We start from the raw sequence: 54,468 nt of genomic DNA on the forward strand, positions 1-54,468 counted from the left end.
CCCTCGCAACGGGCGCAAGTGACGGCAGAGCCGCCCGTCGGACCGCCCTCAGGTCTGGAACGTCCCCGGTTCGCCGGGCCCGACACGTTCGCCCGCCTGCCCCGCCTCGACGAGGTGGGCCGGGCGGGTGTCGCGGTTCTCGGCGTCCCCTTCGACTCTGGGGTCTCCTACCGGCCGGGCGCCCGGTTCGGGCCGGCCGCGGTCCGCGCGGGCTCGAAGCTGCTGCGGCCCTACCACCCGTACCTCGACGTCCACCCGTGGGACGTCCACCAGGTCGCGGACGCGGGGGACCTCGCCGTCAACCCGTTCGACCTCACTGCCGCGATCGAGCAGGTCGAGCGCGGGGCGCGCGAGGTGCTCGAGGTCGCCGGCGCCCTCGTCACGGTCGGCGGCGACCACACGATCGCCCTGCCGCTCCTGCGCGTCCTCGCGCAGCGGCACGGCCCGGTCGCGCTCGTGCACTTCGACGCCCACCTCGACACGTGGGACACCTACTTCGGTGCGCCGTACACGCACGGGACGCCGTTCCGGCGCGCGGTCGAGGAGGGCCTGCTCGACCTCGGGACGAGCGCCCACGTCGGCATCCGCGGCCCGCTGTACTCCGCCGCCGACCTGACCGCCGACCGTGAGCTGGGCTTCGCCGTCGTCTCCACGATGGACGTCGCCCGGCGCGGTGTCGACGCGTGCATCGACCAGGTGCGTGAACGGGTCGGCGGCCGGCCGGTCTACGTGAGCATCGACATCGACGTCCTCGACCCGGCGCACGCGCCCGGCACCGGCACCCCGGAGCCCGGTGGCCTGACGACCCGCGAGCTCCAGATGATCCTGCGCGGCTTCGACGGCCTCGACATCGTCGGGGCGGACGTCGTCGAGGTCGCCCCCGCGTACGACCACGCCGAGCTCACGACGATCGCCGCGGCGAACGTGGTCTACGAGCTGCTCGGGCTGCTCGCGCTGCGCGCCGGACGGCGGTGACCGGGCCGGTCGGCGGCACGGCCCGGGCCGTCGCCGACCGCGTCGTCACCGCCCGCGCCTGCGTCGAGGAGTCGCTGCGCCGGATCGCCGCGGCCACCGGCCTCGGGGCCGTCGTTGCGCTGCGGGCCGACGAGGCGCTCGCCGAGGCGGACGCGCTCGACGCCGAGGTCGAGGCCGAGCACCGGCGGCACCGCGCCCGGGCGGACGCCGTCGCCGCGGTGCTCGCGCGGCGGCCGCTGGTCGGCGTCCCCGTGCTCGTCAAGGACCTCGAGGACGTCGCGGGCCTGCCGACCCGGCGTGGCTCGCGGGTCTTCGCGGCGGCCCCGGCGGCCGTCGCGGACGAGGTGGTCCCGGCGCGGTACCGGGCGGCGGGCGGGGTCGTCGTCGGCAAGACCGCGCTGCCCGAGCTCGCGATCGAGGGCTTCACCGCGTCGTCCGCGCACGGGGTGACCCGCAACCCGTGGAACCCCGAGCGGTCGCCGGGCGGCTCGAGCGGCGGCTCGGGCGCGGCGCTGGCGGCGGGCCTGGCACCGGTCGCGACGGCGACGGACGGCGGTGGCTCGGTGCGCATCCCCGCGGCGTTCTGCGGGCTGCTCGGCCTCAAGCCGACTCACGGTCTCGTCGGCCGCTGGCCGGTCGCGGACTGGGTCGACCTGTCGACGTACGGCCCGCTGGCCCAGGACGCGAGCGACCTGCGGCTGCTGCTCTCGCTCATGGCGGGCGTCGTCCCCGGCGACCCGGACAGCGCCCCGGCGCCGCCCGACGTCGCCGACCCGTACCGCCGCGGCCACGACGGGCCGCCGGTCCGCCGGGTCGTCGTGGCGGACCGGACGTCTCCGCTCGGGCCGCTGCCGGACGGTGTCGCGGACCGGCTGCGGACCGGCGCCGACGCACTGGTCGCCGTCCTGGCCGCGGGCGGCCCGCCGCCCGCTGTCGAGCGGCTCGACCCGTCGTCGCTGTTCGCCGGCGTCGGCGACCCCGACCTCGACTGGTTCGTCCTCGCACCCGCCGAGCACGTCGCCGCGCTCGCCGCGCTGCTCGGCGGCCGGGACGCCGTCGCCCGCCTCGTCGAGGGCGGCGACCTGCTCGACCCCTCGACCCGGCAGTTCCTCGCCGACGGGCTCGCCGTCGACGTCGACCGGTACCTGGCCGCGCGGCGGCGGCGGACGGCGTACACCCGGGCCCTCGACGTGCTGCTCGGCGACGACGGCGTGCTCGTCACCCCGACCGTCGCCGTCGACGCGTGGATCGCGGACGGCCGGCTCGTCCGGGAGGCCGGCCCCGGGCTGCTCCCGCCCGAGGTCTTCTCGACGGCGGTGCAGAACGTCACCGGGCACCCCGCGGTCAGCCTGCCGTGGGGGCTCGACGCCCACGGGGTGCCGTCCGGGCTGCAGGTCACCGCGCCGCGCTGGCGGGACGGCGTCCTGCTCGACCTCGCGGAGCGCTGGCAGTCGGCCCGTCCGTGGCCCGCCGCCGCGCCGGGGTACGTGCCCTGGCCGACCTGGTGAGCCGCACCGGGCGAGAGGCTTGACGGGAGAATAGTAAGCGCGCATAGTGCTCTGCATGACGACTCTCAGCACCGCTGCCGTGCGCTCCACCGCCCCCGCCGCCGCCTTCTTCGAGCGCTGGGCCGACATGGCCACCTGGCCGCAGTGGAACCTCGACACCGAGTGGGTGCGCCTCGACGGCGCGTTCGCCGAGGGGGCCACCGGCGTCCTCAAGCCGAAGGGCGGCCCGAAGGTGCGGTTCACCGTCGAGCGCCTGGTCCCCGGCCGGGTGTTCGTCGACGTCTCGCACCTGCTCGGGGCCCGCCTCGTGTTCGACCACGCGGTGACCCCGCTCGACGACGGCGGGTGCACCGTCGAGGTGACGGCGACGATCTCGGGTCCGCTGCGGCTGCTCTGGACGGCGATCCTCGGCGCCGGCATCCGGGCGTCGGCGCAGGCCGACCTCGAGCGCCTCGCCGCGGTCGCCGAGGGCCGGCAGGTCCTCGCCTGATGGCCGGCTGGCTCGGGGTCGTCCAGGCCGAGCACGTCGCCCGCGCGCTCGTGCTCGGCATCGCCCAGGTCAACCACGGCAAGCGGTCCGGGCTGGCCCGGATGCGTGCGGGGGACTGGATCGTCTACTACTCCCCGCACCACCGGCTCGGCGAGCACAGCCCCCTCCGGGCGTTCACCGCGGTCGGCCGGCTGCCGGACGACGAGATCTGGCAGGCCGACGAGGGCACCTTCCGGCCGTTCCGCCGGCGGGCGGTCTACCGCACCGACGCGCGGCACGCCCCGCTCACGGACCTGCGCGACCGGCTCGACCTCACCGCCGACCCGCACTGGGGGTACCTGCTGCGCCGCGGGCTCGTCCCGCTCACCGACCACGACCTGGCGCTCGTGCACGAGGCGATGACCGGGGAGCCGTTGCCGGGCGGTCCGCCGTCCGCGCCCGCCGCGCCGGCCGGCCGGGTGGCCGCAGCGCCGCCACCTGCGGCACTGTGGTGAGCGTGACCGAACCCCGCAGCGGGCTGGCGACCGAGTTCGGCAGCGCCCAGGACAGCCCGGGCCTCGGCCTGTGGCAGGTGACGAACCGCTGGCAGGCCGCGCAGCGCGCGGCGCTCAAGCCGCTCGGGCTGACCCATGTGCAGTTCGTGCTCCTCGCGTCCCTGACCTACCTGGACGACGCGGGCCCGGTCACGCAGAAGCAGCTCGCCGACCACACGGCGTGCGACGTCATGATGACCTCGCAGGTGCTGCGAACCCTCGAGGAGCGCGGGCTCGTGACCCGCGAGCCGCACCCGTCCGACCGCCGTGCCCGGGCCCTCGTCGCGACGCCGGACGGCCGCGCCCTCGCGAACCGGGCTGTCGCCGTCGTCGAGGCGTGCGACCGGGCGTTCTTCGCGCCGCTGGGGGCCGACGTCCCCGGCTTCAACGCGCTGCTGCGCCGGCTCGTCGCCCAGGGCTGACGCGGGCCGGGCGCCTCAGCCCGTGGGCCCCGGCCGGGTGTGCCGGGCCTCGGCGAACCGGACGAGGCCGGAGCGCTCGTAGTTCGCGAGCGCGCGCGGGTGGTCCAGCGAGCACGTGTGCAGCCAGACCCGGCGGGTGCCGGGCAGCGCCCAGGCCGCCGTGAGCGCGGAGTGCAGGAACCAGCCGCCCCAGCCGCGGCCGATCGCCGTCGGGGCGAGCCCGAAGTACGCGACCTCGACGCTGCCGGGGACGCCGCCGTCGGAGTCGGCGTCGAGCTCGAAGTAGCCCGCGGGAACGCCTTCGTGCCACGCGGTGACGAGGCGGTGGCCCGGCCGGTCGACCCAGCCGGTCCACTGCTGCGGCGTCCAGCCGAGCCGGTCGGTCCAGCCCCAGCCGGCGCCGACGAGCGTGTAGAAGAACCGCGAGAGCTCCGGCGCGGGGTGCCGGGCCGCCAGCAGGAGCGGGGCGTCGTCCGGCGCCGGCACCGGGACGAGCGAGGCCGGGCCGGTCATCTCGAGCGACCATGTGACGACCTCGACGTGCGCCGCGCCCATGTCCGGAGCTCCTGTCCCGCAACGGTCCTGTGTCAGATGAGGTACAGCCGCGACAGGCTGACCCGGTCCTGGGCCGAGGATGTCACGACGTCACCGTCGAGCCGGACCTGCGCCGTCCGCGGGTCGACGGTCACGGTCCCGGTGCGGCCGTGGTGCGCCATGTCCGCCAGCCCGACGTCCCGGCAGCCGCGGACGGCGACCCGGCGGCGGCGGGTCGGCAGCCGGTCCTCGCCGGCGTCCGCGCAGGCCTGCGAGACGAAGAGCACCGACAGGTCGGCCGCCGCGCCGCCGTGCCCGCCGAACTGCGGGCCGAGGACGAGCGGCTCGGCGGCGTCGATCGTCGCGTTCGGGTCGCCGGTGACGCCCCACGCCGGCACTCCCGCCTTGAGGACGACCTGCGGCTTGACCCCGAAGAACGCCGGGTGCCACAGCACGACGTCCGCGAGCCGCCCGGGCGCGAGCGACCCCACCTCGTGCGCGAACCCGTGCGCGAGCGCCGGGTTGAGCGTGAGCTTGGCGAGGTACCGCAGCACCCGGAAGTTGTCCGCCAGCCCCATCCCCGCAGTTACCAGCGCGTATGACCCATCTATCGGGTCAGACGCGCCAGTAACTCGGGGGGAGGGTGGGGGGAGGGGGCCGAACTGGGCCTTCATCGCGCCGGCCAGGGCGAAGGTGCGGGCCCAGGTCTCGCCGGCGCGGCCCATGCCCTGGGCGTCGGACGACGTGATCGGGACGACGCCGAGGTCGTGGAGGACGCCCTCGGCGGCCATCGTCGCGGCCCGGACCCGGTCCCGGGCCAGGGCGTCCTCGCCCGGCAGGTCGGTGCGCAGGCCGTGCGCCGAGACGATCATCGCGTAGTGCTCGGCGGTCGCGTCGCGGCCGAAGGGCAGGGTCGGGTTCGTGCTCGACCCGATGACGTTCGGCACCCCGGCGAGCGAGAGGACGTCGTGGTGCCCGCCGCCGCAGCCCTCGACGTGGAACGCGTGGACGGCGCGGCCGGCGACGACGGCGAGGGTGTCGGCGACGCTCATCGCCTCGTTGAGGCCGTCGGTGTGCAGCGCCACCTGGACGTCGTGCTCGTCGGCGACGCGCAACGCGGTGTCGAGCGCGCGGTGGTGGGCGCCGGTGTCCTCGTGCACCTTGAAGCCGCAGACCCCGGCCCGGACGAGCGCCTCCTCGAGCGGTCCGGGGCGCGACGACGAGCCGCGGCCAAGCCAGCCGACGTTGACCGGCCACGCGTCGAACGCGGCGATCCCGGCCCGGACGCCGTGCGCGTCGTTGACGCCGACGCCCCACAGCGGCCCGTACTCCTGCCCGAGCACCGTGGTCATCCCCGACGACAGCTCGGCCTCCATGACGCGCGGGGAGAGCATGTGGACGTGGGTGTCGATGCCGCCCGGCGTCGCGATGAGTCCCTCGCCGTTGACGATCGCCGTGCCGGTGCCGACGACGACGTCGACGCCGTCGAGGGTGTCCGGGTTGCCGGCCCGGCCGATGGCGGCGACCCGGCCGTCGCGGATGCCGATGCTCGTCTTGCGGATGCCGAGCACCGGGTCGAGCAGGAGGCAGCCGGTGACGACGAGGTCGCACGACTGCGACGGCGGCACGGCCTGCAGGTGCATCCCGTCGCGGGCGGTCTTGCCGTAGCCGATGAGCAGCTCGTCGCCGCGGCGGGCGTCGTCGACCGGGACCTCGACGACGAGGCCGGTGTCGCCGAGGCGCACCCGGTCCCCGGTCGTCGGGCCGTAGACGCTCGCGTACGTGGCGCGGTCCATGCCGGTCACCGGCCCTCCCCGTCGGAGTCGTCCGGGGCACCCGCGCCGAGGTAGCCGAACTCCCGGGCCCGTTCCAGGGCGGCCTCCCGGGCGCCGTCGGCGTCGAGCGGGCCGTCGACGAGGCCGGCGAACCCGACGGCGACCCGGGCGCCGCCGATCGGCACGAGCGCCACGGTCGTCGGCGCGCCCGGGTCGAAGCGGACGGCGGACCCGGCCGGGACGTCGAGCCGGCGGCCGTACGCGGCGGCCCGGTCGAACCGCAGCCGTGGGTTGGCCTCGAAGAAGTGCCAGTGCGAGGTCACCGTGACCGGCAGCGTCGCGGTGTTCGTCACCTCGACCTCCACGACGTCGCGACCTGCTGGGGGAGAGGCGGTCTCGTCGGCACCAGGCAGGACGGCGCCCGGGGCGCCGGCCCCGAGGTGCCCGCCGCCGACCGGGTCCGGGACCACGACGAGCCGGGTGCTGTCGTCGAAGACCGCCTCGACCCGGACCTCGGTGACGACGTCCGCGACCCCCGGCAGGACGTCGTCCGGCCCGAGCAGCGCCCGGGCGGCCTCGACCGCCTCGGCGAGCCGGAGCCCGTCGCGGGCCGCCTCGACGGCGGCGTCCGCGACGAGCGCGACCGTCTCGGGCACGTTGAGCCGCAGGCCCCGCTCGCGCCGCCGCCGGGCCACGGCGGCGGCGCCCGCGAGCAGGAGCCGGTCGCGCTCGGCGGGGGTCAGCCGCATGTCACTCGGATCACCTGCACGCGGCCATGGTGCCCGTCACTGCCCGGTCGCCGCGTGGACGACGCGCCCGGCCGCGACGGTGAGCACCACGGACGCGTCGGCGACCGGAACGTACCCGTTGCGCGAGAACGACTCCGCGAAGACGTCCGTGTCGAGCACCGCGAGGTCCGCGCGGGCGCCGACCTCGACCCGCCCCGCGTCGTCGTCGTGGTTGACGTACGCCGACCCCGCGGTGAACGCGTCGACGGCGACCTGCAGCGGCAGCTTCTCCGACGGCAGGAACGCCGGGACGTCGCGCGCCCACGACGCGGCCCGGTTCACCGCGACCTCGATCTGCTCGAGCGGGTCGGCGCTGCTCACCGACCAGTCGCTGCCCATCGCGAGGCGGGCGCCGGCGGCCCGGATGCTCTCGAACGGGTACTGGAAGCCGCCGCGGTCCGGGCCGAGGAACGGCATGGTCAGCTCGTCCATCTGCGCGTCGCTCTGCGCCCAGAGCGCCTGGCAGTTCGCGACCGCGCCGAGCGCCGCGAACCGCGGCACGTCGTCCGGGTGCACGACCTGGACGTGCGCGACGTGGTGGCGCCGGTCGCCGGCCCCGTTGGCGCGCAGCGCGGCCTCGACGGCGTCGAGGCTGTTGCGGACGGCGCGGTCGCCGATCGCGTGCATGTGCACCTGGAAGCCGTGCCGGTCGAGGGTGCTGACGGCCTCGACGAGCAGGTCGTGCTCGACGTACGCGAGCCCGTGGTTGCCGGTGTGCCCGCCGCAGCCGTCGCAGTAGGACTCGAGCAGCGCACCGGTGTAGTTCTCCAGCACGCCGTCCGTCATGATCTTGACCGTCGTCGGGTGGAAGCCGGGCACCGGGGCACCGGCCTTCGCGGCGACGTCCAGGGCGTGCTCGCGCTGGGCGAGCAGGTCGTCGACCTGCTCCAGACCGCGGTGCCGGTCCCACCACAGCGACCCGACGACGCGGCCGGTGAGCCGGCCGTCGGCGGCGACGGTCTCGTAGGCCCGCAGGGTCGCGGGGGTGACCCAGGCGTCCTGCCAGCCCGTGATGCCGAGCGAGTGCAGGTGCCGCTGCCCCTCGAGGACGGATGCCACCCACTCCTCGTGGCTCGGCACCGGGACGACGGTGTCGTTGAACGTGTACGCCGCGCCCTCGTGGAGGGTCCCGGTGGGGGAGCCGTCCGGGTCGCGCTCGATCCGGCCGTCGGACGGGTCGGGCGTGGCGGCCGTGATGCCGCCCACCTCGAGCGCGCGGGAGTTGACCCAGGCGCCGTGGACGTCCCGGTTGAAGAGGAACACCGGCCGGTCCGGGACGACGGCGTCGAGGTCCTCCTTGCGGGGTGTCCCGCCGGGGAAGAACTCCATCGCCCAGCCGCCGCCGAGGATCCACGGCTCGTCCGGGTTGGCCGCCGCGTACGCCGCGATCGCGTCGAGGTAGGCCTGCTTGCCGTGCAGGTCGTTGAGCCACACCCGCAGCCGGTTGCGGCCGGCGAACGGCGCGTGCACGTGGCTGTCCTGGAAGCCCGGCAGGACGAGCCCGCCGGCCGCGTCGACCACCCGGGTCGCGGGGCCGACGAGGTCGCGGACGGCGTCCGCGGCACCGACGAAGACGATGCGGTCGCCGCGGACGGCGACGGCGTCGGCAGGCGGGGCGGCGCCGGGGCCGCCCCCGGCGCGCGGGTGCACCCGCGCGCCGGTGACGACGAGGTCGGCCGGACCTGTGGACGTCGTGCTGCTGGTCGGGGAGGTCGGCTCAGTGGGCACCGGGCAGGATCCCCTCCTCCTCGACGAGCCGGCGCTCGGCGGCCAGGTCGAGGTCGCGGCACAGGAACATGTAGAGCAGACCGGCGACCGGCAGGCCGATGAAGATCGAGTAGTCGACCGCGCCGAGCGCCGTCGCGGCGAAGCCCGTGTACGGCGCCGTCACCATGAACGGTGCCATGATGATCAGCGTCACGAGGTAGGCGACGTTGCCGCGCCAGCCCCACCGGCCGTAGATGCCGTCGGCCTTGAAGATCTCGGCGATGACGTAGTTGCCCTTGCGCACGAAGAAGTAGTCGACGAGGTTGATCGCCGTCCACGGCGTGAAGAGGTACGCGAGGAAGATGAGGACGTTGCCGTAGAAGGTGTTGAAGCGCTCGATGCCCACGAACTGGGCGATGCCCCACACCATGACGAACATGACGGCGATGCCGATCGCGCGCACCCGGACCGTCGGCTTGACCGGCACGAACGAGTCCCGGATCGAGATCATCGACATCATGCCGCCGTACTGGTTGATCGCCATGACGGACAGCAGCCCGAGCAGCAGGCCGAGGACAGCGACGAAGCCGAACCCGTTGAACAGCCGGTCGCCGGCGCCCCGGAACGCGAGCACGGGGTCGGACTCGTCCGGGGACGCGGCGGACATGACGGCGCCGAGCACGAAGACCCAGATGCCCGACAGGCCGCTCGCGAGGTAGGTCCACCAGAACGTCGACCGGACGCCCACGTTCGCCGGCAGGTAGCGGGAGTAGTCCGAGACGTACGGCGCCCAGCCGAGCTGGAAGCCGGCGACGATGACGAAGACGGTCATGAACGGCGCGAGCTTGAACTCGCCGAACGAGAACGCGCCCGCGGCAAGGTTGGAGTCGCTGAACGCCGCGACGGACAGCACCACCATGATCGCCATGAGTGGCCAGTTGAGCCAGCGGTTGACCCGGTGGATCCAGTGGTAGCCGTAGAGGGCGATGAGGGCGGCGATGCCGGCGGCGATGAAGTAGCCGAGCTCGGTCGGGACCTTGACGAGCGAGTTGAACGCCGCACCGGACAGGAGCGCGTCGCTCGTGTTGTAGGCGACGTAGTTGACGAGTGCGAAGATCCACACGGTGACGGCGGCGCCGACGTAGCCGAACTGCGGCCGGGACTGGACGAGCTGCGGGAGCCCGAGCTGCGGGCCCTGCGCCGAGTGGAACGCCATGAAGAACGTGCCGAAGAGCGAGCCGATGACCGTCGCCACGACGGTCCACATCAGCCCGGCGCCGATGCTCAGGGCGGTGACCCCGGTGGCCATCGCGGTGAGGTTGATGTTGCTCACGAACCACAGCGGGCCCAGGTGCGACACCTTGCCGTGCCGCTCGGAGCTGGGGACGTAGTCGATGGACCGGGACTCGAGCCCGATCGGCTGGACGGCCTCGGCCTGCGGCTCGAGGTCGTGCGGGGAGGGGGAGTGCGTCGTCACGGGAGGCCTCCGGGCGTGAACGGTGGGATGGAACGCTGGAGGAGCTGTGATCGAGAGTGTGAGGCTGGTCACGGACATAGTCAATGGTTCAGACTATGGAGATCGGAGACGAGGGGGGACGCATGGCGAAGACGGAGCCGGGCGCCGCGACGGGTGCTCGCACGCGCCGGCCGCGCAACAGCCTCAACCCGGACGCGATCGTCGAGGCCGCCGTCCGGGTCACCGACCGGGACGGTATCGGCGCGCTGACGTTCGAGGCGCTCGGCCGTGAGCTGGGGTCGCACCCGACCGCCATCTACCGGCACTTCCGCGACAAGGACGAGCTCGTCCGCGCGCTCGTCGACCGGATCAACGCCGAGGCGCAGCTCGACGGGCTGCCGCAGACCGACGACTGGCAGGCCGACCTGCGCCGGATCGCGGCGGCGATCCACCGGGCCTTCCTCGCGCACCCGGCCGTCGCCCAGCTGCTGCCGGCCCGGACGGCGGCCCGCGAGCACGAGTTCGTCACCGTCGAGTACATCGTGTCGTGCATGCGCCGGGCCGGGCTGCCGGACGACGAGGCCGCCGCCTGCTACCGCGTCTTCGCCGACTTCGTGCTCGCCTACGCCGGGATGGACGCCGCCCTCGCCGCGCTCGCACCGTCGACCCGCGAGGCAGAGCTGCTCACCTGGGACGTCGACTACCGGCGGCTGCCGCCCGAGCGGTTCCCGCACGCGGCGGCGACCGCCGAGCACTTCCCGCGCCTGGACGACCCGCGCAACTTCGCGCTCGCCGTCGACCTCATGATCGAGGCGGTCGCGGCCCGGGCTACGGCGCGGCGCGCCGGACGGTGAGCGTCATCGGCTCGCGCAGGCTCTGCCCGACGACGCAGTAGCGCTCGGCGACCTTCGCGAGCCGCTCCAGGGCGGCGTCGTCCGCGTCGGTGTCGAGCTCGGCGACGACGGCGACGTCCCGGACGCCCACCGGCACCGCGCGGTCGACGCCGAGGGTGCCGCGGGCATCGAAGGCCGCGGACGCCGTGAGGGTCGCGGACCGGACGTCGAGGCTCATCGCCGTCGCCACGCTGCGCAGGGTGACACCGGCGCATGCGAGCAGGGCCTGCAGGAGCATGTCGCCCGAGCAGGCGTCGGAGCCGTCGCCCCCGGTCGTCTCGTGGAGGCCGGCGCGGACCGGCCCGGCGAAGGTGTCGACGGTGCACGTGACGCCCGGGTCCGCGAAGGTCGCCCGGGCCGACAGTGCGCCCAGGGCGGCGTCCGGGTGCTCGCGGTAGCGCTCCTTGAGCGGGGCCTGCGCGGCCCGCAGCGCGTCGGCGTCGTCGATGCGGCGGCCCACGGGGAAGGGTGTCGGCACGGTCGGCTCCTCACGTCGGCGGGCGGCCCGGGCATCGTCGCACCCGCGGCAGGACGGCGCCCGCGGGGCTGTCGGGGCACCGTGCTTGACTGCCACGGTGCGCCTGATCTTCGTCCGACACGGCCAGTCGTCCAACAACGCCGCCTACGCGGCGTCCGCCGACGGGGCGGCCGACACCGCCGCGGGGAAGGCCGCGGAGCGGGACGAGCACTCCGGCTGGGCGTACCCGGGGCGGGTGCCGGACCCGCCGCTCACCGCCCTCGGGCTGCGGCAGGCCGAGGCGCTCGGCGGGGCACTGCGGCTCGGCCGGGCCCCGTTCCGGCCGACGCACCTCTACTCGAGCCTGACGACCCGGGCCGCGCAGACCGCCCGCCCGCTCGCCGAGGCGGTCGGGCTGCCCGTCGTCCTGCGGCCGGACCTCTACGAGGTCGGCGGCATCCACCACTACGACCCCGCGACGCGCACCCGGCAGCCCCGCGAGGGGGCGACCCTCGCGGCGCTGCAGGCGGTCTGCCCGCCGGCCGTGCCCGGGCCGGGGGTCGACCCGGTCGCGTCGTGGGCGGGCGGGTTCGAGGCGGACGACGCGCTGGCGCTGCCCCGGGCGCGCACGCTGCTGGCCGACCTGCGGGCCGCGCACGGCCCGGACGACGTCGTCACCCTCGTGACCCACCAGTACTTCAGCCAGTTCCTCATCGCCGTGCTCATCGGCCTGGAGAGCCCGCCGTGGCAGCGGTTCCGGGTCGACAACACCGCGCACGTCGCCGTCCGGCTCGAGGGCGGCGCGGTGTCGGTCGACTGGGTCAACCGCGGCGACCACCTCGCGGCGGCGGACGTCACGAACTGAGCCGGCCGGCGCCCTCGCGGCTCAGCGCCCGGAGAGCACCCCGAACCGGGAGAAGGCCTGGCCGGTCCGGGCGACGGCGCGGGCCGCCGCCTGGAGCGCGCCCCCGCCCGGCAGCGACTGGACGGCGTCGAGCGCGGGCACGACCGCGAGCAGGCCGGGCACGTCGCGCAGCCGCAGCCGGCGGTTGAGCAGCATCGGGACCGGTTGCCGGCGCCCGCTCGCGGCGTCGAGGACGTCGGCCGCCGTGCCCTCGACGGTCGGCCACCCGGTGTCGGCGAGGCCGCTGCCCCCGAGCCGGACCGTCGTCCAGCTGCCCTCGGCGTCCGTGGCCGTCGCCCACGCGGTGTCCGGGGTCCGCACGAGGAAGGTGACCTCGAGGCCCTGTCGGGCGGCGAGGCCCGCGGTCACGTCGACGAGGGCGCCGATCGCGGCGTCGGTGAGCGGCGGCGGCACGTCGCCCGGCGGCGCGACGTCGAGGACGCCCACCGCGAGGTCGTACGTCGCGGCCGCGAGCACGCACGTCAGCGGGAGCGGCCCGACGGCGGACTCGGTCGCCTCGCGGCCGAGCGTCACGGCGTCGCCGGAGCGCAGGAAGCCCGAGACGACGTCGCCGGCACGGCGGAGCGCCGCGGCCACCTCGGTGTTGTCGGCGTCGTGGTGCGCGGCGACGACGAGCGCGGACCGGCCGTCCGCGTCGTCCACCTCGTGGACCCGGTCGGCCCGGACGTCGGCGACGAGCGAGACGAACCGCCGGTGCTCCTCCCACGACCCCAGCGGGACGAGCACCTCCCGGACCGTGCGGCCGGTGAGCCGGGACGGCAGGTCGAGCGGGAGCTGCTCGGCGACCTCGGCGGCGGCGGACCAGGCTCTCCCGAGCAGGTCGGCGACGTCGTCCGGGTCGGCCGTCGCGAGGCCGCGGTCGCCGACGTCGGGAAGCAGCGGGGGGCGTGTGCCTGACACACTGGCATCCTGCCGTGTCCGGGCACCCGCCCGTGCACGCACCCGTCACCGGACGCCGCCGCGCGGCGTCCGTCCGCGTCCACAGGAAGGTCAGGTATGGCCCTCGAGGTCGGAACCCCGGCGCCGGACTTCGCGCTGCCGGACCAGAACGGCGAGACCGTCAGGCTCTCGGACTTCCGCGGCGAGTCGAACGTCGTCCTCGTCTTCTACCCCTTCGCGTTCTCCGGCATCTGCACCGGTGAGCTGTGCGAGATCCGCGACAACATCTCGGTCTTCGCCGACGAGGACGTCCAGGTCATCGGCGTCTCGTGCGACCCCAAGTGGAGCCTCAAGGCGTTCGCGGAGGCGGAGAAGTACGACTTCCCGCTGCTGTCGGACTTCTGGCCGCACGGCGCCGTCGCCCAGCAGTACGGCGTCTTCAACGACCAGATCGGGTTCTCGATCCGGGGCTCGTTCCTCGTCGACACCGAGGGCACGCTGCGCTGGCAGGTCGTCAACGGCCCCGGCGAGGCCCGGCCGCTGTCGGCCTACCAGGAGGCGCTCGCGGCCCTCAAGGCCTGAGCATCTCGTCTAGCCTTCCTTCTCCACGGATCCACCACGTTCCACCGGGCGGGGGCCTGGTCCCGGACCAGGTCCCCGCCCGAGCAGGGCCTGTAGCTCAGCTGGTAGAGCACCGCGCTTACACCGCGGACGTCGTCGGTTCGAACCCGGCCGGGCCCACCGCCGGTCACCTCCGCGGGGGTGATCACAAAATGACCACAATCGGGGCAAGACGGTGACGTTCGGTCACTCGCCACGCGATCTTGACTCCAATTCGTAACGGCTTGGTTGCAGCGTGTGGGCAAAAAGCCTCCGGTTGGGGTCCGGCGTGGGTAGGGTGCGGCGCGTGACCAACGAACTACAGCCTGCGACTCTGGCCCAGGTCGTCGACGTCCTCGACCGGATGTACGACCCGTCGTGGGCGCGCGACTGGGACGCCGTCGGACTCGTCTGCGGCGACCCGTCGGCCCCCGTCCGCCGGGTGCTCCTCGCCGTCGACCCGGTGCAGACCGTCGTCGACGAGGCGCTCGCCTGGCACGCGGACCTCGTCATCACCCACCACCCCCTGCTCCTCAAGGGGGTCCACGGGGTGCCGTCGACGACCGCCAAGGGGCGGATCGTCCACCGGCTCATCCGCGGCGGGTGCGGTCTGTACACCGCGCACACCAACGCGGACGCCGCGGCCCCCGGCGTCTCGGACGCGCTGGCCCGGGTGCTCGGCCTGACCGACCTCGAGCCGCTGTCGGCCGACCCGGGCAACCCGGTCGACAAGATCGTGACGTTCGTGCCGGTCGAGGCCGTCGAGGCCGTCGTCGACGCGATGTCGAAGGCGGGCGCCGGGCACGTCGGCGAGTACTCGCGGTGCGCCTTCACGGCGGCCGGTACCGGCACCTTCGTGCCGGGTGCGCTCGCCTCCCCGGTCGTCGGCCGGGCCGGGGAGCGGACCGACGTCGTCGAGCAGCGCGTCGAGATGGTGTCCTCGCGGGCCCTGCGCGGCCAGGTCATCGCCGCCCTGCGCGCCGTCCACCCGTACGAGCAGCCCGCGGTGGACGTCTACGAGCTCGCCGCGTGGTCGAGCCCGCGCGGCATCGGCCGGGTCGGCAGCCTCGCGTCGCCGACGACGCTGCGCGAGTTCGCGATGCTCGTCGCCGAGGCGTTGCCGGCGGCGGTGCAGGGCGTCCGGATCGCCGGCGACCCGTCGGCCGAGGTCTCCCGGGTCGCCGTCTGCGGCGGCTCCGGCGACGACCTCCTCGACGCCGCGCGGGCCGCGGGCGCCGACGTCTTCGTCACCTCCGACCTGCGCCACCACCCCGTGAGCGAGCTGCGCGAGGAGGCCGACGAGTTCGGCCCGTTCCTCGTGGACGTCGCGCACTGGGCCAGCGAGTGGCCCTGGCTCGCGGGTGTCGCGAACCGGCTCGAGGGCGTCCTCGAGGCGGCCGGGACCCCCGTCGAGGTCCACGTCTCCCAGCGTTCCACCGACCCCTGGAGCTTCCGTGTGCCGAGTCCCGGCAGCGTCGTCCGCTGACGACCGCGGGCCGGCGGCCCGGGCCTTCGGGCCCGCTGCCGCCGACCTACGGCCCGCCCCCTCGCAGTGGTCCGGTCCGGCCACCCCGACGAACGCCGTCCTCGCCGGGACGCGCGGCTGGGTGCTGCGCGGCGCCGTCCCCGTGCGCCGCCACGTCGTCCGGCCGCGTCCCGCGGCGGACGGCGACCCCGCCGGCCTGCCCGTGCTGAGTCCCGCCGCACAGCCGGCCGCGCACCCCGCCGCCCGCTGAGGCCGCGTCGCGGGCAGGGCCGGGTCGCGTAGGGTGCGGCGTGCCGGTGCACGGCGCTCTCCGGGGCGTGCGAGGCACCGGAAGGCGAACGTGACGGAGGTACGACCGTGGTGACCGCGGCGCCCCAGGACCAGTGGCGGCTCCTCGACGTCCAGGCGCACGACACGCGCCTGGCGCAGATCGCGCACCGCCGTCGGACCCTGCCCGAGCTCGCCGAGATCGAGCGGGTCGACGGCCGCCTCAAGCTCGTCGCCGACGACCTCGTCGCGGCCCGCACCGTCGCCTCCGACATCGAGCGCGAGCTGAAGAAGGCGGAGGCGGACGTCGAGCAGGTGCGTCAGCGCGCCGCCCGCGACCAGGCCCGCCTCGACAGCGGCCAGGGGACCTCGAAGGACCTCACCGCCCTCCAGCACGAGATCGCCTCGCTCGCCGAGCGCCAGTCCGTGCTCGAGGACGTCGAGCTCGAGGTCATGGAGCGGCTCGAGGCCGCGCAGGTCCGGATCGCCGAGGTCGAGGCCGAGCAGGAGCGCCTCACCACTGAGCTCGCCGGCTTCACCGCCGCCCGGGACGCCGCGTTCGCCGAGTTGGACGCGGAGGCCCAGCGTGAGTCGGCGGACCGGGTCAACGCCGCCGCCGGGGTGCCGGCGGACCTTCTCGCGCTCTACGAGAAGATCCGCGAGCAGGTCGGCGGGGCCGGTGCGGCCAAGCTGCACCAGCGCCGCTGCGAGGGCTGCCGGCTCGAGCTGAACAACTCCGAGATCGGCCGGTTCCGGACGGCGCCGGACACCGAGGTGCTGCGCTGCGAGGAGTGCCGGCGCATCCTCGTCCGCACGGGCGACTCCGGGCTGTGAGCGACGGCGCCGCCGCGCCGACGACGTCCTACGGCTCGGTCCGGGCCCCGCGCCGCGACGGCGACCCGGGGGCCCCGACGACGCTCCTCGTCGCCCGGCACGGCCGGACCCCGAACACCGAGGCCGGCCGGTTCGCCGGTCGCGACGGCGAGGACCCGGCGCTCTCCGCGACGGGCGAGCAGGACGCCGCGCGCCTCGGTGCGGTCGTCGCCGCGTTCGGCGGACCGGGCTCCGTCCTGCCCGACGTGCCGCGCCCGACGGCGGTCGTCGCCTCGCCGATGCGCCGCACCCGGCAGACGGCGCAGGTCGCCGCCGCCGCGCTCGGCCTGCGCGCGGACGAGGTGACGCTCGACGACGGCTGGGTCGAGGCGTCGTTCGGCAGCTGGGAGAACCTCACCTACGGCGAGATCGTGGACCGCTTCCCGCAGGACCTCGCCGCCTGGCAGGGCTCGATGACCGTCGCGCCGCACGGCGGGGACGCGCTGACCGACGTCATGGCGCGGGTCCGTGGCGCACGGCAGCGGCTCGTTGCGGGGCACCCGGGGGAGTGCGTGCTCGTCGTGACCCACGCGACCTGCGTGCGTGCCGTCGTCCACGAGGCGCTCGGCTGCGGCGACGAGGGCATGTGGCGCACCCGGGTCACGCCCGCGGCGCTCACCGTCGTGCGGTACTGGCGGGACGGCGGCGTCGAGGTCGCCGCCGTCAACGCGACGGCGCACCTCGCCGGGGCCTGAGCCGATGCGACGACGTCCCGACGGGCTCGCCCCCGGCACCCTGCGCGACTCGCTGCGCGACTCCCTGCGCGACTCCTTGCGCCGCAACGGCGCCGGGACCCGCGAGGCGCTCATGCTCTGGCTCGCGAGCCGGGCGGCGCTCGTCGCGTTCTCGCTCCTCGCGACGTGGCTGCTCGGGCTCTCGGACGCCGCCCGCGGCCGGGTCGGCGGCACCCCGCTCACCGGGTCGACGGCCTGGGTGCTCGAGCGCTTCACGTGGTGGGACTCGTTCCACTTCCTGCGGATCGCCGACCTCGGCTACCTGCCGCCGGGCCTGCCCTGCTGCGACCAGGCGTTCCTGCCCGGGTACCCGCTCTCGATCGCCGCTGTCGCGCCGCTCCTCGGCGGTGACCTGGCGCTCGCCGGGTTCGTCGTCTCCGTCGTCGCGAGCGCGGCCGCCGCCGTCGGGCTGTGGCACCTCGCGGAGCGGGTCGCCGGCGCGGGCGCCGGGCGCGCGGCCGTGCTGCTGCTGGCCGTCATGCCGTACGGGTTCTTCCTCACCGCGGTCTACAGCGAGGCGCTGTTCCTCGCGCTCGCGCTGGCCGCCTGGCTCGCGGGCCTGCGCCGGCACTGGTGGCTCGCGGGCGCGCTCGCGGCACTGTCGACCGCCGTCCGGATCAACGGGCTGTTCCTCGCGCTCGGCCTGGCCGTCATGCTCCTCGTGCAACTGCGCCAGGACGGGGCGTGGCCGTTCCGGCGCGCTCGGGGGCCGGCCGCGGACGGTCGCGCGGGCCCGCTCGCGACGCTGCGGCAGGCGCTGCCGCTCGGGCTGCCGGCCCTGACGTACCTGGCCTGGACGCTGTACCTGTGGTGGCGCACCGGCTCGCCGAACGCCTGGCAGGAGGCGCAGCGGCTCGGCTGGGACCGGCACGTCGCCCCGCCCTGGACCGGGCTCGGCGAGGGGGTCAGCAGCCTGCTCGCCGCCCGGGCGCCGAACATCGTGGTGAGCCGGTTCGCCGACCTGCTCCTCGCCGTCCTCGGGATCGTGGTCGTCGTCGTCCTGCTCCGCCTGCGGCGGTGGGCCGAGGCGGCCTACATGCTCCCGAGCGTCGCGGTGCTTGTCTGCTCGACGACGCTCATCTCGACACCGCGGTACGCGGTCCTGTGGTTCCCGGCGTTCCTGCTGCTCGCCGGTGCCGCGCGGACGCGGCCCCGGCTCGTCCCCGCGCTCGCGCTCCTCGGCGTCCCGTGGCTCGCCCTCGTCGCGCTGTCGTTCAGCGCGCACCTGTGGACGGCCTGACGCGAACGACCGAGGACGGCGGCCCCGCAGCACGGGGACGCCGCCCCGGACGGCGGATCGGAGAGGACCGGGCGGGTCAGCCCGCGAACGCGGCCTCGAGGATGTCGAGGCCCTCGCGGAGGAGGTCCTCGCCGATGACGAGCGGCGGCAGGAAGCGCAGGACGTTGCCGTAGGTGCCGCAGGTCAGCGTGACGAGGCCGGCCTGGTGGCACGCGGCGCTGACGCGCGAGGTCTCCGCGGCGTCCGGGTCGGTGGTGCCGGGCTTGACGATCTCGACGGCGATCATCGCGCCGCGGCCGCGGACCTCGCCGATCTGCGGGAACCGCGCCTGCAGCTCGGTGAGGCGGCCGACCATGATGTTCTCGATGAGCCGGGCCCGGGCCACGAGGTCGTGCTGCTCGATCGTCGCGATGGCGCCCAGCGCCGCCGCGCACGCGACCGGGTTGCCGCCGTAGGTGCCGCCGAGGCCGCCGCCGTGAACGGAGTCCATGATCTCGGCGCGGCCGGTGACGGCGGCGAGCGGGAGGCCGCCGGCGATGCCCTTGGCGGTCGTCATGAGGTCCGGGACGACACCCTCCTGGTTCACCGCGAACATGTCGCCGGTGCGGGCGAAGCCGGTCTGGATCTCGTCGGCGATGAACACGACACCGTTGGCCGTGCACCACTCGGCGATCGCCGGGAGGAAGCCCTCGGCCGGGACGACGAAGCCGCCCTCGCCCTGGATCGGCTCGATGACGACGCACGCGACGCGGTCGGCGCCGACCTGCTTCTCGATGACCGAGATGGCGCGCATCGCGGCCTCGGTGCCCTTGATCGAGGCCGGCTCGTGGAACGGGTAGGACATCGGCGCGCGGTAGACCTCGCCGGCGAACGGGCCGAAGCCGTCCTTGTACGGCATGTTCTTCGCCGTCATGGCCATCGTGAGGTTCGTGCGGCCGTGGTAGGCGTGGTCGAAGACGACGACCGCGTCGCGGCCGGTGTAGCGGCGGGCGATCTTCACGGCGTTCTCGACGGCCTCGGCGCCGGAGTTGAACAGCGCCGAGCGCTTGTCGTGGTCGCCGGGGGTGAGCCGGTTCAGCGCCTCGCACACCGCGACGTAGCCCTCGTAGGGCGTGACCATGAAGCAGGTGTGGGTGAACTCTGCGACCTGCTGCTGCACCCGGGAGACGACCTCGGGCGCGGCGTTGCCGACGTTGACGACGGCGATGCCCGAGCCGAAGTCGATGAGCTGGTTGCCGTCGACGTCGACGAGGATGCCGCCGCCGGCCTTCGTCACGTAGACCGGCAGGGTGGTGCCGATGCCGGCGGCGACGGCCGCGGTCTTGCGCGCGTGCAGCGCCCGGGAGAGCGGGCCCGGCAGGTCGGTCACGAGGACCCTGCGCTGCTCGACGCCACCGGCGCTGCCGAGGGTCTCGAGGTTGGGGTGCAGGGTGTCGGTCATCGCTGCTCCAGCGTCGTCGTGGGTGGTCCCTCCACGCTAGAGGTCGCGGGGCGCCGTCGCCGCTCTCCCGGGCGGCGAAACACCAGGTGGCGGCTCGCCCGGGCGTACACCGAGCGGGCACCATGGGGGCATGACGACGCTGCGCCGGCTGCTCGCCGCCCCGGGACTCGGACTGCGCGTCGTCGCCGGGGCCGGCTCCGACGCCGCCCTCGACCGGGCGGTCACCTGGGTCGCCGTCTCCGAGCTCCCCGACCCGACGCCGTACCTCGAGGGCGGCGAGCTCGTCCTCCTCACCGGCGTCACGGTGCGCTTCGGCAACCAGCACGCGCGCGAGTACGTCGACCGACTCGTCGCCCGCGACGTCGCCGCGGTCGGGCTGGGCATGGGGGTCTTCCACGAGGAGATGCCGCCCGGGCTCGTCCTCGCCGCGGACGCCGCGGGCCTGCCGCTGCTCGAGGTCGACCGGCCGACGCCGTTCATCGCCGTCGGCAAGGCGCTCGCCGACCTGCTCGCGGCCGAGCAGACCGAGCGCGGACGGCGCCGGGTCGAGTCGATGCGGACCCTCACGTCCGTGCTCGCCGGGGGCGCCGAGCCGCTGTCCGCCGTGCGCCGGCTCGCGAGCAGGCTCGACGGCTGGGTGGCCGTCCTCGACGCCCGCGGGGACGTCGTCCTCGCCGCCGGCCGGCCCGAGCGGCCGGACGCCGCGGCCGGCCTGGCCCGCCAGCTCCGCGGCCGCGGCGGCCACGCGAGCGCCGCGACGTCCGACGAGACCGGGCGCACCGTCGTCCTCCCGCTCGGCCTCGGCGACCGTGCCCACGGCTACCTCGCCGTGGCGACACCGCCCGGCGCGGAGCCGGACCACAGCCTCGTCGCGTTCGCGGCGTCCCTGCTCACCCTCGACCGGGAGCGGGCCCGGGGCACCCGGCCGGCGCTGCGCTGGGCCCGGGCCGCGCTCCTCGCCGACCGGGTCGGCCGCCCGGCGCCGCCGCCGCCCGCGGTGCTGCTCGGGCCGCTCGCCGGCACCGGCCGGGTCGTCGCCGTCCACGTCACCGAGCCGGCCGACAGTGCCGCCCTCCTCGACGCCCTCGACGACGAGGACCGGGTCGTCGCGCTGCCGACGCCGGGCGGCGCGACGGGTCCGCGCGGCACGCTGCTCGTGACCGCCGAGCACGACGTCGACGAGGTGCTCGTCGCACTGGCGGCCGTCGCCGGGCTGCGTGGCGGTGCGAGCCGGCCGACGCCGGTCGAGGCCGTCGCGGACGCCGCCCGGCAGGCGGCCTCGCTGGCCGCGCGGTCACGGGGCGGGGTGCTGCGCGCCGAGGAGGCGACGCTGTCGCTGCGCGACCTCGTCGACCCCGCCGCGGCCCTCGCCTTCGCCGACGCCCTGCTGCGCCCGCTGCGCGAGGCCGGGCCCGCCGAGGAGGCGCTGCTCGTCGAGGCGCTCGGCACCTGGCTCGTCCGCAACGGCGAGACCGGGACGGCGGCCGAGGCGCTCGGCGTCCACCGGCACACCCTGCGCGAGCGGCTGCGCCGCGCCGGCAAGCTGCTCGGCGCCGACCTCGACGACGCCGCCGTCCGCGCCGACCTGTGGGTCGCGCTCGGGGCGCGCGGCGCCCTGCCCGGGCTGCCGTGAGAGGCTCGTCCTGACACCCCCCAGCGCTGCCCGGAGGACCGAGCCATGCCCTACGCGGGCGACCTGAGCCCCACCGACGCCTACCGTCGCGTCGCGGACGGCGACGCCGTCCTCGTCGACGTCCGGACCGCGGCCGAGTGGTCGTACGTGGGGGTCCCCGACCTGTCGGGCATCGGGCGCGAGCTCGTCCGGATCGAGTGGGTCTCGTTCCCGGACGGCGCGCGGAACCCGGCGTTCCTCGAGCAGCTCGAGGCGGAGGGCGTCGGCCAGGACACACACGTGCTGTTCCTCTGCCGCTCCGGCGTGCGCTCGGTCGCGGCGGCCGAGGCCGCGACCGCGGCCGGCTGGGCCAACGCCTACAACATCACCGACGGGTTCGAGGGCCCGACGGACGCCGCCGGGCACCGCGGGACGTCGGCAGGCTGGAAGGCCGCGGGCCTGCCCTGGCGGCAGGGGTGAGCGCACGCGAGGGCGGGCGGCTCGGCACCGACGGCCCCCGGCAGGGCCCGACCGCCGCCGAGCTCGCGCGCTGGCGGCCGGACACCCTCGCCGTCCGCGGCGGGGTCGCCCGGTCGAGCTTCGACGAGGTCTCCGAGGCGGTCTTCCTCACCCAGGGGTACGTCTACGCCGACGCGGCCCAGGCCGAGGGCGCCTTCGCCGGCGACGTCGACCACTACATGTACTCGCGTTACGGCAACCCGACGATCTCCGTGTTCGAGGAGCGGCTGCGGCTGCTCGAGGGTGCGGACGACTGCTTCGCGACGGCGACCGGCATGGCCGCGGTCTTCAACTCGCTCATCGCGTTCCTCAAGGCCGGCGACCGGGTCGTCGCGGCGCGGGCCCTGTTCGGCTCCTGCTTCGTCATCCTCGACGAGCTGCTCCCGCGGTGGGGGATCACCTGCGACTTCGTCGACGGGCACGACCTCGACCAGTGGGCGCAGGCGCTGTCCGCGCCCGCGCAGGCGGTCTTCTTCGAGTCCCCGAGCAACCCGATGCAGGACCTCGTCGACGTCGCCGCCGTCTGTGAGCTCGCCCACGCCGCGGGGGCGAAAGTCGTGGTGGACAACGTCTTCGCGACGCCGCTGCTGCAGAAGCCGCTCGACCTCGGGGCGGACGTCGTCGTCTACTCGGCGACCAAGCACATCGACGGCCAGGGGCGGGTGCTCGGCGGGGCGATCCTCGGCGACCGGGAGTACATCCGGGGCGGCGTCGAGACGCTCATGCGGCACACCGGCCCGTCGATGTCGCCGTTCACCGCGTGGGTGCTGCTCAAGGGCCTGGAGACGATGGGCCTGCGCGTCGACCGGCAGTGCTCGTCGGCCCTGACCGTCGCCGAGCACCTCGACGCGCACCCGCGGGTGCGGTCCGTGCGGTACCCCTTCCTGCCGTCGCACCCGCAGCACGACCTCGCGAAGCGGCAGATGCGCGCGGGCGGCACCGTCGTGACGTTCGACGTCGACCCGGCCGGAACGGGGGAGGACGCCGCCAAGGAGGCCGCGTTCGCCGTCCTCGACGGCCTGCGGATCGTCGACATCTCGAACAACCTCGGCGACGCGAAGTCGCTCGTCACCCACCCCGCGACGACGACCCACCGGCGGATGACCCGCGAGGCCCGCGCGGCCGCCGGGATCACCGACTCGACGGTGCGGGTCTCGGTCGGGCTCGAGGACGTCGCGGACCTCGTCGCGGACCTCGACCAGGCCCTCGGCGCGCTGTGAGAGCGCCCCGACGGCCCGCGAACTGCCCGACTGGAATCTGAACAGACTCTGAACAGGTGACGTTGCGTGGACGTTCGTTCAGCGCTTCGTCGTCGGCCCGACCACGGTCCGTGATCGTCTTGCCGCGAACGGTGGTTACTGGACGGTAACATCACTGTTTTCGATGTGATCGCTCCCATCGGGCTCTGAGACTTGATCCCGATCACGCCCCCCGCCCGGGGCGTGACAGGGATCGAGCAGAGGTCCGAGCAATGAGCTTCTTCGTGGCCGCCACCACGGGAGCCGGGGGGAGCGTCGACCCCGGCGCGACCGCATGGGTCATCGTCGCCACCGCGCTGGTGATGCTCATGACCCCCGGTGTGGCGTTCTTCTACAGCGGGATGGTCCGCGCCAAGCACGTCCTCGGCATGCTCATGCAGAGCCTCATGGCGATGGCCGCCGTGAGCCTGGTGTGGCTGCTCGTCGGCTACACCCTCGCCTTCGGCGAGGGCAACGGCCTCGTCGGCGACCTGCGCTTCGCCGGGCTGACGCACATGGACGAGCCGGTGCCCGGGTTCTCCGGGGCCGACGCCCTCGTCATCCCGCCGCTGCTCTTCGCGGCGTTCCAGATGATGTTCGCCGTCATCACCCCGGCCCTGGTCACCGGCGCGACCGCCGACCGCTGGCGCTTCCGGTCCTTCACGCTCTTCGTCGTCGTGTGGACGGTGCTCGTCTACGTGCCGGTCGCGCACTGGGTCTTCTCCCCGGACGGCTGGGCGGCCCGGCTCGGCGTCCGGGACTTCGCCGGCGGCCTCGTCGTCCACGTCAACGCCGGTGCCGCCGGGCTGGCGATGGCGCTCGTGCTCGGCCGGCGCACCGGCTGGCTCCGGGAGCCGATGCGCCCGCACAACCTGCCGACCGTGCTGCTCGGGGCCTCGCTGCTCTGGTTCGGCTGGTTCGGCTTCAACGGCGGCTCGGCGCTGCGCGCGGACGGCGTCGCGGTCACCGCGATCGTCAACACCCACGTCGCCGCATGCGCGGCGCTCGCGGCCTGGGTCGGCGTCGAACGGGTGCGGTACGGCAAGTCGACGACGCTCGGCGCGGCCTCGGGCGCCGTCGCGGGCCTCGTCGCGATCACCCCGGCGGCCGGCTACGTGACGCCGCTGAGCGCGGCGGTCATCGGGCTGCTCGCCGGGGTGGTGTGCGCGTTCGCGGTCTCGCTCAAGCTCTGGTTCCGGCTCGACGACTCGCTCGACGTCGTCGGCGTGCACCTCGTCGGTGGGGCGCTCGGCAGCCTCGCGGTCGGGCTGCTCGCGACCGACGGCGTGAGCACGCACGCCGGGAACGGCCTCTTCTACGGCGGCGGCTACGACCTGCTGCTGGCCCAGGCGGCCGGGCTCGTCGTCGTCGCGGCGTACTCCTTCGGCGTGACCTACGGCATCGGCCGGGTCATCGACCGCTTCGTCGGCAACCGCGTGCCCCTCGGGCAGGAGCGCAAGGGCCTCGACCTGGCCGTCCACGGCGAGTCCGCGTACGACCTCGACAGCACCACCACGACCTCCACCGCGCCGGCCGGCGCGGGCAACGACCGGAACGGGGGACCCGTCCATGTCTCGTCCTGAGACGTCTCGTCCTGAGACCGCTCGCCCTGAGCCCCGCCAGCAGGGCCGGCGGGTGCGCCGCCGGGTCGCGGCGGGCCTCGCCGCCGTCGCGGTGCTCGTCCCGTACGTCGTGACGCTCGCGCTCTTCGCGCAGCGGCAGACCGCGGACCTCACCTTCGCCCGCGACGAGCGGGACGGCGTGACGTACGCGCGGGCACTCGTCCGGCTCGTCGCGGCCACCGCCGACGGCCAGAGCGCCGCGGTCGCGGGCCGGCCCGTCGACACCGGCCGGCTCACCGAGGCGCGGACCGCGGTCGAGGCCGTCGACGCCCGGCTCGGGGACAGCCTCGGGACGGGCAAGCGGTGGGACGACCTCGGCGTCGCGCTCGACGCCGTCCTCGACCGGGGCCCGACCGGCACCGCCGCCTACGACGCGTGGGGCCAGGTCGTCGACCTCGAGCTCGCCCTCACCGCGGCCGTGGGCGACTCGTCGAACCTCATCCTCGACCCCGAGCTCGACACCTACTACGTCATCGACGCCGCGCTCACCCGGCTGCCCCGGGTCATCGCCCTGTCCGGCCGGGTCAGCGACCTCGCCCGGCTCTCCGGGGCGGCGGAGCACGACGCCCCCGGGCTCACCGAGGCGCAGCGTGCGGCGGCGGGTGCCGGCGAGCGGGTCCGCTCCGAGTTCGCGAACGAGGCCGCCGCGCTCGACCGCAGCCTGCGCGTCGCCTTCGGCACAACCCGCAGCCGCACCCTCGGGCCGGCGCTGCTCACCCGGCTCGACCGGCTCCGGGACGCCTCGAACACCCTCGCGCCGCCCGGTGACGCCCTCGGAGTCGAGCTCGGGTCGACCGGGGTGGCGCAGGACCAGGCGGCCCGGGTCCAGGTCCGGGACGCGGCGGTCTCGCTCGCGGCCTCGGCGAGCGGGGAGATCGACACGCTGCTGGGCACCCGGATCGACAGCCTCACGCAGCAGTACCGGCTCGCGGTCCTGCTCGCCGTGCTCGCCGCGGTCGGGGTCCTCGCCGCAGCCTGGGTCGCCGCCGGCCCGCGCCGCCGCCACGAGGAGGCGGACGACGCCCCGGGGGCGGACGACGCCGGCGACGGCGCAGCCGTCGACGACCTCGTCCTCGAGGCCGAGGAGCTCCTCGCCGGGCGCCGCCTCGTGCGCTCCGGACGCGCGCTGTCCAGCAGCCGGGACGCCGTCTGATGCTCAACCGCCTCCAGGTCCGCGAGAAGCTCACGCTGCTCGTCGTCGTCCCGCTCGTCGCGGTCGCGCTGCTGCTCGTCCCGCTGCTCGCCGGCCGTCTCGACGTCGCCCGCTCCGCCGGGGCGACGGCCCGGACGGCGACCCTCGCGCGCGACGCGGGCGTGCTCGTCGAGGGCCTGCAGTCCGTGCGCCTGCTCGCCGTCGCGTACCTCTCGGTGCCGGACGCCGCACCGGGTGAGCTCACGCTCGCCGTCGCCGATGTCGAGGCCCGCCGGGTCGCGCTCGCGCAGGAGGCCCGCGACGCCGGGCAGGACGACCTCGCAGCCCGGCTCGACGGCCTCGCACCGGTCGGGGAGCTGGGCCGGCGGGTCCTGGCCCGGGAGGCGACGCAGGACGCGGTCGTCACGGCGACGTCCGAGGCCGTCGGCTCCGTCGTCGACGGTCTCGGCCTCACGGCCGCGACCGGGGAGGGAGCCGGCCGGCTCACCGCTCTCGACACGCTGCTGAGGGCCGACGAGTCGTCGGCCCGCTCCGGCGTCCTCGTGCTCGTCGCGGCGACCTCGACCGGTGCCCGACGGCAGGAGGCCCTCGCGGCCGCCCGGGACGCCTCGGCCTCGGCCACGGCGCTCGGCAGCCAGTTCGCCCGGCTCGCTCCCGGGGCCGTCGCCGAGCTGTTCGGCCAGGCGACCGGCGGTCCGAGCGCCGCGCGGCTCGCGGCGTCGCGGGCCGCGCTCGAGCGGGCCGGCGCCGACCGGGTCGCCGACCGGGCCGCCGTCGAGGTGTACGGCGCCGTCCGGTCGGAGAACGCGGCCCGCCAGCTCGTCCAGACCCGGGTCGCCCAGGAGGTCGCCGTCACCGCCAGTGACGCGGCGTCCGCGGCCACCCTCGCGGTGAGCGTCGTCGCGGCCGTCGTCGTCGTGCTGTTCCTCCTCGTCGTCGCCCTGACCGTCGTCGTCGGCCGCTCGGTCTCCCGGCCGCTGCGCCGCCTCACCGGCGCCGCCGGCCGCGTCGCCGACCTCGCGCAGGCCGAGCTCCGGCGGGTCGCCGACGAGGACGACGCACAGGACGTCACGCCGCGGCTCGCCGCCGTCGAGGTCGGTACCGACGACGAGATCGGCGAGCTCGCCGAGGCGTTCAACCGGGTGCAGGCCAGCGCGGCCCTGCTCCTGCAGCGGCAGGTCGTGAGCCGCCGCAACGTCGCGACGATGTTCGCGGGCGTCGGGCGACGCACCTCAAACCTGGTCGGCCGCCAGCTCTCGCTCATCGACCGGCTCGAGCGCACCGAGGACGACCCGGACACGCTCGCGATGCTCTACCGGCTCGACCACGTCTCGACCCGGTTGCGCCGCAACGCCTCCAGCCTCGTCGTGCTCTCCGGGTCGACCGAGAGCTCGGGGGAGAGCCGGCCGGTCGCCATCGCGGACGCCGTCCGCGGTGCCCTCGGTACCGTCGAGGAGTACCAGCGGGTCATGATCGGCCGGCTGCCGGCGGTGTTCCTCGCACCCGGCGCGGCGTCCGACCTCGTCCTCCTGCTCGCCGAGCTCATGGAGAACGCAGTCCTGTTCTCGCCGCCATCGAGCACCGTCGAGGTCACCGCGGAGCGGTCGGCGGACGGTGTCTGCGTGCTGTCCGTCGTCGACCACGGCCTCGGCATGTCGCCCGACCGGTTCGCCGTCGAGAACGCCCGGCTCAAGCAGCGCGAGCGCCTCGACCTGGCCCCGACCGACGTCCTCGGCCTGTTCGTCGTCGGCCGGATCGCGCGCCGGCACGGCCTGGACGTCCGGCTCGAGCCGACCGCCGACCAGGGCGTCACCGCGGTCGTCACGCTGCCGCCCGCGCTGCTCGTCGACGCGCCGGTGCTGCCCCCGGCGCAGGTCGAGTCCCGGCGCTCCCGGCAGCAGCGGCCGCAGACCGAGCGGGTCCCCGTGGCCGCGGCCGACGCCGCCCCGGCGGCGGGAGGTCCACGGGCGCAGTGACGGGCGGCCCGACCGGCGGCGCGGCCGAGGTCACCGGGGTGCCGCGCCGGGTGCCGGGGGCGCACTTCGTCCGGGGCGACGTCGCACCGCCGGCTCCGGCCGCGCGGAGGACGGGGCCGGACGCCGACCGGGCCCGCAGCGACGTCGACGACCTCGAGGCCGGCGTCGAACGGGCTGCGCAGGAGCAGCGGGACGCGCGGTACGGCGTCCCCGGCCGGACCGCACCCGCAGCACCGGCGGCAGCGCCCGCGGCAGCCGGTCCGGCCGGTCCGGCGGGTGTCCGCCGCCGCGTGCCGGGGCGGGCGCTGGACGCGTTCGACACGACACCGGCCGCCGTCGCCAGCCCGAGCAGCGTCGACGCCGACGAGGTCCGGGCAGCCCTGGACGGGGTCGGCGAGGCCGTCAACCAGGCGCTGCTCGCGCCTCCCGAGCGCACCGTCCGGACCCGCCGCCGCGAGGCCGAGCGGGACGCCGCCGCCCCGGAGCCGCTGCGGGTGGGCGACGCGCTCGCCCAGCAGGCCCGGGCCCGGGCCGCGGCACTGCCGGACACCGTGCCGGTGACTGCGGCCGACCCGGCTACCGGGCCGGATCCCGGGACGGAGCCAGGGACGGAGCCCGGGACCGGCGGAGCCGGCCCGACCCTCGCCCGGCGGCGCCCGGGCCAGGCCCTCGCGGCGCTCGAGGAGACCGAGCGGGAGAGCCTCGAGGCCCGCGCGGTGCCCCGCGGCCCGCAGCCCGTCGCCGCCACGCCGGAGCGCCCGGAGGAGGTGCTCGCCTGGGCCGACGACCTGGAGTCCGCGATGGCCCGGGTGGACGACGTCCTCGCCACGGCGGAGGCGGACGCCGGCACCGCGGCGAGCACCGGCAGCGACACGAGCACCGGCAGCGACACGAGCACCGGCAGCGACACGAGCACCGAACCAGACCCCGAGACCGGAGAGCTCCGATGACCGAGACCTTCCACCTCAGCGAGGCCGCGCAGGACTTCACCTGGCTCCTCGACAAGTTCGCCGACGAGACGTCGGGTGTCGTCGACGTCATCGCGGTGTCGGCGGACGGCCTGCTCATGGCCGCCGCGGGCGAGGCCGACCACGCGAGCAGCGACCGGCTCGCGGCGATCGTCTCGGGCATGGTGAGCCTGGCGGCCGGCGCGGGCCTCAGCTACGGTCTCGGGGCGCTCAACAAGGTCATCGTCGACGCGGACGGCGGGTACGTCGTCATCATGGCGATGGGGGCCGGTGCGCTCCTCGGCGTCGTCGCCGAGCGCACCGCCTCGCTCGGCACCGTGGCCTACGAGATGGCGCTGTTCATCAACCGCACCAACGCGATCCTCAGCCCCCGGCTCATCGAGGAGCTGAAGAACTCGGTGGGCGCGTGACCGACGACCACGACCGGCACCACCCGGGCGAGGACGACGTCGGCGGCCTCTGGTCGGTCCGGCCGTTCCTCGACCGGACCGCGCGGGTGCAGCCGCCGGCCGCGCCGGCCGCGCCGGCCGCGCCCGACGAGGACGCCGCGACCACCGTGCGGCCGTTCGTCGTCACCCGCGGCCGGACGGCGGAGGAGACCGACCTCGCCGTCGAGGCGCAGGTGGTCACGACGAAGCTCGGCCAGGCCTCGGTGGACGAGCTGTCCTTCGAGTACCGCGACATCGTCGACCTCTGCGTCGAACCGCTCGCCGTCGCCGAGGTCTCGGCGCGGCTGCGTCTCCAGCTCGGGGTCGCACAGGTCCTCCTGCGGGACCTGACGCGCTCCGGGCACGTCACGACGTTCGAACCCGGCGTCGGGCTCTCCGACGACGTCCACACGATCCTGAGGGTGATCGATGGCCTCCGACAGCTCTCCTGAGACCGGCCCGGTCGCGACCGGGCCGCGACGCACGCCGCCCGTGCCCGTGAAGATCCTCGTCGCGGGCGGGTTCGGCGTCGGCAAGACGACGACCGTGGCGACGGTGTCCGAGATCGCGCCGCTGACGACCGAGGCGCGGATGACGTCCGCCGGCATCGGGGTCGACGACAACGCCCTCGTGCCCGGCAAGACGACGACGACCGTCGCCATGGACTTCGGCCGGATCACCATCGACGACAGCCTCAAGCTGTACATCTTCGGGACGCCCGGCCAGGACCGTTTCGGCTTCATGTGGAACGACCTCGCCAAGGGCGCCCTCGGCGCGCTCGTCCTCGTCGACGACCGCCGGCTCGACGACTGCTTCGCCGCGGTCGACTACTTCGAGCGGATGGGGCTGCCGTTCGTCGTCGGCGTCAACCGGTTCGACGGCGGCCACGAGCACGACGTCGACACGATCCGGTGGGCGCTCGCGATCAACCCCGAGGTGCCGATCGTCGAGCTCGACGCGCGCAAGTTCCTCTCGGTGCGCGACGCGATCCTCGTCATGCTCCACAAGGCGCTCGAGGCGGCGCAGGCCCGCGCCGGCAGGCCGGACGCCGCGGCGTCCTGACGACCCGGGCACCAGGGGACGCCCGGGACGGCGTTCAGGGCGTCCGGAGCATCCAGTGCCCGTCGGTGGACCAGCCGAGGAACCGCTCCGGGATCGCGGCGCGGGTCACCCGGACGCCTCGACGGTGCGGCTCGTCGTGGGCTGGTGCCGACCGTGCGCCCCGCAGCCCGGCGAGCAGGGGGAGCAGTCGGCGCCGGTCGACGTCCGGTCGGGCCGCCACCTGCGACCCGGCGAGGTCGAGGAAGCGGTCGGTGGCACCTGCGGGGGAGACGGACAGGAAGAACAGCGTCTGCCGCCACGCGTAGGCGGCGTCCTTGACCGTCGGCAGCGGGCGCTTGTCGCCGGGGAGCCGACCGACGAGCGTGACGACCCGGCCGAAAGCCTCCTGTGCCAGGGGTTCCCAGCCGTTCTCCGGTCGCACGCCGAGACCGGCGACGAGCGCGGCGAGGTTGTGGGTCGTCAGCACCTGGGCCTGCTCGACGACGGTGCCGTTGGTCGCGACGGACCACCACCCGCGACCGTCGACGTCGACCCCCGCGCGCTGCGCGGCGAGCAGGGCGAGGCCGCCCCGGTGCGGGCCGCGCACGGCGCTGACCCCGTCGGACAGAGCCAGCAGGGCGTCGGTGTCGATGCCGTAGTAGCGCGCGTAGGGCGTCCCGGCGAGCACCTCGGCGGCGAGCTTGGCGGCCCGGCTGAACTTCGCCGAGAAGGCGCCCATGAAGATGTCCGCCGCCAGCTCCTCGGTGAGCGGCAGGTCGACCCCGGCGGCCCGCAGCAGCGTGTCGAGCTCGGCGACGAGCGGGTTCGGCAGGATCGTCCCCGGGAAGGCCGTCAGGGCCAGCCCGGCGACGCGGACCGCTGTGCGGCGTTGGACGTCGGCGGCCCCGCCCGCCGTCCGGTGCGGTGCGAGCGCGGCCACCCAGGGCAGCTCGCCGAACCCGACCTGCCGGGCCAGGTCGAGCAGGAGCAGTGAGCGGCGGTGCCGGAAGGCGCCGTAGGCCGCCGCGACGAGGGTGCGCAGCCGGGGGTCGGTCCAGCTCTCCGCGAGGACGCCCGCCGTGATCTGCGGGACGAGCCCGGCGAGCACCTCGGACGACGGGACGACACCGAGTGCGACGAGCCGCTCGACGGTGGCGGCGGTCGACCGGCGCACCGTCCGCTCGACGCCTGCCGGCACCGGGTGCCCGTCGACCGGGGCGAGCAGGGCGTCCGGCGCGTAGATGCCGGTGTCGGCCGGGTGCTCGCGGACCCGGTCGGCGACCGCCCGGGCGAGGACGTCGTGCGTCGGCAGGGCGACGACACCGGCCTGGACCTCGCGGAGCGTGGCATGACGGTCCGTCCCCGGGACCCCGCGCTTGGCGAGCATCCCGTCGACGGCCGTCTGCAGCCGGCCGCGGTCACGGGCGGTGAGCGGGTGCCCCTCGACCGCACCGACGAGCGCGGAGCGCAGGGTCGCGAGGTTCTCCTTCGGGTTCAGGTGCTTGCGGCACAGCCGGTGCTCCGCCGCGAGCGCCCGGTACCTGTCGAGGAGTGCCGCCGCGCGGTCGCCCCAGCCGTCCGGCACCAGCGCCGCGACCCGGCCGCCGTCGACGGTCTCGAGCCACAGGGTCAGCAGGTCGTCGCCGAACGGGGCCCAGACCTCGAGCGCCTCGCGCATCGCCTCGACGCGCGGGTTCGGCCGACGGGCCCGGAGCGTGGCCGCGGTCTCGCCGGCCGTGGCCCGCCACACCACCTCCGGTGCGGGTGCGGGGCGGGCCGCGGGGCGGGGCAGGAACCGCAGCCGGTCGGCGAACGGCGCCACGGTCGTGACGAGGGTCTGGGCGCCGGCCACGTCGCCCGCGTCGACGAGCCACGCGACCGTGAGGAGCACGGCCTCCTCGGGGACCGTCACGCGGTAGGTGCCCGCGTCGAGCAGCGCCGCGAGGTCGGCGAGGCCGGCCGGTCCGAGGTGGTGCCGGAAGAGGTCCAGCCGGGTCGCCGGCACGCCGGCGGCCGCGGCCGTCGCGACCTCGTCGGGCTCCAGCGGCCCGCCCGCGGCGGGGTCACCGGTCGCGAAACCACCGCGGACCACGGTCGGCGTCACCCAGGCCGGCAGACCCTCGACGGGCGTGCGGGAGCCGATCCGCAAGGTCCCCGTGAGCATGCCGGACAGCACCTTGCCCCACTGCCGGGCGCGGTGCTCGGCCCGGGTGCGGACCGCCGGGTCCTCGTGGGTGAGCGCGGTGACGAACGCCGTGGTCAGCTGCGCCGCCGCGTAGCCGCTGCTCGCCCCGACCCCGGTCGTGCCGTCGTCCCCCTGGTGCGTCATGCCGACGTGGCAGGTGCTGCCCCTGCGCCCTCCGGGTCCCAGCCCGGTGCTCTGCTGCTGAGCTACACGTCGCGGCCGACGTGGCAGGTGCTGCCCCTGCGCCCTCCGGGTAGCAGCCCGGTGCTCTGCTGCTGAGCTACACGTCGACGGAGCGATCACGATAGGACGTCGGGGACCGGCCGCCGATGGAGTTTCGCGATCACCCTGCCCAGCCCGGCCGGCCGCCGCGACACGCTGGACACCTGTTCGAACGATCCGCTTCCTCTGTGGGCCCCTCTCGGGGGATGCTGGGACCCGTGACGGCGCAGACGGTACGGGGGGCGCAGCGGGGTGCCTCGTCGTCCGCCGCGTCGCCCGGGCGAGCGCCGTCGGAGCCGCCGTTGCTCGTCGTCCTCGACGGCGACGGCCTGCTCCACCGGGCGTACCACGGCATGGCGGGCGACGACGAGCGGGACGCCCTGGGCCGCCCGACGTGGGCGCTGCGCGGCCTCGTCACCGCGCTCGCGCAGGCTGCGGCCCGGCTGCGGCCGGACGCCGTCCTCGTCGCCCTCGACTCGCACGAGCAGTCGGTCCGGGCCGGCCGGCACGCGGCGTACAAGGCGCACCGGCCGGAGAAGGACCACGACCTGCAGGTGCAGCTCGACCTCGCGCCCGACCTGCTCGGAGCGGCCGGGGTGCCGTTCGCGTGCGTGCGCGGGTACGAGGGGGACGACGTCATGGCCTCCGGGGCGGCGCTCGCCCGGGACGCGGGCTGGCGCAGCGTCCTCGTGACGAGCGACCGGGACACCTTCGCCCTCGTCGACGACACGACGTCCGTGCTCCGGGTCGGCGACGGCGGCGTCGAGGCCGGCTCGCTCGTCACCCCGACGCAGGTCCGTACCGCGTACGGCGTCCTGCCCGCGCACTACCGGGACCTCGCGGCGCTGCGCGGCGACCCGAGCGACAACCTGCCGGGGGTCGCCGGGATCGGGGAGAAGACCGCCGCCCGGCTGCTCGGCGCCTTCGGGTCGCTCGACGCGGCGCTGCACGCGCTCGACGACGACCGTGCCGCGGAGGTGGAGGCCGTCGTGGGGGCGGCCTGCGCCGCCGCCCTCGCCGACCCGGACACCCGGGACGTCGTCGAGCTCAACCGGCACCTCATGACGATGCACGACGACCTGCCGCTGCCCGACCTCGACGAGCTCATGCTGCCGCTCGAGCCGTCCCGGCTCATCGCGGCGCTGCGGGCGCGCGGGATCCGGCTCGGCCGCTCGCTGTGGGCGCTCGTCGGCGGTGAGCCGCCGCCGTGGGCGCCGAACGGCTACGACACGGTGCCCAAGGCGCTGCGGCTCGCGGAGGAGCCCGCGCCGTGGGAGGTCCGCGTGGTCCCGACGCTCGCCGAGCTCGCCGACCTGCGGGAGGCGACCGCACGGGCGGTCGGCCAGGCCGTCGAGCAGGCCGCCCGGGCGGCGGTGGCGACCGTCGACCTCACGACCGCCGCGGTCGGACGGCGGCGAGGCCGCCCGGTCGCCGCCTGCGAGGACCAGCTCGAGCTGTTCTGACCCGTGCCCGATGGCGGGCAACGCCGACCGTTCGGACGGCGTCCAGGAGGCATGATGCGAACGGTGCGGACCCTCGTGCGCGGCGCGTGGCCGGGAGTGGCCGCGGCCGCCCTCGTCCTTCTCGTCGCCGGCTGCGGCGCGGCGTCCGGCGCCGCGGACGGGGCGGGCGGCTCGGCGGGTTCGGCGAGCGCGTCCCCGAACGTCACCGGTGTCGTCCTCGTCGGGCCGAGGTGCCCGGTCCAGACGGTGGAGAACCCGTGCCCGGACACCCCGGCGGCGGCGGGGGTCGTCGTCCGGTTCGTCGGCGACGGTGCCGGCGCCCCTGTCCGGACGGCGACCACGGGCGCCGACGGCCGGTTCGCCCTGTCGTTGGCGCCCGGCGGCTACGTCGCGCAGCCGGTGGCGGACCCGGGTAGGGGCGTCATGTCCGCGCCGCCGCAGGACGTCATGGTTCCCGGCACCGGCACGGTCGACCTCGAGCTCAGGGCCGACACCGGGATCCGCTGACGACGGTCGAGGAGGGTCAGCCGGCGGCCGCCTCGAGATGCGCGAAGAACATCTCGGTCCAGGCGGCCTCGTTGTCGAACACCGGGCCGTGGCCGGAGCCGGCGAGCATCTCCATCCGCACCGAGCCGCCCTTGTCGGCGTAGGCGGTGAAGACGTCGCGGAGCTGGGTGACCATGAGCTGCGGCGGCATGACGTCGGCCCCGGGCCAGCCGGGCACGTGCCCGGCGGCGCCGAGGGTGCCCATCTCCCAGGCGGAGCCGTCGGCGACGACGATGTCGGCCTCGCCGTGGGTCCACAGGATCGGCGGCTTCGGGTCGAGGTCGACGATCGCGGACCAGTTGCAGTACTTGGGGGAGAGGGCGTTGAGGATGCCCTTGGTGCCCGGCGCGACGCCGGGCCAGTTCTCGGACGTCGTCGTGTCACCGGGGTAGCCGCCGTCGCCGATGAGCGACTTGAGCACCTCGTCGACGAGCATGTCCTCGCGCTCGGGGTCGACGGTGTGCGTGCTCGCCCAGTAGGACGTCCGCATGACGTTGCGCGGCGAGAACGGCGAGTCGGTGCCGCGGTCGCCGTCGCGCAGGCGGGCGACGAAGTCCGGGCTGCCGGTGCCGCCGCCGGAGCCGGCGTGGTCGGGGAAGGACGGCGTGCCGTCCCGGTGGACGCCGCCGAACCCGTACGGGGACACCGGGTCGATGTACGTCAGCGAGGCGACGCCGCCGTGGTCCAGGGCGTAGTGCGAGATCGCCGCGCCGCCGGTCGACCAGCCCGCGAGGTGGATCGGTGCGGTGATGCCGAGGTGGTCGACGAGGGCCTTGACGTCGTCCGACCAGTCGCGGAGCCCCCGGGTCGCGTCGAGGTCGGCCTTCTCGCTGTCCCCGAAGCCGCGCATGTCGGGGGCGATGAACCGGAACCGCCCCGGGGCGCCCGGGAGCACGTGCTCGTAGAACCGCCCCGTCGAGAGGTTGCCGTGCACGAGGACCACGGGGACGCCGTCCTGCGGCCCGGACTCGATCCAGTGCGTGGTCAGGCGCGCGGTCTGCGCGGTGTGCGACGTGACTCCGGACGGAAGATCCACGGGGCGCTCCTCGGGATGGGGGACGACATCGGCGTCGCGGCATCTACGCACCGGCAGGACGCGGTGTCAAGGACGGTGCAGCGGCCCGGCCCCAGACCGGCAGCACGAGCACGGCAGATCCGTGACAAACGCCCTGAACCACGGCGTTCCGGGCCGACGAGGATGGAGGCCCACCCCGAAAGAGAAGTGGTGATTCACCATGTCCTCCGTGCAGGCCTACCCGGCCAAGGTGGACGCGGTCCTGGACGCTCCGCTGTCCCGATGGCTGTGGCTCGTCAAGTGGCTCCTGCTCGTGCCGCACTACATCTGTCTCGCGTTCCTCTGGGTCGCGTTCTGCGTCATGACCGTCGTGGCGTTCTTCGCGATCCTCTTCACCGGCCGCTACCCGCGGGCGGTCTTCGACTTCAACGTCGGCGTCATGCGCTGGGGCTGGCGGGTCGCGTACTACGGCAGCGGCGCCTTCGGCACCGACCGGTACCCGCCGTTCACGCTCGCTGACGTCCCCGACTACCCGGCCCGGTTCGACGTCGAGTACCCGCAGCGGCTCTCGCGCGGCCTCGTCCTCGTCAAGTGGTGGCTGCTCGCCATCCCGCACTACATCGTCGTCGGCATCCTCGTCGGCGGTGGCGCCTGGGCGGCGTCGTCCGACCGCGGCGACGACTGGCAGTGGGGCAGCGGCGGTCTCGTCGGCATCCTCGTGCTCGTCGCGGGCGTCGTCCTGCTCGTCCGCGGTGCCTACCCGAAGCCGCTCTTCGAGATCGTCCTCGGGCTCGACCGCTGGGTGCTCCGGGTCGCCGCGTACAGCGCGCTCATGACCGACGTGTACCCGCCGTTCCGCCTCGACCTCGGCGGCACCGACCCCGGCACGCCGGCCGGTCCCGGCGGGGAGCCGGCAGCGCCCGGCACCGTCTCCGTCGCCCCCGGGTCGACGAACGCCGGGACCAGCGGCGGCGGCTGGGGTGCCGGCCGGGTCGCTCTCGTCGTCGTCGGCAGCCTGCTCGCGCTGTTCTCCACCGGGCCCCTCATCACGGGTGCGGCCCTCGGCGGTGCCGACCGGTTCGCCCGGGACGGCGCCTACCTCACGTCGGGCGACGCCACGTTCGCGACGTCCGGTGCAGCGGTGACGACCGACAGCCTGCTGCTCGAGGGGCGCGACGCCGACTGGGCGCTGTCCCGCGTGCTCGGCACCGTCCGGGTCCGGGTGGCGCCGCAGGACGCCGCCGACCAGGTCTTCGTCGGGATCGCCCCGACCGCGGACGTCACCCGCTACCTCTCCGGCACCGCGTACGCCACGGTGCGCAGCATCGAGAACGGGCGGACGACGTACACCGAGACCCTCGGGACCGGGACGCCGGCCGCACCGGCCGCCCAGTCGTTCTGGGTCGCCTCCGCGACCGGACCGGGGGAGCAGTCCCTGACCTGGGACGCGACCTCCGGTGACTGGACGCTCGTCGTCCTCAACGCCGACGGGAGCCCGGGCGTCGCCGTCCGCGCCGACGTCGCCGCGACCGCCCCGGTCCTCGGTGCCGTCGCCCTCGGCCTGATCGTCCTGGGCCTCGTGGGTCTCGGGGCCGGTGTCGTGCTCCTCGTCGTCGGGGTGCGCAGCAGCGGCCGGCCGGCCGGTCCGGCCACCGCCGGCCCGTCGTCCACCCGGGTGCCGACGCTCACGAGCTGAGCGCGGGGATCACCGGCCGGGCGGGGCCGACGCACGGCGCAGCAGGTCCCACAGCGCCGCGACGTCGGCCCGCTCGGTCGCCTCGGCACCGATCGACACCCGGACCATCCACCGGCCGTCGAGCAGGGACGGCGTGACGAACGCCGCCCCCGAGTCGTTGACCGCCGCGGCCCAGGCGAGCGTGTGCTCGTCGAGGGCCTGCGCGGTCAGCGGCCCGCCGTCCGGCCCCGTCGGCTCGTGCCGCAGGCAGACCGTCTGCAGGTCGACCGGTGCCAGCACCCGCCAGCCCGGCTCCGCGCGCACCTGCTCGGCGAGCCACTGCGCGTTCGCGAGGTCGCGCCGCAGCCGGGCCCGGATCGCCTCGACGCCGTCCAGGCGCAGGTGGAACCAGAGCTTGAGCGCGCGGAACCGGCGCCCGAGCGGGACGCCCCAGTCCTTGTACTGGGTGACCTCGCCGTCGGCCGCCGACCGCAGGTACGACGGGTTCGTCGACATGACCCGCACGAGGTGCTCGACGTCGCGCACGTAGAGCAGCGAGCAGTCGAGGATCGTGCCCATCCACTTGTGCGGGTTCCACGAGAGCGAGTCGGCGCCCTCGACGCCGTCGACGAGGTGCCGGCACTCCGGCAGCAGGAGCGCCGAGCCTGCCATCGCGGCGTCGACGTGCACCCAGGCGCCGTGCACCCGGGCGGCGTCGACGATCGCGCCGACCGGGTCCGTGGCGGTGGTGCCCGTCGTCCCGACGGCGGCGACGACGGCGGCCGGACGGCGGCCCGCCGCGGCGTCGTCCGCCATCGCCGTCGCGAGCGCCTCGGGGCGCATCGCGTAGGTCGCCGGGTCCACGTCGACGAGGCGCAGGTTGTCCTTGCCGAACCCGGCGAGCAGGGCCGCCTTGGCGACGGAGGAGTGCGCGTGCGGCGAGGTGTAGACGACGAGCGGCGCCGGCTCCGCCTGCAGGCCGCCGCGGCTCTCGGAGTAGTCGCTGGCGCGCTCACGGGCGGCGAGCAGCGCGACGAGGCACGCCGTCGAGGCGGTGTCGTGGATCGCGCCCTTCCACGCCGGGGACAGGCCGGTCAGGTCCCGCAGCCAGTCGGTGACGACCTCCTCGACCTCGGTGAGCGCGGGCGCGGACTGCCACGTGATGCCGAGGGCCGCGACGCCGGACGACGCGAAGTCCCCGAGGACGGACGCGAGCGAGGCGTTCGAGGGGAACCAGCCGAAGAACGCCGGGTGCTGGGTCTGGGTGATGCCGGGGACGACGACCCGGTCGAGGTCGGCGAGGACCGCCTCGAACACCTCGGGAGTCTCGGGCGCGTGAGCGGGGAGCGCGGCCGCGACCTCGCCCGGCCGCGTCGTCGCCTGCACGGGCAGGTCGGGGATCCGGGTGCGGTGGTCGGCGATCCAGTCGACGAGCGCGTGGCCCGCCACGCGGAACTCCTCGGGCGTCATGGGGTCACGGTATTGCCCGGCCCCGGGCGGCCTCCCTCAGGCCTGGACGACGACGTCCACGGTCCACGGCCGGCCCGGCTTCGGCGGGCGGTGCAGCTCGACGTCCCAGCGGTCCGCGAGCGCCTCGGCGAGCCCTTCGACGGTCCGCGGGTCGGCGCCGGACTCGAGCAGGTGCCGGGCGACCTCGCCGCGGGTGTGCTTGGCCATGTGGCTCACGACGCTGCGTCGGCCCGCCTCGTCGCGGAGCACCCGGACCTCGACGGTGCGGGAGCCGAGCGCGGGGACGCGGCCCATCGCCAGGTAGCTGGACGACCGGCAGTCGACGACGACGCCCTTGGGGCCGGCGGCCTCGGCGAGGACGGCGGGGAGCACCTCGCGCCAGGCGGGCTCCAGGGTGCCCAGGCCCACGAGGCGGGCGCAGACGTTGCAGCGGTAGGCGGGGATCCGGTCCGTCGGGCGGACGGCGCCCCACAGGCCCGAGACGATGACGAGCCGGGTGTTCGCACGCCGCTTGGCGCCGGGGGAGAGGGTCTTCGCGTCGAGGGCGTCGTAGAGGACGCCGTTGTAGACCTCGAGCGCGGGCCTCGCGGGCAGCTCGGGCAGCCGGGTGTTGCGCTCGACCTCGGCGGCCAGCGACGGGCCGACGTCGAGACGGGCGAACGCGTCGTCCCGCCCGCTCGTCTCGACAAGGGCGTCGAGCACCTGGGCCCGCAGCGCCGTCAGCGCGGGGAACGAGAGCTTCGCGAGGTCGACGGGGGTGCCGCGGCGCGGCGGCGGGTTCTTCGACTCCGATGGTGGCAGGAGGATGAGCACGGGTCCGGAGACTAACGGCGCGGGCGGGTGCGCCGCGCGGCATGCGGCCGCGGGTCGTCCGGCCGGTCGTCCTGCCGGTCGTCGAGAAGCAGCCGGACCATCGTGTCGGCGAGCCAGTCCCGGAAGGTGTCCTCGGCCCAGCCCTGGTGCTCGACGAGGCCGACGAAGAGGTCCGGGTCGTTGAGGGTCCACAGCACGTCGCCGGCGGTGGCCGGGGTGAGCCCGGGGCGCAGGGCCGCGCGGACGACGTCCCGTTCGACGACCATCGCGGCACCGGCACGCCGGCCGCGCAGCCAGCCCTCCCAGAGGTCGGAGACCTCGGGCGCGGAGTCCGTCGCGCGCCGGACGACCTCGACGACGTGCCCGGCGCGACGCCCGATGAGCAGGCACACGTCGGCGTAGGCACGCAGGGCGTCGGGAGCCGTCGCCGCACCCCAGACCGGGGCGAACCACGGCCGGTCGCGGACCGGCACCGGCTCGTCGTCCCCGGCCAGCGCCTCGTCGAGGACCCGTTTCAGCAGAGCGGGTTTGGTCCCGAACGCGGCGACGACGGTGGGGCGGGCGACGCCGGCGCGGACGGCGACGTCCGCGAGCGACGCGCCGCCGTACCCGTGCTCGAGGAAGAGGTCGTGCGCGGCCCGGACGACGGCCGCGCGGGTGCGCCGTGCGGACTCGGCGCGCACCGCGGAGCTGTAGGGCCGCCGCGCGCCGTCGGCCGGGGGCTTGACGTCCTTCGCCACGTCGTCATACTAGCGATCTATTCACCATACTGACTATCTAGTGAAAGTGGCCCGCCATGACCGAGCCGGTCGTCGCCGCGTCCCCCTACCTGCTCCGCCCCGACGAGGGGGAGGCGCTGTGGTTCCTCGACAACCTCGTGACGCTCAAGGCGACCGGGGCGGTGACCGGGGGTGCTCTCACGGTCGCCCACTTCGTCAACCCGGCGGGCTTCGCGCCGCCGCTGCACCGGCACCTCGTCGAGGACGAGATGTTCTACGTCCTCTCCGGGGCGGCCGAGTTCCTGTGCGCCGGCAGCCGGCTGGCCGCCGGGCCCGGGGACTTCGTGCTCCTGCCGAAGGGCGAGCCGCACACGTTCCGGGTGGGCGCCGACGCCCCGCTCGTCGCGCTGCAGCTCACCACCCCCGCCGGGTTCGAGGACTTCGCCGCGGCGGTCGGCGTCCCCGCGGCGGAGCGCCGGCTGCCCGACCCCGGCCCGGTCGACCCGGCGGCGCTCGGGCACGCCGCCGCGCTGCACCGCATCGAGATCCTCGGACCTCCGCCGCGGTGACGCCGCGGGGCGGTCAGCGGCGGCGCAGGGCCCAGCGGGCGAAGGCCCAGGCGGCCAGGGCCAGCACCGACGTCCAGGCTGCCCAGGAGGCGACGCTCTTCACGAGCGAGCCGGCCCGGAACACCGGGCCGACCCAGTCGGGGGCCGCGGCGCCGGCCCGGACGACGGCCCAGGCCGCCACGTTCTCGGTGTAGTCGCCGACGGCCGCGAGCACCGGTGCGAGCGCGAGCAGGGCGGGCCTGACGGTGGTCCGCCGGCCGAGCAGCAGGGCCAGGCCGGTGAGCAGCAGGGCGGTGACTGCGGGGTAGAGCAGGTCGACGACCTGCAGGTCGCGGTACGCGGCCAGGCCCTGCGCCCCGCAGGTGCGGGCGAACTCGCGGACGGCGACCGGGGCCGGGGCGAACCTGACGTCGGGTGCCGGGCCTGCGCACGCGGCCTCCACGGCGGCGAGCGAGAACCGCCCGGTGCCGGCGAAGAGCAGCCCGGCCAGGGCGGCCCAGGCTGCGGTGACGGGCAGCAGGACCGCGGGCCGGGACGGCATCGGGCGCGTCGTCGCGGGGGTGGTCGTCGTGCCCGCGGTCGTCGGGGTCGTGAGGGTCATGACGCTCTCCATTTAATGCGATCTCGTAATACTTAGAAAGTACGACTTCGCAGGAGATATCGTCAAGGGCATGGTGGACGACGCATCGGGGACCAACGTTCTCTTCGACCTGTGGCTGGCCTCGCGGGCCGCGACCTCGGCGCTCGACGAGGCCCTGCGGCCGGCCGGGCTGACGGCCGACGAGTTCGCCGTCTACTCGGTGCTCTCCGCCGCTCCGCTGACACCGGGCGAGCTCGCGTCGTGGATGGCCGCGCCGCCGACGACCGTGTCGAGCTACGTCCGGCGGTTCGAGGCGCGCGGGCACGTGCGCCGCCTGCCGCACCCGGACGACGGCCGCTCGTACCGGGTCGAGCTGACCCGGGAGGGGCGCCGGGCCCACCAGCGGGCCGGCGCCCTGTTCCTGCCCGTGCTCCGCGACGTCGAGGAGCGGCTCGGCCGGTCGACGGCTGCCGTCCGCGGGGCGCTGGCCCGCACGCGCGCGGCTCTCGACGTGGTGCGGCCGGGCGGCGCGTGAGTGCGTAGGGTGCCGCCATGGTTCGTCGATCGATCAGGGTCCGTGGCGACGACGCCGCGTCGGTGGCCGCGCTGACCCGGCGGTTCGGGCGCATCCGCGACGACCTCGGGGTGCCGGGTGCGTTCCCCGGGCCGGTCGTCGACGCGGCGGCCGAGGCGGCCGCGACGGCCGGGGCCGGCGACGGCCGGGCCGACCTGCGGGACGTCCCGTTCGCGACCGTCGACCCGGTCGGCTCGACGGACCTCGACCAGGCGATGGCGCTGTCCCGACGCGACGGCGGCGGCTGGCACGTCGACTACGCGATCGCCGACGTCCCGGCGTTCCTCGCGCCGGGCGGCCCGGTCGACGCCGAGGCGCGGCGCCGCGGCCAGACCCTCTACGCGCCCGACCGGCGCACCCCGCTGCACCCCGAGGTGCTCAGCGAGGACGCCGCGAGCCTGCTCCCGGACGTCGACCGGCCCGCGTTCGTCTGGCGGTTCGACCTCGCCCCCGACGGCGCGGTGGAGCACCTCGACCTCGTGCGGGCCGTCGTCCGCTCCCGGGCCCGGCTCGACTACGGCCAGGTGCAGGCGGCGGCCGACGCGCACCCGCAGGCCGGTGCGAGCCCGGACGACGAGGTCGCCGCGCTCGCCGTGCTGCTGCGCGAGATCGGGACGGTGCGCCAGGCGCAGGAGCGCGCCCGCGGCGGGGCGAGCCTGCCGCTGCCGGAGCAGGACGTGGTCGCGCAGGACGGCCGCTACCGGGTCGTCCTGCGGCCGGCGCTGCCGTCGGAGGACTGGAACGCCCAGCTCTCACTCATGACCGGGATGGCCGCGGCGGACCTCATGCTCCGCGCCGGTGTCGGGCTGCTCCGGACGCTGCCCGCGCCCGAGCCGCACGCCGTCGAGCGGTACCGGCGGCAGGTCAAGGCGCTCGGCGTCCCGTGGGCCCGCGACGAGCCGTACGGCGAGTTCCTGCGCCGCCTCGACCGCGACGTCCCCGCGCACCTCGCGGCGATGCACGAGGCCGGCGCGCTGTTCCGCGGCGCCGGGTACACGCCGTTCGACGGCGCCGCACCGCCGGTCCGCACGCACGCCGCGGTCGCCGCGCCGTACGCGCACGTCACCGCCCCGCTGCGCCGGCTCGTCGACCGCTTCGGGCTGCTCGTGAGCCACGCGGTCGTGTCCGGAGGCGAGGTCCCGGGCTGGGTCCGGGAGGCGCTGCCGGCGCTGCCCGAGGCGATGGCGGCGTCGGACCGGCTCGCCGGTGAGCTCGAGCGGCGCTGCGTCGACGTCGTGGAGGCCGCCGTCCTCGCCGACCGGGTCGGCCAGGTCTTCGACGCCGTCGCGGTCGACGTCGGCAAGGACGGCGCGAGCGGCAAGGTCCAGATGCTCGACCCGGCGGTGCTCGTCCGTGCGCAGGGCCCGCTCACGGTCGGCACGGCGCTCAAGGTGCGGCTCGAGGCCGTGGACGTCGAGGCGGGGTCGGTGCGCGTCGTCCCGGTGGGGTGACCGGGGGACTAGGCTGGCCCGCGGACGAGCCGGACGGGCGGTCGCGTCGGTGGCCGTGAGGTCGCCGCCGAGGAAAGTCCGGACTCCGAAGGGCAGGGTGGTGGGTAACACCCACCCGGGGTGACCCGCGGGACAGTGCCACAGAGAACAGACCGCCGGGCGGCGCGAGCCGGCCGGTAAGGGTGAAACGGTGGTGTAAGAGACCACCAGCGTGCCGGGTGACCGGTGCGGCTCGGTAAACCCCACCCGGAGCAAGACCGAACAGGGAGCGCTCGAGGGCTGCCCGCCCGAGCTCCCGGGTAGGTCGCTGGAGGGCGTCGGCAACGGCGCCCCGAGATGGATGGCCGCCGCCTCCGGTCCGCCGGAGGCACAGGATCCGGCTTACAGTCCGGCTCGTCCGCCCGCAGTGCTCACGGACCTCGCACGAGGTCCGTCAGCACGCCTGCCGCCCGACTGGATACTGTGGATATCGAAGAAAGGCGTCTAGGATATCCAGGGAGCCCACGCTCAGGAGGCGCACGATGGCGATGACCAAGACCCCGATCGAGATCGACGACGAGGCACTCGCCGCTGCGGCCGAGGTGCTGGGGACCAAGACGAAGAAGGACACCGTCAACGCGGCCCTGCGCGAGGTCAGCGAGCGGCTGGTCCGGCTGCGGGCGCTGGAGCATCTCGGTGAGATGGCGGACCGCGGTGACTTCGACGAGTTCATCGCCGACAAGACCGCCTACCGTCGGTGAGCCGCGCCCTCTTCCTGATCGACACGTCCGCGCTGTTCCGGATCCTCACCACGCCGCTGCGCGACGTGTGGGCGGACCACCTGGCCTCCGGCGTCATCTGCGTGTGCCCTGCCGTGGAGCTCGAGTTCCTCTACTCGGCGCGGTCTCTCGCCGACCGTCTCGACAAGCAGCGGACGCTGCGGCTCGTCTTCGGGTGGGTGCCCATGGCGGACGGCGGGTTCGAGCGGGCGGCGGAGGTCCAGGAGGCGCTCACGCTGACCGGACGTCATCGCTCCGCAGGTCCGGTGGACCTGCTCGTCGCAGCCACCGCGGAGCGGGAACGTCTGACGCTGCTCACCGCCGACAAGGACTTCGAGGTCGTCGCCTCGGTCACGGGCCAACCGGTCCGGATGATCTGACCTGGTCGAGGAGTGGAGGACAATCGGTCGCATGACCATCGAAGGGCCGCCGGCCCGCCGCGAGGTCCTCGGCCGGTCCAAGGGAGGAGCCCCGAAGTGTGGGAGTGGGAGACGGCCGTCGTCGTCATCACCGACGACTCACGGCGGGTGCTTCTTGTGCACCAGAACTACGGCCACCGGTTCTTCGGGCTCCCGGGCGGTGTCGTCGACGACGGCGAGACCGCGCCCGCAGCTGCGGTGCGGGAGGCCCTCGAGGAGACCGGTCTGACCGTGACGGTCGGCGACGCGCTCGCTGTCGAGGACCTCGTGTACCCCGGCACGGGGCAGCGCTACCGCGCGCACGTGTTCTGGGCGACGTCGGTGCGCGGGACGGCGGCGGTTCAGGACGCCGAGGAGATCTCTGCCATCGCCTGGTACGACCTCGACGACCTGCCGGCGCCGCTCACGCCGTCGGCCGGGGCAGCGCTCGCAAGACTGCGAGAGGTCTAGAAGAACCGGACGTGCCGCAGCCCGACAGCAGCGCGTTGGAGTACGCCACGGCCCCGGCCGTCCGTGTTCGGCAGGAGTGTCAGACCGCAGGACGCCGCGATCCGGTCGGCGACCTCGCGGACACCACCTGCCTCTGTGTCGACGTGCTCGGCGAACGTCGCGCCGCGCAACGACTCCAGCGCGTCGTCCAGCCGGCTGACGGCGAAGGACTCGCCGCGCAGCAGTCGCTCGCGACCGAGGACGGCGCGGGCGAGGTGCCCGAGGCCGCGCTCGGTGAGCCGGTCGAGGATCACCTCCCGGCGCGCGAGCAGACTGAAGTGCCGGACGTCGTGCCCCAGGTCGCGCAGCCGGCCGACGGTCTGCGCGAAGTAGGTCGGCTCGGTGACCGTCATCGGGGCGAGCACGACGCCGTCGTGGCGCGTCAGTGCGAGGTCGAGCGTCTCGACGACGCCGTCCCGCCACGCGCGCAGGTCCTGGAAGTCGCTGCGGAGCGCTGGTGGCAGCACCCGGTGCAGGCCGTAGCCGATCTCCTCGGGGTCGCAGACGACGCTGCCGGGAAGCCGCCGGTGCAGCTCGAACGCCGTCTGCGTCTTGCCGACGCCGAACGGGCCGTTGATCCAGACGAGCACCTGTCGAACCTAGCCCGGACATGGTTGCGGCGCCCTCGACACGGGGGACGTCGAGGGCGCCGCGAGAACAGACGCTACGGCTGCGCAGGGCGGCTTCCGGGGGGCTTGACACGAAGATCGACCATTCGGCGGAGACTGGTTGCGGCGGTTCTGTGACATTGCGTGGTGATATTCAGAGCGTCACATGACGACTCCGTTACGTCGTGGTGTGGCTCTGCGCGGGGGAGGGGGCGCCGTCCGAGCGGGTGGGCCGGGGCCGCGCCCGCTTGCCATCGGGCCCCGCAGTGGGTTGCCTGGACCCATGTCCACGATCGAGCGTCGCGAAGCTGCCCGGGCCAACCAGCGCGCCGCCGCGTTCATCCGCTTCCAGGTGCTCAGCGACCACGAGGCGATGCACTTCATCCTCACCGAGGCCCAGGAGAGCGACACCGCGCGCCTCGCGTTCACCACCGCGCTCGCCTCGATCGCCGGCTCGCTCGCGACGTCGTCCATGGGGCGGGAGCAGGCGCTCGCGTACCTGCAGTCCGTCGCCGAGAGCAGCGCGGCCCTGTCGGACGCCGACGACATCGACCGCTACTTCGAGGGCTGACCTTCCTCCGGGACTGACGGCACGCCCGCGGCCCGCGGGGACGTAGTACCCCCGCTGCGCGAGGCGCCGCGGACGAGGCTGGCGGTATGCCCGGCCTCACCTCTGCGGAGGCCGCCTTCCGGCTGCGGACCGACGGCCCGAACCTCATGCCCGTCGCCCGGGGTCCGTCCGCGGCGCGGCTGCTGCTGCGGCAGATGGTGCACTTCTTCGCCCTGCTGCTCTGGGGCGCCGCCGCGCTCGCGGCCGTCGCGGGGATGCCGCAGCTCGCCGTCGCGATCGCGGTCGTCGTCGTCCTCAACGGGTTCTTCGCCTTCGCCCAGGAGTGGCGCGCGGACCGGGCGGGGGCCCGGCTGCGCGAGATGCTCCCGGCCCGGGTCGTCGTCGTGCGGGACGGCCGCCGGACGACGGTCGACGCCGCCGACCTCGTCGTCGGGGACCTCATGGTCGTCGAGGCGGGGGACCGGCTCAGCGCGGACGGCGTCCTCGTCGACGCCGCGGACCTCGCCGTCGACGAGTCGAGCCTCACCGGCGAGAGCGTCCCGGCCCGGCGCGGCACCGGCGAGAAGGTCAGCGCGGGCTCGTTCGTCGTCACCGGCGACGCCTCCTGCACCGTCACCGGGACCGGCGCGTCGACCCGGCTCGCGGCCGTCGCGCACCTCACCGAGGGCGGCCACCGCCCGCCGAGCCCGCTCGCCCGCCGGCTGGACCGCGTCGTCACCGTCGTGGCCGTCCTCGCGGTCGGCGTGGGCGTCGCCTTCTTCGGGCTCGCACTCCTGCTCGGCACGTCGCCGTCCGACGGCTTCCTCTTCGCGATCGGTGTCACCGTCGCACTCGTCCCCGAGGGGCTGCTCCCGACGGTCACGCTGTCGCTCGCGCGGTCCGCGCAGCTCATGGCCGGCCGGCACGCGCTCGTCCGCCACCTCGAGGCCGTCGAGACGCTCGGGTCGACGACGTTCATCTGCACCGACAAGACCGGCACCCTGACCCGCAACGAGATGACCGCCGTCCGGGTCTGGACGCCGGACGGCGAGGTGCGGGTCGTCGGGGACGGCTGGTCCCCGGTCGGCCGGCTCACCGGGCCGGACGCCGCGCTCGCCCGCGTCGCGCCGCTCGCGCTCGCCGCGACCCGCTGCTCGTCGGGCCGGCTCGTCCGGGTCGCGGGCCGCTGGCGGCCGCAGGGCGACCCGATGGAGGTCGCTCTCCACGTGCTCGCGCTGCGTGCCGGTGCGGACGTCGAGACCGACGAGCGGGAGCGGCCGCTGCTGCGACGCCGGCCGTTCGACCCGCAGCGGCGGCGGATGTCCGTCGTGCTGCCCGGCGAGGTCGTCGTCAAGGGCGGCGCGGACGCCGTCCTGCCGCTCTGCGGGGCCGCCGCGGACCCGGCGCACCCGGCGTGGGCCGCGCTCGAGACGCTCAGCGCGCAGGGGCTGCGGGTGCTCGCCGTGGCGCGGGCCGGTCGCCCCGACGAGCAGGTCACGGACGAGCCGGTCACGGACGAGCCGATCACGGACGACGAGCACGGCCTCGAGCTGCTCGGCCTCGTCGGGCTCGAGGACCCGCCGCGGGACGACGTCGCCGAGGCCCTCGCGCTGTGCCGGCACGCCGGGATCCGGGTCGCGATGGTCACCGGGGACCACCCGGCGACGGCGCTCGCGATCGCCCGGGAGACCGGGCTCGTGCCGCACGGCGTCGAGGCGCTCGTCGTCGCCGGCGCGGACCTGCCGGCCGACGTCGCGGCCCTCGGTGCACTGCTCGACCGGGACGGCGTCGTCGTCGCCCGGGTCACCCCGGAGGACAAGCTGCGGATCGCCGCCGCGCTGCAGGCGCGCGGGCACGTCGTCGCGATGACCGGGGACGGCGTCAACGACGGTCCGGCGCTGCGGGCCGCGGACGTCGGGGTCGCGATGGGCGCCTCCGGCACGGACGTCGCTCGCGAGGCCGCCGACCTCGTGCTGCTCGACGACCGGTTCGCGACGATCGTCGCGGCGGTCGCGCTCGGCCGGGCCACGTACAGCAACGTCCGGCGCTTCCTCACGTACCACCTGACCGACAACGTCGCCGAGCTCGCGCCGTTCGTCGCGTGGGCCCTCACCGGCGGCCGCTACCCGCTCGCCCTCGCCGTCCTCCAGGTGCTCGCGCTCGACATCGGCACCGACCTGCTCCCGGCGCTCGCCCTCGGGTCCGAGCCGCCGAGCCCGCGCGTCCTCGACGGCCCGGCCCGCACCGGCGAGCTCGTCGACCGGCAGGTCATGCTGCGGGTCTTCGGCGTCCTCGGGCCCGCCGAGGCGGTCGTGGAGCTCGCCGCCTTCACGGCCGTGCTCGTCGCGGGCGGCTGGGTCTGGGCCGCGACACCGGACGCCGCCCTGCTCGCGACGGCGTCCGGCACCGCCTTCGCGGCCGTCGTCCTCGGGCAGCTCGCGAACGCCTTCGCCTGCCGCAGCGCCGCCCGGCCCGTGGGCCTGTGGTCGCTGCGCGGCAACCGGCTGCTTCTCGGTGCGGTCGCCGCCGAGCTCGGCGCGCTCGCGCTCTTCCTCTGGGTGCGGCCGCTCGCGGACGTCCTCGGCGGGTCCCCGCCGAGCCTGCTGGGCTGGCTCGTCGCCGCCTGCGCGATCCCGGCGGTGCTCCTCGCGGACGCCGTCCAGAAGGTGGTGGCGGTCCGCTCCCGGCCCTCGGTCCCCGCACCCGTTCCCGTAGCCGCCCCCGCCCCTGCCCGACACCCGGAGGTGTCGTCATGACCGCTCCCACGTCCATGACCTTCCTCGGCGGCGCCGGCACGGTGACCGGGAGCAAGACGCTCCTCGTCCACGGCGTGCACCGGCTGCTCGTCGACTGCGGGCTCTTCCAGGGCACCCGCGAGCTGCGCCGGCAGAACTGGGCGCCGCTGCCGGTCGCCCCCGCGGGGATCGACGCGGTCGTCCTCAGCCACGCCCACCTCGACCACTGCGGCTACCTGCCCGCGCTGGTCCGGCAGGGTTTCGACGGGCGGGTGCTCTGCACCGCGGGCACCGCCGAGCTCGCGGCGATCGTGCTGCGCGACAGCGCGAAGCTCGCCGAGGAGGAGGCGCGGGACGCCCGCTCCGGCGGCTGGTCGCGGCACAGCGCGCCGCAGCCGCTGTACGACGAGGCGGACGCCGAGAAGGCGATCGCGCTGCTCGAGGTCGTCCCGGAGGACCACCCCGTCGAGGCCGTCCCCGGGGTCGTCGTCGAGCTGCCGCCGGCGGGCCACATCCTCGGTTCGGCGATGCCCGTCGTCCGGGTCGAGTGCGGCCCGGCCGACCGGCGTCCCGGCCCGGCCGTCGTCGCGTTCTCCGGCGACCTCGGCCGCCCGGGCCACCCGCTGCTCCTGCCGCCCGGCCCGCCGCCGTCCGCGGACGCGCTCGTCGTCGAGTCGACGTACGGCGACCGCCGGCACCCGGAGCCCTCGACGGCCGTCCTGGCGGACGTCGTCCGGCGCACCGCGGCGCGCGACGGCGTGCTCGTCGTCCCGGCGTTCGCCGTCGACCGGACCGAGGTCGTCCTGCTCGCCCTGGCGGACCTCATGCGGTCCGGCGCCGTCCCGACCCTGCCGGTGTACCTCGACAGCCCGATGGCCCTCGCGGCCCTGCGGGTCTACCGGCAGGCGCTGTCCGCGGGGGCGGGCGGCCTGCGGCCCGGGCCGGTGGCGGACGTGCACGCGGGCTTCGACCCGTTCGACACCGGCGACCTGCGGGAGGCCCGCAGCGCCGAGGAGTCGATGCGGCTCAACAGCCCCGGCAGCCCGTGCGTCATCCTGTCGGCGTCCGGGATGGCGTCCGGCGGGCGGGTCGTCCACCACCTCGCGCACCTGCTGCCGGACCGCCGCAACACGGTGCTGCTCGTCGGCTACCAGGCCGTCGGCACCCGCGGGCGGGCGCTCGTCGAGGGCGCCACCGAGGTGAAGATCCACGGCAAGTACGTGCCGGTCCGGGCCGAGGTCGTCGCGCTCGACGAGTTCTCCGTGCACGCGGACGCCGACGACATCCTCGCCTGGCTGCGGTCCGCGCCGCGCGAGCCCGAGGTCTGCTACCTCGTCCACGGCGAGCCGGAGGCGGCCGCGACGCTCGCCGCGCGGGTGCGCGCCGAGCTCGGGTGGTGCGCCGTGGTGCCGCGGCCGGGGGAGCGGGTGCTCGTCGGCTGAGGCCGTGCGGACCCGTCGGGCTCAGCTGCCGAGGTCAGCTGCCGAGGTCAGCTGCCGAGGTCAGCTGCCGAGCTCGGCAGCGGCGACGGCCGCGCCGACGATCCCGCCGTCGTTGAGCAGCCCGGCGGGCACGATCGGGGCGCGGAGCTTGAGCAGCGGGAGGAACTTCGCGCTCTTCTTGCTCACCCCGCCGCCGACGACGATGAGGTCGGGCCAGAAGAGGTTCTCCACCGTCGAGAAGTACCTCTGGAGCCGCTTGGCCCAGTGCTCCCAGGTGAGGTCCTCGGCGTCCCGGACGCTGTCCGCGGCCCGGGACTCGGCGTCCTTGCCGTCGATCTCGAGGTGCCCGAGCTCGGTGTTGGGGACGAGCTGGCCGTCGACGATGAGTGCGCTGCCGATGCCGGTGCCGAGGGTCGCGAGGAAGACCACGCCCTTGACCCCCTTGGCGGCGCCGTAGCGTGCCTCGGCCAGGCCCGCGGCGTCCGCGTCGTTGATGACGTGGACGGCGCGACCGAGCTTGGCCGTCATGAGCGCGTCGACGTCGGTGTCGACCCAGGCCTTGTCGACGTTCGCGGCGGTGCGGGCGACGCCGTGCTGGATGACCGCCGGAAAGGTCACACCGATCGGCCGGGTGCCCGACGCACGCCCGAACGAGGACACGATCTGGCCGACGACCTCGGCGACCGCGTCCGGCGTGGACGGGGAGGGGGTGGGGATCCGCAGCCGCTCGGCGCTGAACGCCCCCGCCGCGAAGTCGACCGGAGCGCCCTTGATGCCGCTCCCGCCGATGTCGATGCCGAAACCGATCCCACGTGTCACGCGTGCCATACGCCTACAGTCCCAGATCCCGGGCCACCGCCGCGACCGCCCCCGCCGAGGCGTGCAGCGCGGCGCTCTCGCCCGCGTCCAGGGGCGTGGGGAGCACGGCCTCGACGCCGTCGCGCCCCACGACCGACGGCATCGAGAGGCAGACCCCGCCGATCCCGTGCACGTCGTCGAGCATCGAGCTCACCGGGAGCACCCGGTTCTCGTCCTTGAGGACGGCCTCCAGGATCCGGGAGACGGCCAGCCCGATCGCCAGGCTCGTCGCGCCCTTGCCCGCGATGATCTCGTAGGCGGCGCCGACGACGCGCTCGTGGATCGCCGTCCGGGTCGCGGCGTCGAGCCGGCCGTTCGCGCCGTCCCAGTCGGTGACCGGGATGCCGCCGATCGTCGCGGTCGACCACAGCGGGACCTCGGAGTCGCCGTGCTCACCGGCGATGTACGCGTGGACGTTCTGGACGGCGACCCCGGTGTGCTGAGCGATGAGGAAGCGCAGCCGGGACGAGTCGAGCACCGTCCCCGAGCCGAAGACCCGGTTCGCCGGGAGGCCGGAGAACTTCAGCGCGGCCATCGTCACGACGTCCACCGGGTTCGTCACGACGAGCAGGTGCGCGGCCGGGGCGAGGCCGACCAGACGGGGGACGAGCGTGCGGCACATCTCGACGTTCGCGGCCGCCAGGTCCAGCCGGGTCTGGCCCGGGTGCTGCTTGGCGCCGGCGGTGATGACGACGACGTCGGCGTCGCGGCAGACCTCGAGGTCGTCGCCGCCGGTGATCTGCGCCATCGGCGTGAACTGCATGCCGTGGTTGAGGTCGAGCACCTCGGCGCGGACCTTCTGGGCGTTCAGGTCGTACAGCGCGAGCTGCCGGCACACGCCCCGGATCTGCGCCGCGTACGCGATGGCGGCGCCGACGGCGCCCGCCCCGATGATCGCCACTTTCGTCACGCGTCGACCCTACGGGGCGCCGGGCCGCCGTCAGGACGTCGTCAGCACGACCTCGAAGCCGGCGTGCGTGCGCAGCGTCACCGGGCCGGTGTGGTCGCCCGGCAGCGAGCCGTCGGGGGCCACGACGACGTGGACGGCGTGGAAGCCGTGGCGGCCGGACTCGCGGGTGATCCGGGCGAGACGTTCGGGGGAGCCGGCGCCGAAGGTGAGCCGGCCCTGGATGCCGACGGGGGCGTCCCACGGGCGGACGGCGATCCGCAGCAGGACGGCGCCGGCGCGCCAGCCGATGCCGTCGTCCCCGGCCGCCGGGTGCCAGCCGAGGCGGGCGAGCAGCCAGGTGAGGGAGTCGGCGGTGTCGGGGTCGGCGACGCCGACGACGATCTCCTGGAGCGCGCCGCGGTGCGGGCCGGGACGCCGTCCGCTCACCTCGGCCTCGACCTCCTCGACCTCCTCGCCGACGTGCTCGACCTGGTGCTCGACCTGCCGGACGGCCTCCTCGAGCCGGGTCGCGAGCCGGCCGGCGAACGCGTAGGCGACGATCGCGGCGACGGCGCCGATGATCGCGACCCCCGCGGCCATGATGCAGACGGCGACGAGGCGCCCCAACAGCGTCACCGGGTAGTGCTCGCCGTACCCCACCGTCGTCAGGGTCGTCACCGCCCACCAGGCCGCGTCGCCCCAGTGCCGCAGGTTGCCGCCGGAGGCGTGCCGCTCGGCGAGCCAGACCAGGGTGCCGCCGGTGAGGACGACGGCCGTCGTGAAGACGGAGACGAGCGCACCCCAGCGCAGCAGGTGCTGCGTCCACGGCTGCTGTCGCACGCGGGCCTCTCCCGCGCGGGCGCTTCCCACGCTGGCATTCTCGGCGTCCCGCGGGCCGGCCGTGAGGGATCTACGACCTCCGCAGGGGCGCGGGGCGGGGTGTCGACCCGGCAGGAACGGGCATAGTCGACGTATGGGTGCTCTCGTGCGCTGGAAGGACCTCGTCACCGACACGACCGACCCCGCGGGGACCGGCCGGTTCTGGGCCGGGCTGCTCGGCCGCCTCGTGACCCGGGACGAGGACGGCGACGTGCGCGTCGACGGGTCGTCGGACGCCGAGCGGATCTGGGTGGACCGGGTGCCCGAGCGCCGCACCGTCAAGGACCGCGTGCACCTCGACCTCGTGGGCGACGTGCCCGCGCTCCGGCGGACCGTCGAGCGGCTCGGCGGCCGGCACGTCGCCGACCGCGGGCGCTGGACCGTCGTCGCCGACCCGGAGGGCGGCGAGTTCTGCCTCTTCCCCGCGACGGAGGTGACGGGCCTCGTCGTCGACGCGCGACGGCCGGTCGAGATCGCCCGCTGGTGGGCGGAGGCGTTCGGTGCCACGCCGCGGACCGGTCCCGACGGGCTGCCCCGCTGGCTCCCGGTGCCCGGCGCCCCGTTCGACGTCATGAAGTTCGTCGCGGTGGCCGAGCCGAAGACGGCGAAGAACCGCCGGCACTGGGACGTCTGGTGCGAAGACGTCCCGGCCCTCGTCGGGCGCGGCGCGACCGTGCTGCGGGAGCCGGACGACGAGATCGGCTGGACGGTGCTCGCGGACCCGGAGGGCAACGAGTTCTGCGCGTTCACGCCGTAGGGCGTGGGGCCCTTTCAATCCTTCGCGGAGTCGACGTCCCAGGGGAGATCGAGTCGGTCGATGCGCGCCAACGCCTCGCCGGTGCGGCCTGCGACGAGGATCGCGACGGTGGTGTCGGGTCCGACGAGGTCGCCCGGGAGCTCCTCGGCGAAGCTGAGAGCCAGTGCCCCGTCGCGGTACCAGAGGGCGTGGAGCGGTCCGGGCCAGCGCCACGGCTTGACCATCAGGCGTTCCCAGCCGTCGAAGAAGCGCCGGTGCTGGT

General features: G+C 75.3%; 56 protein-coding genes, 3 tRNA genes and 1 other RNA gene (2 of these 60 cut by a window edge). 39 read left to right on the forward strand and 21 right to left on the reverse strand.

Annotated elements, in window-relative coordinates; translation table 11 throughout:
- The 6 genes in view from EDJALFJO_RS23235 to EDJALFJO_RS23260 are tightly spaced (at most 55 nt apart) and all read left to right on the forward strand, a layout consistent with a single transcriptional unit that may run on beyond the window.
- Positions 1-22: the end of a DUF3052 domain-containing protein gene (locus EDJALFJO_RS23235; RefSeq protein WP_088288695.1), read on the forward strand. 446 nt of this gene lie to the left of the window's left edge; the window shows 22 of its 468 coding nt (coding positions 447-468); the start codon falls outside the window, past its left edge; the stop codon is at positions 20-22.
- Entirely contained in the window at positions 19-975 is a 957-nt protein-coding gene (gene speB / locus EDJALFJO_RS23240) for an agmatinase (RefSeq protein WP_088288696.1), read from the forward strand. The genes EDJALFJO_RS23235 and speB overlap by 4 nt, the downstream gene beginning before the upstream one ends.
- The gene (locus tag EDJALFJO_RS23245) at positions 972-2,483 is read left to right on the forward strand and encodes an amidase (RefSeq protein ID WP_088288697.1); all 1,512 of its coding nucleotides are present in this window, start codon (positions 972-974) and stop codon (positions 2,481-2,483) included. Before speB ends, EDJALFJO_RS23245 begins: the two co-directional genes overlap by 4 nt.
- Positions 2,484-2,538: 55 nt before the next feature.
- Entirely contained in the window at positions 2,539-2,973 is a 435-nt protein-coding gene (locus EDJALFJO_RS23250; RefSeq protein WP_088288698.1) for an SRPBCC family protein, read from the forward strand.
- Positions 2,973-3,467 (forward strand): EVE domain-containing protein, encoded by a 495-nt coding sequence (locus tag EDJALFJO_RS23255; RefSeq protein ID WP_088288699.1) that lies wholly within the window; start codon positions 2,973-2,975, stop codon positions 3,465-3,467. Before EDJALFJO_RS23250 ends, EDJALFJO_RS23255 begins: the two co-directional genes overlap by 1 nt.
- Before the next feature lie 2 nt (positions 3,468-3,469).
- Positions 3,470-3,928, forward strand: coding sequence for a MarR family winged helix-turn-helix transcriptional regulator (locus EDJALFJO_RS23260; protein ID WP_088288700.1), 459 nt, complete (start codon positions 3,470-3,472; stop codon positions 3,926-3,928).
- A 15-nt stretch (positions 3,929-3,943) separates the two neighbouring features.
- On the opposite strand, the gene EDJALFJO_RS23265 is transcribed toward EDJALFJO_RS23260, so the two are convergent.
- Genes EDJALFJO_RS23265 through EDJALFJO_RS23285 form a run of 5 tightly spaced genes read right to left on the reverse strand, consistent with a single transcriptional unit; the run spans position 3,944 to position 10,209 of the window.
- On the reverse strand, positions 3,944-4,483 hold the full coding sequence (locus tag EDJALFJO_RS23265) for a GNAT family N-acetyltransferase (RefSeq protein ID WP_088288701.1): 540 nt from the start codon (positions 4,481-4,483) through the stop codon (positions 3,944-3,946).
- Between the two features lie 32 nt (positions 4,484-4,515).
- Positions 4,516-6,258: an urease subunit alpha gene (locus tag EDJALFJO_RS23270; protein ID WP_088288828.1), complete on the reverse strand. Its 1,743-nt coding sequence runs from the start codon at positions 6,256-6,258 to the stop codon at positions 4,516-4,518.
- A 5-nt stretch (positions 6,259-6,263) separates the two neighbouring features.
- The gene (gene ureB / locus EDJALFJO_RS23275; protein WP_088288702.1) at positions 6,264-6,986 is read right to left on the reverse strand and encodes an urease subunit beta; all 723 of its coding nucleotides are present in this window, start codon (positions 6,984-6,986) and stop codon (positions 6,264-6,266) included.
- Between the two features lie 36 nt (positions 6,987-7,022).
- Complete coding sequence (locus EDJALFJO_RS23280; protein WP_198950575.1) at positions 7,023-8,753, reverse strand: amidohydrolase; 1,731 nt, start codon at positions 8,751-8,753, stop codon at positions 7,023-7,025.
- Positions 8,743-10,209, reverse strand: a complete 1,467-nt coding sequence (locus tag EDJALFJO_RS23285; RefSeq protein ID WP_198950576.1) for a cytosine permease — start codon at positions 10,207-10,209, stop codon at positions 8,743-8,745. Before EDJALFJO_RS23285 ends, EDJALFJO_RS23280 begins: the two co-directional genes overlap by 11 nt.
- A gap of 122 nt (positions 10,210-10,331) precedes the next feature.
- Between EDJALFJO_RS23285 and EDJALFJO_RS23290 the strand changes: the two genes are divergently transcribed.
- Positions 10,332-11,042, forward strand: coding sequence for a TetR/AcrR family transcriptional regulator (locus tag EDJALFJO_RS23290; RefSeq protein ID WP_088288704.1), 711 nt, complete (start codon positions 10,332-10,334; stop codon positions 11,040-11,042).
- On the opposite strand, the gene EDJALFJO_RS23295 is transcribed toward EDJALFJO_RS23290, so the two are convergent.
- On the reverse strand, positions 11,017-11,559 hold the full coding sequence (locus EDJALFJO_RS23295; RefSeq protein WP_233149994.1) for an OsmC family protein: 543 nt from the start codon (positions 11,557-11,559) through the stop codon (positions 11,017-11,019). The genes EDJALFJO_RS23290 and EDJALFJO_RS23295 overlap by 26 nt on opposite strands.
- A 97-nt stretch (positions 11,560-11,656) precedes the next feature.
- Here EDJALFJO_RS23295 and EDJALFJO_RS23300 point away from each other — a divergent pair, with 97 nt between their 5' ends.
- Positions 11,657-12,403: a histidine phosphatase family protein gene (locus tag EDJALFJO_RS23300; RefSeq protein WP_158220538.1), complete on the forward strand. Its 747-nt coding sequence runs from the start codon at positions 11,657-11,659 to the stop codon at positions 12,401-12,403.
- Positions 12,404-12,424: 21 nt separating this feature from the next.
- On the opposite strand, the gene EDJALFJO_RS23305 is transcribed toward EDJALFJO_RS23300, so the two are convergent.
- Positions 12,425-13,363: a hypothetical protein gene (locus tag EDJALFJO_RS23305; protein ID WP_088288707.1), complete on the reverse strand. Its 939-nt coding sequence runs from the start codon at positions 13,361-13,363 to the stop codon at positions 12,425-12,427.
- A 96-nt stretch (positions 13,364-13,459) separates the two neighbouring features.
- Here EDJALFJO_RS23305 and EDJALFJO_RS23310 point away from each other — a divergent pair, with 96 nt between their 5' ends.
- The 7 genes from EDJALFJO_RS23310 (at position 13,460) to EDJALFJO_RS23340 (ending at position 18,542) form a co-directional block, all read left to right on the forward strand.
- Complete coding sequence (locus tag EDJALFJO_RS23310) at positions 13,460-13,924, forward strand: peroxiredoxin (RefSeq protein ID WP_088288708.1); 465 nt, start codon at positions 13,460-13,462, stop codon at positions 13,922-13,924.
- An 86-nt stretch (positions 13,925-14,010) separates the two neighbouring features.
- Positions 14,011-14,083: transfer RNA gene (locus EDJALFJO_RS23315), tRNA-Val, on the forward strand.
- Between the two features lie 166 nt (positions 14,084-14,249).
- Positions 14,250-15,428: a Nif3-like dinuclear metal center hexameric protein gene (locus EDJALFJO_RS23320; protein WP_233149995.1), complete on the forward strand. Its 1,179-nt coding sequence runs from the start codon at positions 14,250-14,252 to the stop codon at positions 15,426-15,428.
- Complete coding sequence (locus EDJALFJO_RS23325; RefSeq protein ID WP_088288710.1) at positions 15,397-15,678, forward strand: hypothetical protein; 282 nt, start codon at positions 15,397-15,399, stop codon at positions 15,676-15,678. Before EDJALFJO_RS23320 ends, EDJALFJO_RS23325 begins: the two co-directional genes overlap by 32 nt.
- A gap of 110 nt (positions 15,679-15,788) precedes the next feature.
- Positions 15,789-16,529, forward strand: coding sequence for a zinc ribbon domain-containing protein (locus tag EDJALFJO_RS23330; protein WP_088288711.1), 741 nt, complete (start codon positions 15,789-15,791; stop codon positions 16,527-16,529).
- Positions 16,526-17,263: a histidine phosphatase family protein gene (locus tag EDJALFJO_RS23335; protein ID WP_158220539.1), complete on the forward strand. Its 738-nt coding sequence runs from the start codon at positions 16,526-16,528 to the stop codon at positions 17,261-17,263. Before EDJALFJO_RS23330 ends, EDJALFJO_RS23335 begins: the two co-directional genes overlap by 4 nt.
- A gap of 4 nt (positions 17,264-17,267) precedes the next feature.
- Complete coding sequence (locus EDJALFJO_RS23340) at positions 17,268-18,542, forward strand: mannosyltransferase family protein (protein WP_088288713.1); 1,275 nt, start codon at positions 17,268-17,270, stop codon at positions 18,540-18,542.
- Between the two features lie 76 nt (positions 18,543-18,618).
- On the opposite strand, the gene gabT is transcribed toward EDJALFJO_RS23340, so the two are convergent.
- Positions 18,619-19,983 carry a 4-aminobutyrate--2-oxoglutarate transaminase gene (gabT, locus tag EDJALFJO_RS23345; RefSeq protein WP_088288714.1) on the reverse strand — a complete coding sequence of 455 codons (1,365 nt, stop codon included), beginning with the start codon at positions 19,981-19,983 and terminating at the stop codon, positions 18,619-18,621.
- Between the two features lie 130 nt (positions 19,984-20,113).
- Between gabT and EDJALFJO_RS23350 the strand changes: the two genes are divergently transcribed.
- The 10 genes from EDJALFJO_RS23350 to EDJALFJO_RS23395 all read left to right on the forward strand — a co-directional run bounded on the left by EDJALFJO_RS23350 (position 20,114) and on the right by EDJALFJO_RS23395 (position 30,561).
- Entirely contained in the window at positions 20,114-21,616 is a 1,503-nt protein-coding gene (locus EDJALFJO_RS23350; protein ID WP_088288715.1) for a PucR family transcriptional regulator, read from the forward strand.
- Between the two features lie 45 nt (positions 21,617-21,661).
- Complete coding sequence (locus tag EDJALFJO_RS23355; RefSeq protein ID WP_088288716.1) at positions 21,662-22,075, forward strand: rhodanese-like domain-containing protein; 414 nt, start codon at positions 21,662-21,664, stop codon at positions 22,073-22,075.
- Positions 22,072-23,334, forward strand: coding sequence for an O-succinylhomoserine sulfhydrylase (locus tag EDJALFJO_RS23360; RefSeq protein WP_088288717.1), 1,263 nt, complete (start codon positions 22,072-22,074; stop codon positions 23,332-23,334). Before EDJALFJO_RS23355 ends, EDJALFJO_RS23360 begins: the two co-directional genes overlap by 4 nt.
- A 251-nt stretch (positions 23,335-23,585) precedes the next feature.
- A complete protein-coding gene (locus EDJALFJO_RS23365; RefSeq protein ID WP_088288718.1) occupies positions 23,586-24,935 on the forward strand; it encodes an ammonium transporter in 1,350 nt (449 codons plus the stop codon).
- A 52-nt stretch (positions 24,936-24,987) separates the two neighbouring features.
- On the forward strand, positions 24,988-26,127 hold the full coding sequence (locus EDJALFJO_RS23370) for a hypothetical protein (protein WP_088288719.1): 1,140 nt from the start codon (positions 24,988-24,990) through the stop codon (positions 26,125-26,127).
- Positions 26,127-28,103 (forward strand): ATP-binding protein, encoded by a 1,977-nt coding sequence (locus EDJALFJO_RS23375; protein WP_088288720.1) that lies wholly within the window; start codon positions 26,127-26,129, stop codon positions 28,101-28,103. Before EDJALFJO_RS23370 ends, EDJALFJO_RS23375 begins: the two co-directional genes overlap by 1 nt.
- Complete coding sequence (locus EDJALFJO_RS23380) at positions 28,100-29,053, forward strand: hypothetical protein (RefSeq protein WP_088288721.1); 954 nt, start codon at positions 28,100-28,102, stop codon at positions 29,051-29,053. The genes EDJALFJO_RS23375 and EDJALFJO_RS23380 overlap by 4 nt, the downstream gene beginning before the upstream one ends.
- Positions 29,050-29,481: a roadblock/LC7 domain-containing protein gene (locus tag EDJALFJO_RS23385; protein WP_088288722.1), complete on the forward strand. Its 432-nt coding sequence runs from the start codon at positions 29,050-29,052 to the stop codon at positions 29,479-29,481. The genes EDJALFJO_RS23380 and EDJALFJO_RS23385 overlap by 4 nt, the downstream gene beginning before the upstream one ends.
- The gene (locus EDJALFJO_RS23390; RefSeq protein WP_088288723.1) at positions 29,478-29,951 is read left to right on the forward strand and encodes a DUF742 domain-containing protein; all 474 of its coding nucleotides are present in this window, start codon (positions 29,478-29,480) and stop codon (positions 29,949-29,951) included. The genes EDJALFJO_RS23385 and EDJALFJO_RS23390 overlap by 4 nt, the downstream gene beginning before the upstream one ends.
- Complete coding sequence (locus EDJALFJO_RS23395) at positions 29,929-30,561, forward strand: ATP/GTP-binding protein (RefSeq protein ID WP_088288724.1); 633 nt, start codon at positions 29,929-29,931, stop codon at positions 30,559-30,561. Before EDJALFJO_RS23390 ends, EDJALFJO_RS23395 begins: the two co-directional genes overlap by 23 nt.
- Before the next feature lie 34 nt (positions 30,562-30,595).
- On the opposite strand, the gene EDJALFJO_RS23400 is transcribed toward EDJALFJO_RS23395, so the two are convergent.
- The 3 genes from EDJALFJO_RS23400 to EDJALFJO_RS23410 form a co-directional block, all read right to left on the reverse strand.
- Positions 30,596-32,869 carry a hypothetical protein gene (locus tag EDJALFJO_RS23400; protein ID WP_088288725.1) on the reverse strand — a complete coding sequence of 758 codons (2,274 nt, stop codon included), beginning with the start codon at positions 32,867-32,869 and terminating at the stop codon, positions 30,596-30,598.
- Position 32,870: 1 nt separating this feature from the next.
- Positions 32,871-32,941 (reverse strand) — tRNA-OTHER (locus tag EDJALFJO_RS23405).
- A gap of 3 nt (positions 32,942-32,944) precedes the next feature.
- Positions 32,945-33,015 (reverse strand) — tRNA-OTHER (locus EDJALFJO_RS23410).
- A 150-nt stretch (positions 33,016-33,165) separates the two neighbouring features.
- On the opposite strand from EDJALFJO_RS23410, the gene EDJALFJO_RS23415 reads away from it, so the two are divergent.
- Complete coding sequence (locus EDJALFJO_RS23415) at positions 33,166-34,410, forward strand: 5'-3' exonuclease H3TH domain-containing protein (RefSeq protein ID WP_158220540.1); 1,245 nt, start codon at positions 33,166-33,168, stop codon at positions 34,408-34,410.
- Between the two features lie 54 nt (positions 34,411-34,464).
- On the forward strand, positions 34,465-34,917 hold the full coding sequence (locus EDJALFJO_RS23420) for a hypothetical protein (RefSeq protein WP_143448725.1): 453 nt from the start codon (positions 34,465-34,467) through the stop codon (positions 34,915-34,917).
- A gap of 16 nt (positions 34,918-34,933) precedes the next feature.
- Here EDJALFJO_RS23420 and EDJALFJO_RS23425 read toward each other — a convergent pair whose 3' ends face one another.
- The gene (locus tag EDJALFJO_RS23425; RefSeq protein WP_088288728.1) at positions 34,934-35,992 is read right to left on the reverse strand and encodes an alpha/beta fold hydrolase; all 1,059 of its coding nucleotides are present in this window, start codon (positions 35,990-35,992) and stop codon (positions 34,934-34,936) included.
- Between the two features lie 199 nt (positions 35,993-36,191).
- On the opposite strand from EDJALFJO_RS23425, the gene EDJALFJO_RS23430 reads away from it, so the two are divergent.
- Positions 36,192-37,667 carry a DUF4389 domain-containing protein gene (locus tag EDJALFJO_RS23430; RefSeq protein WP_088288729.1) on the forward strand — a complete coding sequence of 492 codons (1,476 nt, stop codon included), beginning with the start codon at positions 36,192-36,194 and terminating at the stop codon, positions 37,665-37,667.
- A 9-nt stretch (positions 37,668-37,676) separates the two neighbouring features.
- Here EDJALFJO_RS23430 and EDJALFJO_RS23435 read toward each other — a convergent pair whose 3' ends face one another.
- The 3 genes from EDJALFJO_RS23435 to EDJALFJO_RS23445 are packed head-to-tail and all read right to left on the reverse strand — an operon-like array spanning position 37,677 to position 40,669.
- Positions 37,677-39,116, reverse strand: a complete 1,440-nt coding sequence (locus EDJALFJO_RS23435; protein ID WP_088288730.1) for a pyridoxal-dependent decarboxylase — start codon at positions 39,114-39,116, stop codon at positions 37,677-37,679.
- Positions 39,117-39,152: 36 nt separating this feature from the next.
- Complete coding sequence (locus EDJALFJO_RS23440) at positions 39,153-39,929, reverse strand: YaaA family protein (protein ID WP_088288731.1); 777 nt, start codon at positions 39,927-39,929, stop codon at positions 39,153-39,155.
- 11 nt (positions 39,930-39,940) lie between these two features.
- Positions 39,941-40,669, reverse strand: a complete 729-nt coding sequence (locus EDJALFJO_RS23445) for a TetR/AcrR family transcriptional regulator (RefSeq protein WP_088288732.1) — start codon at positions 40,667-40,669, stop codon at positions 39,941-39,943.
- A 56-nt stretch (positions 40,670-40,725) separates the two neighbouring features.
- On the opposite strand from EDJALFJO_RS23445, the gene EDJALFJO_RS23450 reads away from it, so the two are divergent.
- Positions 40,726-41,217, forward strand: coding sequence for a cupin domain-containing protein (locus EDJALFJO_RS23450; protein WP_088288733.1), 492 nt, complete (start codon positions 40,726-40,728; stop codon positions 41,215-41,217).
- A 13-nt stretch (positions 41,218-41,230) separates the two neighbouring features.
- On the opposite strand, the gene EDJALFJO_RS23455 is transcribed toward EDJALFJO_RS23450, so the two are convergent.
- Positions 41,231-41,818 carry a hypothetical protein gene (locus EDJALFJO_RS23455; protein ID WP_143448727.1) on the reverse strand — a complete coding sequence of 196 codons (588 nt, stop codon included), beginning with the start codon at positions 41,816-41,818 and terminating at the stop codon, positions 41,231-41,233.
- Between the two features lie 70 nt (positions 41,819-41,888).
- On the opposite strand from EDJALFJO_RS23455, the gene EDJALFJO_RS23460 reads away from it, so the two are divergent.
- The 6 genes from EDJALFJO_RS23460 to EDJALFJO_RS23485 all read left to right on the forward strand — a co-directional run bounded on the left by EDJALFJO_RS23460 (position 41,889) and on the right by EDJALFJO_RS23485 (position 45,449).
- Positions 41,889-42,332 (forward strand): MarR family winged helix-turn-helix transcriptional regulator, encoded by a 444-nt coding sequence (locus EDJALFJO_RS23460; RefSeq protein WP_088288735.1) that lies wholly within the window; start codon positions 41,889-41,891, stop codon positions 42,330-42,332.
- A 17-nt stretch (positions 42,333-42,349) separates the two neighbouring features.
- Entirely contained in the window at positions 42,350-43,822 is a 1,473-nt protein-coding gene (locus EDJALFJO_RS23465; protein ID WP_088288736.1) for an RNB domain-containing ribonuclease, read from the forward strand.
- A gap of 25 nt (positions 43,823-43,847) precedes the next feature.
- Positions 43,848-44,222, forward strand: an RNA gene (gene rnpB / locus EDJALFJO_RS23470) — RNase P RNA component class A.
- A gap of 127 nt (positions 44,223-44,349) precedes the next feature.
- Complete coding sequence (locus EDJALFJO_RS23475) at positions 44,350-44,562, forward strand: type II toxin-antitoxin system VapB family antitoxin (protein ID WP_088288830.1); 213 nt, start codon at positions 44,350-44,352, stop codon at positions 44,560-44,562.
- Positions 44,559-44,960 (forward strand): PIN domain nuclease, encoded by a 402-nt coding sequence (locus EDJALFJO_RS23480; RefSeq protein ID WP_088288737.1) that lies wholly within the window; start codon positions 44,559-44,561, stop codon positions 44,958-44,960. The genes EDJALFJO_RS23475 and EDJALFJO_RS23480 overlap by 4 nt, the downstream gene beginning before the upstream one ends.
- 96 nt (positions 44,961-45,056) lie before the next feature.
- A complete protein-coding gene (locus EDJALFJO_RS23485) occupies positions 45,057-45,449 on the forward strand; it encodes an NUDIX hydrolase (RefSeq protein WP_088288738.1) in 393 nt (130 codons plus the stop codon).
- Here EDJALFJO_RS23485 and EDJALFJO_RS23490 read toward each other — a convergent pair.
- Positions 45,446-46,078: an AAA family ATPase gene (locus tag EDJALFJO_RS23490; RefSeq protein ID WP_088288739.1), complete on the reverse strand. Its 633-nt coding sequence runs from the start codon at positions 46,076-46,078 to the stop codon at positions 45,446-45,448. The genes EDJALFJO_RS23485 and EDJALFJO_RS23490 overlap by 4 nt on opposite strands.
- A gap of 301 nt (positions 46,079-46,379) precedes the next feature.
- On the opposite strand from EDJALFJO_RS23490, the gene EDJALFJO_RS23495 reads away from it, so the two are divergent.
- The 3 genes from EDJALFJO_RS23495 to EDJALFJO_RS23505 all read left to right on the forward strand — a co-directional run bounded on the left by EDJALFJO_RS23495 (position 46,380) and on the right by EDJALFJO_RS23505 (position 50,823).
- Positions 46,380-46,667: a hypothetical protein gene (locus tag EDJALFJO_RS23495; RefSeq protein WP_088288740.1), complete on the forward strand. Its 288-nt coding sequence runs from the start codon at positions 46,380-46,382 to the stop codon at positions 46,665-46,667.
- Positions 46,668-46,753: 86 nt separating this feature from the next.
- Entirely contained in the window at positions 46,754-49,402 is a 2,649-nt protein-coding gene (locus EDJALFJO_RS23500; RefSeq protein WP_088288741.1) for a cation-transporting P-type ATPase, read from the forward strand.
- Positions 49,399-50,823: an MBL fold metallo-hydrolase RNA specificity domain-containing protein gene (locus EDJALFJO_RS23505; RefSeq protein ID WP_088288742.1), complete on the forward strand. Its 1,425-nt coding sequence runs from the start codon at positions 49,399-49,401 to the stop codon at positions 50,821-50,823. Before EDJALFJO_RS23500 ends, EDJALFJO_RS23505 begins: the two co-directional genes overlap by 4 nt.
- Positions 50,824-50,883: 60 nt before the next feature.
- On the opposite strand, the gene ppgK is transcribed toward EDJALFJO_RS23505, so the two are convergent.
- From ppgK to EDJALFJO_RS23520, 3 genes are read right to left on the reverse strand one after another with little or no spacing between them, the layout of a single operon-like run.
- Entirely contained in the window at positions 50,884-51,651 is a 768-nt protein-coding gene (ppgK, locus tag EDJALFJO_RS23510) for a polyphosphate--glucose phosphotransferase (RefSeq protein ID WP_088288743.1), read from the reverse strand.
- 4 nt (positions 51,652-51,655) lie between these two features.
- Positions 51,656-52,591, reverse strand: a complete 936-nt coding sequence (locus EDJALFJO_RS23515; protein WP_088288744.1) for an L-lactate dehydrogenase — start codon at positions 52,589-52,591, stop codon at positions 51,656-51,658.
- Between the two features lie 30 nt (positions 52,592-52,621).
- On the reverse strand, positions 52,622-53,410 hold the full coding sequence (locus tag EDJALFJO_RS23520) for a potassium channel family protein (RefSeq protein WP_158220541.1): 789 nt from the start codon (positions 53,408-53,410) through the stop codon (positions 52,622-52,624).
- Positions 53,411-53,543: 133 nt separating this feature from the next.
- Here EDJALFJO_RS23520 and EDJALFJO_RS23525 point away from each other — a divergent pair, with 133 nt between their 5' ends.
- Positions 53,544-54,206 (forward strand): VOC family protein, encoded by a 663-nt coding sequence (locus EDJALFJO_RS23525; RefSeq protein WP_143448732.1) that lies wholly within the window; start codon positions 53,544-53,546, stop codon positions 54,204-54,206.
- 14 nt (positions 54,207-54,220) lie between these two features.
- Here the strand turns inward: EDJALFJO_RS23525 and EDJALFJO_RS23530 are convergent, their stop codons facing one another.
- Positions 54,221-54,468, reverse strand: partial view of a hypothetical protein gene (locus EDJALFJO_RS23530; RefSeq protein WP_143448733.1) — the 3' end only. The gene runs 286 nt beyond the window's last position; only the last 248 of its 534 coding nucleotides appear in the window; the start codon falls outside the window, past its right edge — the gene reads right to left on this strand; its stop codon occupies positions 54,221-54,223.

The organism is Kineosporia sp. A_224 (assembly GCF_002198655.1).
Lineage (GTDB): Bacteria > Actinomycetota > Actinomycetes > Actinomycetales > Kineosporiaceae > R-H-3.

Bases quoted from the DNA above. Each gene is read 5' to 3' on its own strand.
- EDJALFJO_RS23250 (WP_088288698.1), top strand. From the start codon at position 2,539: ATGACGACTCTCAGCACCGCTGCCGTGCGCTCCACCGCCCCCGCCGCC.
- EDJALFJO_RS23255 (WP_088288699.1), top strand. From the start codon at position 2,973: ATGGCCGGCTGGCTCGGGGTCGTCCAGGCCGAGCACGTCGCCCGCGCG.
- EDJALFJO_RS23265 (WP_088288701.1), bottom strand. From the start codon at position 4,483: ATGGGCGCGGCGCACGTCGAGGTCGTCACATGGTCGCTCGAGATGACC.
- EDJALFJO_RS23270 (WP_088288828.1), bottom strand. From the start codon at position 6,258: ATGGACCGCGCCACGTACGCGAGCGTCTACGGCCCGACGACCGGGGAC.
- ureB (WP_088288702.1), bottom strand. From the start codon at position 6,986: ATGCGGCTGACCCCCGCCGAGCGCGACCGGCTCCTGCTCGCGGGCGCC.
- EDJALFJO_RS23290 (WP_088288704.1), top strand. From the start codon at position 10,332: ATGGCGAAGACGGAGCCGGGCGCCGCGACGGGTGCTCGCACGCGCCGG.
- EDJALFJO_RS23310 (WP_088288708.1), top strand. From the start codon at position 13,460: ATGGCCCTCGAGGTCGGAACCCCGGCGCCGGACTTCGCGCTGCCGGAC.
- EDJALFJO_RS23340 (WP_088288713.1), top strand. From the start codon at position 17,268: ATGCGACGACGTCCCGACGGGCTCGCCCCCGGCACCCTGCGCGACTCG.
- gabT (WP_088288714.1), bottom strand. From the start codon at position 19,983: ATGACCGACACCCTGCACCCCAACCTCGAGACCCTCGGCAGCGCCGGT.
- EDJALFJO_RS23350 (WP_088288715.1), top strand. From the start codon at position 20,114: ATGACGACGCTGCGCCGGCTGCTCGCCGCCCCGGGACTCGGACTGCGC.
- EDJALFJO_RS23355 (WP_088288716.1), top strand. From the start codon at position 21,662: ATGCCCTACGCGGGCGACCTGAGCCCCACCGACGCCTACCGTCGCGTC.
- EDJALFJO_RS23365 (WP_088288718.1), top strand. From the start codon at position 23,586: ATGAGCTTCTTCGTGGCCGCCACCACGGGAGCCGGGGGGAGCGTCGAC.
- EDJALFJO_RS23375 (WP_088288720.1), top strand. From the start codon at position 26,127: ATGCTCAACCGCCTCCAGGTCCGCGAGAAGCTCACGCTGCTCGTCGTC.
- EDJALFJO_RS23385 (WP_088288722.1), top strand. From the start codon at position 29,050: ATGACCGAGACCTTCCACCTCAGCGAGGCCGCGCAGGACTTCACCTGG.
- EDJALFJO_RS23395 (WP_088288724.1), top strand. From the start codon at position 29,929: ATGGCCTCCGACAGCTCTCCTGAGACCGGCCCGGTCGCGACCGGGCCG.
- EDJALFJO_RS23400 (WP_088288725.1), bottom strand. From the start codon at position 32,869: ATGACGCACCAGGGGGACGACGGCACGACCGGGGTCGGGGCGAGCAGC.
- EDJALFJO_RS23420 (WP_143448725.1), top strand. From the start codon at position 34,465: ATGCGAACGGTGCGGACCCTCGTGCGCGGCGCGTGGCCGGGAGTGGCC.
- EDJALFJO_RS23430 (WP_088288729.1), top strand. From the start codon at position 36,192: ATGTCCTCCGTGCAGGCCTACCCGGCCAAGGTGGACGCGGTCCTGGAC.
- EDJALFJO_RS23435 (WP_088288730.1), bottom strand. From the start codon at position 39,116: ATGACGCCCGAGGAGTTCCGCGTGGCGGGCCACGCGCTCGTCGACTGG.
- EDJALFJO_RS23450 (WP_088288733.1), top strand. From the start codon at position 40,726: ATGACCGAGCCGGTCGTCGCCGCGTCCCCCTACCTGCTCCGCCCCGAC.
- EDJALFJO_RS23455 (WP_143448727.1), bottom strand. From the start codon at position 41,818: ATGACCCTCACGACCCCGACGACCGCGGGCACGACGACCACCCCCGCG.
- EDJALFJO_RS23460 (WP_088288735.1), top strand. From the start codon at position 41,889: ATGGTGGACGACGCATCGGGGACCAACGTTCTCTTCGACCTGTGGCTG.
- EDJALFJO_RS23465 (WP_088288736.1), top strand. From the start codon at position 42,350: ATGGTTCGTCGATCGATCAGGGTCCGTGGCGACGACGCCGCGTCGGTG.
- EDJALFJO_RS23475 (WP_088288830.1), top strand. From the start codon at position 44,350: ATGACCAAGACCCCGATCGAGATCGACGACGAGGCACTCGCCGCTGCG.
- EDJALFJO_RS23495 (WP_088288740.1), top strand. From the start codon at position 46,380: ATGTCCACGATCGAGCGTCGCGAAGCTGCCCGGGCCAACCAGCGCGCC.
- EDJALFJO_RS23500 (WP_088288741.1), top strand. From the start codon at position 46,754: ATGCCCGGCCTCACCTCTGCGGAGGCCGCCTTCCGGCTGCGGACCGAC.
- EDJALFJO_RS23505 (WP_088288742.1), top strand. From the start codon at position 49,399: ATGACCGCTCCCACGTCCATGACCTTCCTCGGCGGCGCCGGCACGGTG.
- ppgK (WP_088288743.1), bottom strand. From the start codon at position 51,651: ATGGCACGCGTGACACGTGGGATCGGTTTCGGCATCGACATCGGCGGG.
- EDJALFJO_RS23525 (WP_143448732.1), top strand. From the start codon at position 53,544: ATGGGTGCTCTCGTGCGCTGGAAGGACCTCGTCACCGACACGACCGAC.